This is a genomic window from Sinorhizobium meliloti (assembly GCF_017876815.1).
Lineage (GTDB): Bacteria > Pseudomonadota > Alphaproteobacteria > Rhizobiales > Rhizobiaceae > Sinorhizobium > Sinorhizobium meliloti.
Genome location: NZ_JAGIOS010000001.1, coordinates 1066571 through 1121645 on the forward strand (window position 1 = coordinate 1066571; position 55075 = coordinate 1121645).

A 55075-nucleotide genomic window follows, 5' to 3' on the forward strand; every position below is an offset into this window, starting at 1 on the left:
CGACAACCGTGACCGTGTCGCCGGCGTAGTCGACGAACAGCTTGTCGCCGGCCGCGTGATCCTGCCGCATCGTCACAGGCAACTTCATCGCCCAGCCGCGGTAGAGGTCACAGAAGCGACTGTAACGATAGCCCTCCGGATAACGGCTGATGTATTCGTCCCAAAGGATCTGCAGCGTCATATGCTTGCGCTTCAGCTCGCGGTGGACCTGCGTCCAGTCCGGCTCAGGGCTCCGACGATGACCCGTCTTCGTCCCGCCTGCCTTGTAAAGCGCCGCTTCCAGGACTGCATCGCTGATGTCGTCACCCAACGGCCACGATAGCTCCGCAATGGCCGCACGCCGAAGCGTCTCGCGCACCGTCGATGGCGCAGCTCCAACCCGAACCGCGATCGACTTGTGGCCAAGTCCTTGTTCGAAGCGATATCTCAATATCTCGCGGACACGCCGCATCTCCAGTCTCTCCGCAGGCATCCCGTTCCTTCCTCGTCACGTCGAAGGAAGAAACTTCACACCAGCAGAACACCCACGCCAGATGCTTTCCGATGGGGGCGGCATCATCTCGGAATCAGGGGGCGACTATTTCTCGGAATTGGGGGGCGAGATCATTTCGGAATCAGGGGGCGGATTGCCTCGGAATTTGCATTTCAAGTACGAGCAGGCGAAGAAGTGGGCAGATCAGCTCGCAAGAACCTTCTCCACGAAGCTTGCAACGTCTCCAGAGATAGCCGCCATTGCACTCGATATATATCTCGGGGCGAGGGCAGCAGAGGTTGGTCGGCTTCTTCTTGTGGAGACTGGTGATCCCTTGCGGGAGCAGATCGAGGACGAGATGGGGGATGATGATCTACCGTTCTGACGCCTCTAGGTGTGCATCTCATAGACGGTGCAAAATGCATACTCTTAACGTCAGCCACGAATGTCTCGTGGAGTATTTCGTGATCTCAATCATGATCTGAGGATTAGGTGTGTCCCCCCCCTCCCTCCCGCACCAATTTGGTTGTACATCAAGTACAGCTCGCGCATCACGAGGGGGAACCATGCTTGAGTTAGTGGACCAGTTCATTCAATCCGGCATTGGGCAGGCCCTGATCATTGCTGCGATTACCGCAGCGGCCGGCAGGTTCTTCACCCCGCGAGGTAAGGTGATATGGGCGGTTTCCCACCAACACCATTACCGCATGCCCAACCTGAATGATGGCGGTTTTTTTCCAGTAGTCACTCAGCAGGTCTGGTTCCAAAACGTAGGCAGATCAGCCATTCAAGACATAGAAATTGTGCTGAACTGGAAGCCTCAACACTTCGAGATCTGGGACCCAAGAAAGTGGGATGGAGAGCCTCTTTCAGACGGCAGATGGGTGATCCGTGTGCCGTCATTGAACGCGAAGGAGTTCTTTACCGTCTCAATGATCGACACTGTGACTGATCTTCCTGCGGTCTTGAACGTCCGTTGCTTAGGAGGGGCCGCAACCAACGTGAGGATGGGACCGCAGCGGGTGTTCCCGATGTGGTTTAACGTAGGTGTTGCAGTCTTCATGTTCATCGGAGTTGTTGCAACGCTTTACTGGCTTCTCCAGTTCGTGATCGCCGCATTGTCACCACCGCGCCTTGACCGTTAGGGTATACCTCAGCGGACGCTGTCAACCGGCGCTCCAGACTGTCCGGTAGGGTTGACATACCGCTTACGGACATGCTTTCATGTGGACACTACCCTATCGGACATGGAGTTCCAAATGGCAACGTTCCTCTACGCCCGCGTCTCGACCACCGAGCAGTCCCTTGATCACCAGCGAACGCAAGCAGAAAAGGCTGGCTTCACCTTCGACCACGTGATCGCAGATCATGGCGTGTCCGGTGTCTCTGTCCTGATGAAAGATCGCCCGGAAGGAAGACGCCTCTTCGACATGCTCCGGAATGGTGACGTGCTGGTCGTACGCTGGATAGATCGCCTTGGCCGAAACTACGCTGATGTGACAGACACGATCCGCGAGTTCATTCGCCGGGGCGTAATCATCCGCACGATCATCAACAACATGACCTTTGACGGCTCCACGACAGACCCCGTCCAAATGGCCGTCAGAGACTCCCTGATCGCTTTCATGGCTGCGACAGCACAGGCCCAGGCGGAAGCCACGAAGGAAGCTCAGCGGGCCGCCATTGCCCAGCTGAAGGCCAAGGATGATGGTAGCTACAAGGGACGGAAGCCAAGCTACACGCGCGAACAGTTCTCACAGGTCTTGGACATGGACGGTAACGGCGCGTCCGTCTCGGAGATCGCCAAAACCACACGCCTGTCCCGCCAGACGGTCTACCGGATCAAGGAAGACCCGGGAGCGGCTGAAAAGTCTTTGGCGGTATGGGGCGCGTGAGGCTGATAATGCCTTTTGATCCTAGGTCGCTGTCACCCATCCCACACGTGTGCGCTCGCGGCATCATAGAACTTAACTGCGAGCGGCCATCTCTCACCTCTCAGCCGAGACCTCAGGTTCATGAGAGACTGCGCCTGCTTGATCGCTTCGCGATTTGTGGCGCTTTCGGGATCTCCGTACAACCCAACTAAGAGATTGGCGACCCCACCCGCCGCAATGCAGCGCAAGACATGAGCATCATTGGGCGCGAGAGAGTGCCCGAAGACCACCAGCGCACCGGTTCCTGCTTTCATGCAGGCTTCGAAGCTCCGAAGAGCCTTATGGAGGTATGCGTTGTGGAGAATGCGCTCCATTTTGACTGACGAGGTGCCCTCGGCAACGAAGACCGGAAACTTGTCCTCGTTAAGAGCGTCGCGGACCTGGTCGACAATCGGCAGATCTGTCTTTGACCAAGTGTACTTCGTTATCTCAGTCCCGCGGTCGAACAGGTGCAACGCGCCGTGTAGGTAGGAGACGGTGGCGCTAGACGCCTGCTGCCAAGAAACGTAGGGAGCGTCTTCGTTCTCGATTGGATGACGGAAACCATCATCATGGTTGAGTGGCTGATCCTCGAGGTCGCTGTGCATCAACGCCCAATACAAGAGGACGTCATAGTTCAGGGTGTAGATAGATCGAAACGGCCTCAAGAATGATCGGCAGGAGCGGTATTGATCGGCAGAGACTTCGTATGGCCGACTGGGATGGCGGCTCGCGATCACCTGGACCAATACATCCTTGACAATTTCGGCGTCGTTTCGAAGGCCAGCGGCAAGTTTGGCGAGTTTCGGCCGGTATACCTCGAGAATTCGTGCGGTGTCCGAGAGGTGGCGGATGATCACTTCAAAGTCCCGCGTTCCCAGCGCGTCAAAGATCTTCCGTAGGTAAGGTGCCCTGGAGAAGTCTGCGTTCTCGTACAGTGAGCCGTACGTGAAGATGTCTGGCTTCAGCGCGATGCTGAAACCGTTTCCGAGCAACAGGTACTTGTTCGTCGCGCGAGCTATAGACTGCATCGCGTCGGGGTACTGCATCACTTCAACCAAGAGAGCCTCCGAAACCACTGCGTATCATCGGCATCGCGGGAGTAACCCGTCAGTCACACGACTCGAACGATGCTATTTGAAGTGGAGCAAATGGAAGATGCACTTGCAAGGATTGCCGGAGATCTCGGCTGCTGGAGCGAGGTTATCCACCGCTAGGGAGCATCACCGCCTCAATACACGCCTTCAACTGAGCTGCGGACGCTCCGGTGGTATAAACGCCAAAGGTGATGTCCTTCTTCTTGTCTGCCTTGTGGCCCACGACATCCCTGATCGTCTCGATCTGTTGGCCAGCGTGCCGTGCTTCGGTGATGAACCATCTCCGAGCAGAGTGAAAGTTGACGAGGCTGCGTCTCTTACCCGGCCGCTTGTCGTCTACCTGGAGCAGCACCCGAAAGCGGTTGAAGCGTTTGCCGAATGTGTCCCCAGGGTCACGCAAGCCTGCCAATTCGTGGAAGAGCCAGTCCCTAGCTTCCTTCCCCTCGGTTCGCCGCTGAATGATCTCCGCCAGAGCAGGATGGATCGGCACCTTACGAGCGGCTGCTTCGGTCTTGCCTTGCTGAATGTCGAAGACCCCATCGTGAACGTCTTCGATCCACAGCGTCAGCACCTCCGCTTGCCGCATACCTGAGAGGCAGGAGATCGTCAGCGCATCTCGCAGAAGAAGCTCCCAGTCGGGATCGATGCCGTCCGGGTACCGAGCATAGAGCAGCCGCTTCAACTCATCCTCGGTATATGGTCGCTCTTCCTCTCTCTCCCCCCTCTCCACGCGCCTGCGCTTGCTAACCACTTCCTGACCAAGCCAGGGATTATCCTTCAACTCCCCCGTCACGTGTCCTCTCATAAGCAGGTATTCCCAGTAGCCGCGAAGAGCCGTCATGTGCTTCTTCGCCGTGCTACGGTCCATCGGCTCGATCACTTCCGTCACGTAGCGACCCGCTGTCTTCCGGGTTATGTCAGGCAGCCTGAACTTCTCAGCAAGGCACCATCGGGCAAAGTGGTTGAGGACGCCCCGACGTTCAGCGGTGGTCTTTGGGGCTAGCTTGATGGCACCGAGGTACGCATCGAAGTGGTGGTCAATAGGATGGTCACCAACGAAGGCGCGGGCGAAGCGTTCGCGGGCCTCTTCCTTCAGGGCGTCCTCTTCCGCCTCAGCGGCCCAAACGAGGTCTTGCAGGGCCTCACTATCACCGCTCTGCGTGACGGCAGCCATAGCTTCCCGGTAAATCTGCCCTCGCTGCTCGGCTATCTCTTCCGCTGAGGTGATGATCTCCCCAGCCTTCACGCGGGCGAAGAGCGTTCGAACTTCCCGTTCAAGGATGTCGCGCTGTGCCATGGCTTGTTTGATGTCGCCCGTGTTCAGGCTTTGCATGTACATCGTCTTCCCGTCGAAGTGGTCTAGACAGGCAGCAGGTACCGCCATGCGAAACCACCAAGTCTGCCCCCGCAAGTCCAGCAATCGCTTGGACCCTTTGCTGCTCTTTCCCGCCATTCTGACCAACCATTCTGACCAACCTATAACCGGGATTAGCAAGTAAAAACAGGATTTTCAATGGGGTAGCGCCGGAGATCGTCGATCCCGCTTAGCTCCACCAAATTTTCCGATGAATTTTTAGGACGCGTTCACGGATATAGGCGATGCGCCGATCATGCGCCCAGCCTTGCATGGTAATCTCCCGCCGCGACTTTACGTCGGCTGGTGCCTGCGAAGCGGTGACAGCGGATTTCTGTTTCATCCTTCAATAATAGCCGAATATCCGGCATTTACCTTCGCTGTTCGCGTCGGGCCGGACCGGCCGGCAGACCGAGCAGAAATCGTAGCCACGGTTGATGAAATCTTAACCCGCAGTCGCGGAGAAACTGGACACATGTTTCTCGTCTCGAAAATCTTCTGGCTCGTCGCCCAGCCGCTGTCGCTCGCCTTCCTCGCCCTCGTCGTCGGGGTGCTGCTTATGCTCGGCCGTTTCCGCCGCAGCGGCGGTACTTTGAGCGCCTTCGGGCTCGCCGTCCTCTTCGTCACACTCTTCACCACCGCCGGCTCCTATTTCCTGCAGATCCTCGAGGATCGGTTTCCCCGCCCCACGCCGGAGCCCACGGAGCTTGCCTGCATCATCGTGCTCGGCGGCGCCTTCGAGAATGTGGTGATGGCCAGCCGCGGCGGCATGGAGCTGAACCAGGCGGCCGAGCGGTTCGTCGAGACCTTGAGGCTCGCGCAGGCCTATCCGCAGGCACGCATCCTTGTCTCGGGCGGAGACGGGTCGCTCAGCGGCATCTACGAGGGCGACGCGCATGCTTCGGAAAATTTCTTCGGGACCTTCGGCATCGGATCCGACCGGCTGATCCGCGAGGGAGAATCGCGGACGACCTTCGAAAACGCACGCTATACCAGGGATCTGCTGGCCAAGAACGGGCTTGAGCGTTGCGCACTCGTGACCTCCGCATACCACATGCCGCGCTCTATCGGTCTTTTTCGCGCAAACGGCATGGAGGTCACGCCCTGGCCGACGGATTATCGCACGAGCGGCAAGGTGCGGCTCGGCTTCGATTTCACCAGCCCTCGCTCAACGCCCAATTGGCGACGACGGCCGCCAAGGAGTGGACCGGGCTCGTTGCCTATTATCTCCTCGGCCGGACGCAGACGCTGCTGCCGCGGTAGTCTACCGCATGTTTTCTTTAATAGGTTACGATTAGAGGAGACTTGCAGCCAAGCGGAGCAGCCATGCCGATCCTCGAATTCCTCGACTATGCGGGCGTCGCAATCTTTGCGGCGACGGGCGCGCTGTCGGCCTCCCGCAAGCAGCTCGACATCATCGGCTATCTGTTTCTCGCTTCCGCGACCGGTATTGGCGGCGGCACCATCCGCGACCTCGTTCTCGGCGCGACGCCGGTGTTCTGGGTGGTGAACCCCAATTTCATCATCGTCTGCGCGGCGGTGGCGGTCGCCGTCTTCCTCACGTCCCATTTGCTCGAATCGCGCTACCGGATGCTCGTATGGCTCGACGCGCTCGGCCTCTCGGCCTATTGCGTGATGGGCGCGGCAAAGGGGCTGGCGGCGACCGGCTCGCCCATCGTCGCCCTGGTCACGGGCGCCCTGACGGCAACCTTCGGCGGGGTTCTGCGCGATCTTCTGGCCGGCGAGCCCTCTGTCCTCCTGAGGCCGGAGATCTACGTCAGCGCAGCCCTCATCGGCGCCGGCGCCTTCGTCCTGGCCAGCCTAGCCGGATTGCCGCTTGTCGCAACGTCCGCGCTCGGCGTCATCACGGCCTTCGCCGTGCGGGGCGGCGCGCTGCGATACGGCTGGACGCTGCCGACGGGAAAGGCCGGTCCCGGCCGCGACCCGGACGACGTGATGTGACGAGACTTCGTGGCTCGGGGTGACGGACGCTCAGCGCTCGGTCTTGTGACGCAGCCGGATTACCACGTCGACATGGGAGATTTCCATGCCTTCCGGCGGTTCGGGGAGATTGTCGATCTGAATATTGCTCACCGGAATGTCGAGGACTTCGTTTTCGCCCTCGATGAAGAAATGGTGGTGATCCGAGACATTCGTATCGAAATAGGTCCTGGCGCTCTCGACGGCGAGGACGCGGATCATGCCGGCTTCGGTGAACTGGTGGAGCGTGTTGTAGACGGTGGCGAGCGAAACGGGAACGCCGGCCGTGACGGCCTCTTCATGCAGTTCCTCCACCGTCAGGTGACGGTCGCCCTTGGCGAAGATCAGATCGGCAAGCGCGACGCGCTGGCGCGTCGGGCGCAAACCCGAACTGCGCAGCCTCTCCTGTGAGGACATGTGCGTTGCTTTCGTCATCGACAACCGTTCCGATATACCTGCGGGATCCGTGGATTATCAATTTGCGATATAACTTCTGGCGCCGCGGCTTTCAATAGATTCCGCACATGCGAAGGCCGCAAAGGCCTGAAAATCGGCCCAAAGCGGGGGAAGGCGGGCATTTAACTCTGGCCGCCGCCACATTCATACTGTAAGCGACGGCGGAATGATGTCACCATTCCGAGCGGTTCGGAGACGATGAGAGAGCTTTCCTTAGCCCGCATGCCGCTCTACTTGGAACGTCACGAGCCGCAGCCCGCATCGCAGCCGCGGATGACAGGTTGCGCTTCAAATCAGACCGGACTTGCACTAAAGCAGGTCGGAGAACACATAATCGACTCGGGAAGCAACCATTCATGAACACCAGACAATCCAGCTTCAGCTATGAGGAAATCCTGATCTGCGGCCGAGGCGAAATGTTTGGCCCCGGCAACGCGCAGCTGCCGCTGCCGCCGATGCTGATGTTCAACCGCATCACCGACATTTCGGAAACGGGCGGGCCAAACGACAAGGGTTATGTCCGCGCCGAATTCGACATCACGCCGGATCTCTGGTTCTTTCCCTGCCACTTCATGGGCGATCCCGTCATGCCCGGATGCCTCGGTCTCGACGCCATGTGGCAATTGACCGGTTTCTTCCTCGGCTGGCTCGGGGAGGCCGGCAAGGGCCGCGCCATCTCCACCGGGGAAGTGAAGTTCACCGGCATGGTGACGCCGAAGACCAAGCTGGTAGAATACGGCATCGACTTCAAGCGCGTCATGCGCGGCCGTCTGGTTCTTGGCATCGCCGACGGCTGGATGAAGGCCGATGGCGAAACGATCTACAAGGCCACCGATCTCAGGGTCGGCCTCTTCCAGGAAAAGGCCGACTGAACTGCGGGCGATCCCCGCACGGTTCCAATCGAAGAAAAGGTCATCTGACATGAGACGGGTTGTTGTAACGGGCCTCGGCATCGTTTCCTCGATCGGCAGCGATGCCGACGAAGTCACCGCGTCGCTGCGCGATGCGCGGTCGGGCATCACGTTTTCTCCGGACTTTGCCGAGCACGGCTTCAAATGCCAGGTCTGGGGAGCGCCGACGCTCGACCCGAGCGACCTCGTCGACCGCCGCGCCATGCGCTTCCTGTCCCAGGGCGGCGCCTGGAACCATGTGGCGATGAAGCAGGCGATCGCCGATTCCGGGCTCGAGGCCGGCGACATCACCAATGAGCGCACCGGCATCATCATGGGCTCGGGCGGCCCTTCTACCCGCGCGATCGTCGAAGCGGCGGAGATCACCCGCAAGAACAACAGCCCGAAGCGGATCGGCCCCTTCGTGGTGCCGAAGGCGATGTCGTCTACGGCTTCGGCGACGCTCGCGACCTGGTTCCAGATCCACGGCGTCAACTACTCGATCTCGTCGGCCTGCTCGACTTCGGCGCATTGCATCGGCAATGCCGCGGAAATGATCCAGTGGGGCAAGCAGGACGTCATGTTCGCGGGCGGCCATGAAGATCTCGACTGGACCATGTCCAATCTTTTCGACGCCATGGGCGCCATGTCGTCGAAGTACAACGACACGCCGTCCGTCGCGTCGCGCGCCTATGACGCGAACCGCGACGGCTTCGTCATCGCCGGCGGTGCCGGCGTTCTCGTTCTGGAAGAGCTGGAGCACGCCAAGGCGCGCGGCGCCAAAATCTATGCGGAAATCGTCGGTTACGGCGCCACTTCGGACGGCTACGACATGGTCGCGCCATCAGGCGAAGGCGCGGTTCGCTGCATGCGCCAGGCGCTGGCCACCGTGAAGGGCGAGGTCGACTACATCAATACCCACGGCACCTCGACGCCGGTCGGCGATCAGAAGGAGATCGGCGCCATCCGCGAGGTCTTCGGCGAGAAGATGCCGCATGTCCAGTCCACGAAATCGCTGACCGGCCACTCGCTCGGCGCGGCCGGCGTGCAGGAATCGATCTACGGTCTCCTGATGATGCAGGCCGGCTTCATCGGCGAAAGCGCTCACATCACCGAGCTCGATCCCGAATTCGAAGGGGTGCCGATCGTCCGCAAGCGCATCGACAATGCCAAGATCGACACGGTTCTTTCGAACTCCTTCGGCTTCGGCGGCACAAACGCGACGCTCGTCTTCCAGCGCTATAACGGATAACACGATGAACGGATTGATGAACGGGAAGCGCGGCCTCATCATGGGCGTCGCCAACAGCCATTCTATTGCCTGGGGAATCGCCAAGTCTCTCGCCGCCCAGGGCGCAGAGCTCGCCTTCACCTATCAGGGCGAAGCCCTCGGCAAGCGCGTCAAGCCGCTGGCTGCAGAGGTCAATTCCGACTTCCTGCTCCCCTGCGACGTCGAGGACATCGGCTCCGTCGACGCTGTCGTCGACGCCATAAAGGAGCGCTGGGGCAAGCTCGATTTCGTCGTCCACGCCATCGGCTTCTCGGACAAGAACGAGCTCAAGGGTCTCTATGCCGACACGACGCGGGACAATTTCAGCCGCACCATGGTGATCTCCTGCTTCTCCTTTACCGAGATTGCCAAGCGTGCAGCGGAGCTGATGAGCGAGGGCGGCACCATGCTGACGCTCACCTATGGCGGCTCGATGCGGGTCATGCCGAACTACAACGTCATGGGTGTCGCCAAGGCCGCGCTCGAGGCTTCGGTGCGCTATCTTGCCGCCGACTACGGATCGCGCGGCATCCGCGTCAATGCGATCTCGGCCGGTCCGATCCGAACGCTTGCGGGCGCCGGCATTTCCGATGCGCGCGCGATGCTCTCCTGGCAGCAGAAGAACTCGCCCCTTCGCCGGACCGTCACCATAGAAGACGTCGGCAGTTCCGCACTTTATCTGCTCTCGGACCTCTCGCGCGGCGTCACCGGCGAAATTCATTACGTCGACTCCGGCTACAACATCACCTCGATGCCGACGCTCGAAGCATTGCGGGTCGCAGACGCGGATTAAATCGCGTGATTGCCACGCTGCCCACGGCGGTTGGATGAGGCCCCTCCCTAACCCCTCCCCACAAGGGGCAGGGGAATCGCATTTAGCAAATAAGCGGTTGTTTTGTTGCGGCAAATCGATTCTTGGAGTTCTCCGCTGACTTGGAGGTCTCGATGAGTAGATTTGCCGCTTGCTTTGAAGATTTGCCCGATCCGCGCGGTCGCAATGCGCGCCATCCGTTGACGTCGATCCTGTTCATTGCCGTTGCGGCGATTGTCTGCGGTGCGGAAAGCTGTACCGATATGGCCGATTTCGGCGTTGCCAAGAAGAAATGGCTGAAGACAATCGTGCCGCTGCCCTATGGCATTCCCAGCCATGACACCTTCTCCACCGTCTTCCGCCATCTCGATCCGGATGCCTTTGACGCGGCCTTTCGCCGTCTCACGGCGAGCTTTGCGCAGGGTCTCGAAGGGGTGGTAGCGATCGATGGCAAGGCGGTGCGCGGTGCCTACCGGCGCGCCGCCAAGGCCACGCCACTCCACTTCGTCAATGTCTGGGCTGCCGGTCCCGGTCTGGTCATCGGCCAAAAGCTCGCGCCGGGCCGCAATGAGGTGCAAGGGGCTCTCGATGCGCTCGCGCTGCTGGCACTGGAGGGCTCTATCGTCACCGCCGATGCCCTGCATTGCCGGCCCGACACCGCCCGCGCCATCCTCGCTGCCGGCGGCGATTATGCTCTGGCACTGAAGGCCAACCAGCCCGGCCTCTTGGCCCAGGCGCTCGCCCGCATCGAGGACGCCGACCACGTCGAGAGCATCCAGATTGCAGCCGAGACTGCCCATGACCGCACCGAGACACGCCGCGCCAGCGTTGTGGCTGTCGACGATATCAACTTTCCGGGCCTGCAGGCCATCGGCTGCGTCGAGACCACAAGCCGTCATACCAACGGCCATTTGACCAGCCATGTCCGCTACTTCCTGCTCTCCACCACCATGTCGCCGAGCGCGCTGATCGAGGTTGTAAGAACCCATTGGCAAATCGAAAACAAACTGCATTGGGTTCTGGATGTCCACTTCCGCGAGGACGCCGCCAGAAACCGCAAGGACAACGGCCCTCAGAACATTGCCTTCTTGCGCAAGATCGCTCTCAACCTCTTGCGATCTCACCCCGACAAGGCCTCCATCCGCCGGAAAATCAAAAAGGCGGGCTGGGATGACCAATTCCTCACTTCTCTTATCGCTCATATGCGATAGCCCTGCCACAAGGGGGAAGGGCTAGGCGCTTGCGGCTAGCGCTTTCCCATTTCGCAAGTTCGCGGATGACGCAAAGGCTGACTTTGGACCCGCGAGGTGCGGCAGAAGTAGCCCCTCCCCCTTGTGGGGAGGGGTTAGGGAGGGGTCACATTACGGCAAATAAATCGACTCAGCGCTTCGCCCAGAGCACCTTGAAGCGCGCATTGCGGCAGGTCTCGCCGATTTCCTTGAAGTTCTCCGTCAGGACCGGCTCATAGGGAAGTCCGCGATTGGCGACGAGCATCAGCCGGCCGCCATGCTTCAGCGCCTTGGCGGCCGCCTTGATCATCGCCGCGCCGAGCGCAGGCTCGGCGGCATGGCCCTCGTGGAAGGGCGGGTTCATGACGATAAGGTCGTATTTGTCGCGCGTCTCTTCGGCCGTCAGGTCGTGCCAATAGAAACGGGCCGCCGTCGAAGGCGCATTCGCCGCCATGTTTGCCCGTGCCGCCTCCAGCGCTTCGAAATCCGCTTCGAACAGATCGATGCCCTTGAGGCTGGGCGAAGCCTCGGCAAGCTTGACCGAGAGATAGCCCCAGCCGGCGCCGAAATCCGCCGCGTGGCCGGTGAAATCGCGCGGCAGGCGCGACGCGAGCAGCTCCGAACCGGCATCGACGCGGTCATGCGAGAACATGCCGGGCGATGCCACGAACAGGCCGTGGACGCGCACCGGGACCTTGGCGAGCGCCGAGATGGCCTCGGCGGCGTCCTCGGGCCGCGTGAACCAGAAGGCGACGCCGTGATATTTCGGCATCGAGTCGCCATCCCAGCCGAACTTGTCGATCCTCTTGCGCAGCGACTGAATGCCGTCCTCCTTGCCGCCGGCGACTACGATCAGGGCACCGGCGCGGGTGCGTTCCAAAGCCTGTGCAATGCGGTCTTCGTTCTCGCCCTTGTGCCTGCCGCAGAGAACGAGGGCAGCGTCGTAGCCGTCGCCGGCCGCGACGGGCACCACATCGGCGCGAGCGGCCGTCAGCGCGCGGTAGAGCGGCTTGAGCGGCTGCACGGCGGAGACGTCCGCAGCAAAGCCTTCCGGCAGGCGGTAGCCCGCCTCGGCGCCGAGGAAGAGTACCCGCTCGCCCTCTCCCGGCGGATCGATGATCCCCATTGCGAAGGGATGGAACAGTGTTTTCAGCGCGTCGCGGCTCATGGTTCGATTCCGTTTCCGTCACAAGAAAGGGCGCGAAGCGATCCGCTCCGCGCCCTGAATGGTTTCAGCCGAGGCCGGCTTACTCGGCGGCTTCGCCGCCGTCCTTCTTTTCGCTCTTCTCGGCAACGACTTCCTTGCCGGTCGCCTGGTCTACGACCTTCATGGAGAGACGAACCTTGCCGCGCTCGTCGAAGCCCATCAGCTTGACCCAGACCTTATCGCCTTCCTTGACGACGTCGGTGGTCTTGGCAACGCGCTCGGAAGCGAGCTGCGAGATGTGGACGAGGCCGTCGCGGGCGCCGAAGAAGTTGACGAAGGCGCCGAAATCGGCCGTCTTGACGACAGTGCCTTCATAGACCTGACCGACTTCCGGCTCGGCGACGATCGAGTGGATCCACTTGCGGGCGGCCTCGATCTCCTTGGCGGAAGCCGACGCAATCTTGACGGTGCCGTCGTCGTCGATATTGATCTTGGCGCCGGTCTTTTCGACGATTTCGCGGATGACCTTGCCGCCCGAGCCGATGACTTCACGAATCTTGTCGACCGGAATGTTCATGACTTCGATGCGCGGTGCGAACTCGCCGAGCTGGCCGCGGCTCTCGGAGATGGCCTTGGCCATTTCGCCGAGAATGTGCAGGCGGCCTCCCTTGGCCTGGTTGAGGGCAACACCCATGATTTCTTCGGTGATGCCTTCGATCTTGATGTCCATCTGCAGCGAGGTGATGCCGGCATCCGTGCCCGCGACCTTGAAGTCCATATCGCCGAGGTGGTCTTCATCGCCGAGAATGTCGGAGAGGACGGCGAAACGGTCGTCTTCCTTGATGAGGCCCATGGCAATGCCGGCAACCGGCTTGGCGAGCGGAACGCCCGCGTCCATCAGTGCGAGCGACGTGCCGCAGACGGTTGCCATGGAGGACGAACCGTTGGACTCGGTGATCTCGGAAACGACGCGCAGCGTGTAGGGGAACTGTTCCGCGGTCGGCAGCATCGGATGGATGGCGCGCCAGGCGAGCTTGCCGTGGCCGATTTCGCGGCGGCCCGGAGAACCCATGCGGCCGGTTTCACCGACCGAATAGGGCGGGAAGTTGTAATGCAGCATGAAGTTTTCCTTGTACATGCCAGTCAAGGAATCGACATACTGCTCGTCTTCGCCGGTGCCGAGCGTGGCAACGACGATCGCCTGCGTTTCACCGCGGGTAAAGAGCGCCGAACCGTGCGTGCGCGGCAGGATGCCGACTTCGGCGACGATCGGGCGAACCGTGACGAGGTCGCGGCCATCGATGCGGCTCTTCGTGTCGAGGATGTTCCAGCGAACGATCTTGGCCTGCAGGTGCTTGAAGACAGCGGCAATCTCTTCGGCGGTATGGGCCGGGTTCTCGACGCCTTCCGGCAGGAAATGCTCCTTGACCTTTGCCTTTACCGCATCGACGGCGGCATAGCGCGCGGCCTTCTCGGTGATCTTATAGGCGTTGCGCAGCTCGTCTTCGGCGATCGAGAGCATCGCATTTTCGAGAGCGGAGTGATCTTCCGGATTGAATTCGCGCGGCTCCTTGGCGGCAACTTCCGCAAGCCTGATGACAGCGTCGATCACCGGCTGGAAGCCCTTCTGGCCGAAAACGACGGCGCCGAGCATGACATCTTCCGGCAGCTCTTTCGCTTCCGATTCCACCATCAGCACCGCTTCCTGCGTGCCGGCGACGACGAGGTCGAGCGTGGATTCGTCCATTTCGTCGAGATGCGGGTTGAGAACGTATTCGCCGTTGATGTAGCCGACGCGGGCACCGCCGACCGGACCCATGAAGGGAACGCCGGAAAGCGTCAATGCAGCGGATGCCGCAACCATCGCGACGACGTCCGGGTTGTTCTCGAGGTCATGCTGCATGACCGTGATGATGACCTGGGTGTCGTTCTTGTAGCCGTCCGGGAAGAGCGGACGGATCGGCCGGTCGATCAGACGCGACACCAGCGTCTCGTTTTCGCTGGGGCGGCCCTCACGCTTGAAATAGCCGCCGGGGATCTTGCCCGCAGCGTAGGTCTTTTCCTGATAGTTGACGGTGAGCGGGAAGAAATCCTGGCCTGGCTTCGGTGCCTTCGCCGAAACCACCGTGGCGAGCACGACGGTTTCGCCGTAGGTCGCGAGAACGGCACCATCGGCCTGACGCGCGATTTTTCCGGTTTCGAGCTTGAGCGGACGCCCAGCCCATTCGATTTCTACCTTGTGTGTCTCGAACATGTTCTGTCCTTCGTGTGCGACAGACCTTCCGCGGCTCATAAAGCGCGGGCGATCTCAAAGCCGCCTGGTGGCGCATCACGGGCAAGACAACGGGAGGCTTCAAAGAAAACCGGCCGCATACCGCTTTGCCGCGCTGCGTATAGCAGCCGCTTCGGCAAGCAGGCGCCGAAGCATCCTGCAATCCTGCCCCATGACGGGCCATTGGTTGATCCGCGATCCCGGCCCACCCGGTCCGCTGGACGGTTGCGCGTCCGATAAGACGCGCGGCGCTGTGGCGCCCTTTACAATACCCTAGGCTTTTTGAAGAGCGCACGGGCTGCAGAAAAAAAGCCGGCGGGTTGCCGAGGCAACCCGCCGGACCAGTCGTTTAGCGACGGATGCCCAGGGCACCGATCAGCTTGGTGTAGCGCGCCTCGTCCTTCTTCTTCAGATAGTCGAGGAGCGACCGCCGGCTGGAAACCAGCGCGAGGAGGCCACGTCGGGAGTGATTGTCCTTCTTGTGGTCCTTGAAGTGTTCGGTCAGGTTGTTGATCCGTTCCGTCAGGATAGCAACCTGAACTTCCGGAGAACCGGTGTCGCCTTCTACGGTTGCGAATTCCTTGATGATCTGAGCTTTGCGCTCTGCAGTAACCGACATCGTTTGATCCTTTCGTTCGAGGATTTGAGGGTCGCCGGCAGCCGGGATGTCGTCCAGCTACGGCCGTTCGCACGAAGAGGCGGCGCCTTTCGCTGGCGTGCCTATAACCGAATCCGTTCCAAAAGGAAAGGGTCATGAAAGCGCTGCGCGGCACCGCCTCCCGCGCACCGTCAATTCCGATTGCGCACGGATGCTCCGGCATCCATTTGAGGTGGTTTGCTGCAGGACGATCCGCCTCTCAACCGCCTGCCTCCTGCGAGGAATGATCCTTGCCGCGCGGGATGCGTATCCGCCATTCGATGCCATCCGCATGCATCGTCCTTTCCAGCTCCGCACGAAGCGCCAGGCCGAGCATGCGCTCGAGCACGACCGTGCCGAAGCCTCTGCGGGCCTTCTTCCCCGAAGGCGCGACGATATCGGCACCGCTCTCGCGCCAGCGGATATCGATCGCACCCTCCCCCACCGACCACTCGACCTTGATCATGCCGGTCTGGTTGGCGAGCGCACCATGCTTTATGGCGTTGGTAGCCAGTTCATGCAGCGCCATGCCGAGGGTCTGCGCCATCTGCGCGTCCAGCCGCAGGGCAGGTCCGCTGAGCACGACGCGGTCGGACTCGGCCGGCATGAACGGCTGAAGCTGGTTGCGCACGAGCTCGCGGAAGTCGACTCCGGAGGCGGCGTTCGCCACCATGAGGTCGGTCGAGCGCGCGAGGCCCGCAAGGCGCTTGCGAAACGCCTCGACGAAATCCGACGGCTCCTCCGCCGAATTGGCCGACTGCGCCAGCATCGACTGGATGACGGTGAGCTGATTCTTCGCCCGATGCGCGACCTCCCGCATCAGCAGGCGGATTTCGCTTTCGGCCTTGGCGCGGGCGGTAGCAGCGCTTGCGAGGGCGGTGGATACCGCTTCGACTTCAGTGATCATGTAGCGGCGCGGTTCGACCGGCTCGCCCGCTCCCAGCCGCCGGGCATCCATGGCCAACAGCCGGACACCCTGCGTGAGCAGCCGCGCAATGGTCAACGAACCGGCGACCGCGATGCTTGCGAAGATGATCCCACCGAAGGACAGCCAGAGGAACGACCAAAGCATCGGCTGATCGACGATCTCGCTCGGCGCCCAGGCGACGATGCGCCAGCCGGTCACCACCGAAAACTCCGACGCGACGCGGTAGTCGACGCCGCCGGCACTGATATTGCCGACACCGATGCTGATCAACGGCAATTCGTCGAGAAAGAACGGGTCGCCGGACTTCACCGAGGAGTCCGAGGAGACGATGACCCTGCCTTTGCCGTCGACGAGCGCGGCATTCCATCCGGGAGAAAGCGTGTCACGATTGACGGCCCTCGTCATCCGCTCGGCATCCTGCCTGAGGCCCAGCAGATACTTCTTTCCGTCGGGCGTCGTCACCGGAAGATAGACGGTGAAGACCCAGCCCCTGCCCACTTCGGATGGAAACACGCCCGAGACAAGCGGCGCCGTACTCTGCAAAGCGAGATCGATCTCCGGATCCGATGCCCGCCCGAGCGGCGTACCGAAAGGAACGCGGGTGCTCAGAAGAAGGTCGTGGTTGCCGTCGACGATGATCAGGTGGGAATCGGTGTCCGCCAATGCGACCGATGCCCGTTCGTAGAGACCTCGCATGTCGGCGAGATCGACGGCGCCGGATTTCGCCAGGACCCGAAGCGTCGTCAGCATGCCGTCGACCTCGCGCTCGACAATGCGTGTGACCGACCCGGTAGAGGCGCGCAGCAGAGAAGTGACTTCCTCTCTCTGCGCGTCCAAATTGCGCTGCAGGATGACAAAGGAAAAGATGAAGGGCGGTATGATGGCTATCAGCAGCAGCGAAATCAGATAGAAGCTGAACGGCCGGCGAAGATAGTCGCGGACGAAGCCGGCGGCGGCCTGCAGGCTGCCCGATGAAGCATCTTCCCGGCTCTTCTCTGACGCTTCGACCATATTTTACCGCCTCTACCGATCACTACCGCGTTTTGCCGGAGCGGGTACCATGCGCTTCCTGCCCGCCGCCCCCGTTCCAGATTTCCCGAGCGCAGCCGGCAGCCCATGGCAACATGGGCTCCGGCGCACAACGAGTATACGCCGCGTCTGCCGCTCCGCTCGACTTTAGATCACGATGATTCAGTTCGGGTCGACCTGAATCATGAACGTGATCGATTCTAGCAAGTTAGAGCGGAATGCGGGCGGAAAACCGCACGCACTTCCTCATCCCGCTCTAAACGCGTGAGATCGGTTTTCGACCAGCAGGATTATTGGGTGGCGAAAACTCGCTTCGGCCGGAACTCGCCCTCGGCGATTTCGCCGATCGCCACGAGCTTGCCTTGGGCCGTGGCATAGGCCTCTGGCGTGGGCAGCGGAGCGTCGCGTCCACGCAGGATGATCGGGTTGCCCATCCGCAGCCGGTGCGCCTGGTCGTCATTGACGGCGATATGCGGCAGGTCGGACAGGGCCTCTCCCGTGTCGATCAGATACGCGTCGAGCGCGGCGAGACGTTCCGCATCGTCCTCGATCGCCTCCAGGGCGACGAGATCGGCGAGCGGTACCATGTCCTCCTCGCCGAAGGGGGCGACGAAGGTTCGGCGCAGCGACGCGATATGGCCGAAGCAGCCGAGATCGCGGCCCATGTCGCGGGCGAGCGAACGGACATAGGTGCCCTTGCCGCATTCGATCTCGAAATGAGCGAGATTCGGAGCCGATCCGATGAGCGACAGACGGAAGACCTCCACCTCGCGCGCCGGAATCTCGACGGTTTCGCCGTCGCGGGCGAGATCATAGGCGCGCTCGCCGCCGATCTTGATCGCGGAGAACTGCGGCGGCACCTGCGCGATCACGCCGGTATATTTCGGCAGCAGGGCGCGGATCGCCTCTTCCTCCGGACGCGCGGCGGAAGAGCGGACGGCTTCGCCTTCGAGATCGTCGGTGGAGCGCTCCTCGCCCCAGGCCACCGTGAATTCGTAGATCTTGCGGCCGTCCATGACGTAGGGAACGGTTTTCGTCGCGTCGCCGAGCGCGATCGGCAGCATGCCGGAGGCGAGCGGATCGAGCGTGCCCGCATGGCCCGCCTTCTGCGCCTTGAACAGCCACTTGATCTTGGATACGGCCTCGGTCGAACCGAAATCGAGGGGTTTGTCGAGGATCAGCCATCCCGAAATCGGGCGGCCCTTCGGTTTGCGGGGTCTGGACATTGGTTCTGTCGCTTACTCTTCGTCGTCGGCGTCGCGATCGAGGTCGCGACTGACCTCCGGCGAGCGCAGCAGCGAGTCGATCTTCTGATAGTTGTCGAAGCTGGTATCGTCCCGGAACCGGACGTCCGGCATGTATTTCATCTGCCGCAATTGCGGGCCGAGCCGTCCGCGGATGAATTTCGCATGCTTGTTCAGCGCTTCGATGACCGCCGCGTGGTCGGCGACCCCGAGTGGGGTCACATAGGCCGTGGCGATCTTCAGATCGGGCGACATGCGCACTTCGGAAATGGAAATCACCGTATTTTCGATCAGCGGATCGAGTACTTCACCGCGCTGCAGCACCTGCGTGATCGCTGCGCGCACCTGTTCACCGACGCGCAGCATGCGCTGGGACGGAGCGGAGGATGTGGATTTGGCCATCGTTTCACCCTGGACCGCGCCGATCGGACCGTATCAAGCCCCATCGAAACGCGATCGGTTCCAACATGCGAGAGGCGGGCGGCGTCGCGCGCCTTCTCACTCAAAAAAAAGCGAGCGCCGGAGCCGATCCGGCGCTCGCCAATACCCTGCCGGATCGGATCAGAGCGTCCGCGTGACGTGTTCGACGCGGAAGCACTCGATCGTGTCGCCGGCACGGATGTCCTCGTAGTTCTCGAAGGCCATACCGCATTCCTGGCCGGACTGGACCTCGGAGACCTCGTCCTTGAAGCGCTTGAGCGTCTTGAGCTTGCCTTCGTGGATGACGACGTTGTCGCGTACCAGACGGACGCCGACGCCACGTTCGACCTTGCCCTCGGTAACGCGGCAACCCGCGACCTTGCCGACCTTGGTGATGTTGAACACCTCCAGGATCTCGGCATTGCCGAGGAAGGTCTCGCGCCGCTCCGGCGACAAGAGACCGGACATCGCCGCCTTCACGTCATCCACCAGGTCGTAGATGATGTTGTAGTAGCGGATCTCGATGCCGGCACGCTCGGACGCATCCCGCGCCTGCTTGTTGGCACGGACGTTGAAGCCGATGATGGCAGCGTTCGAAGCTTCCGCAAGCGAGACGTCCGACTCGGTGATGCCGCCGGCACCCGAATGAACGATGCGGGCGCGCACTTCGTCGGTGCCGAGCTTGTCCAGGGCGCCGGAAATCGCTTCGATCGAGCCCTGCACGTCGCCCTTGATGACCAGCGGGAACTCCTTGACGCCGGAGGTCTGGAGCTGGGTCATCATCTGCTCGAGCGAACCGCGCGAACCGGACTGGCGGGCAACCGCCTTCTCGCGGGCGAGCCGCTGGCGATATTCCGAGATCTCGCGCGCCCGGCTCTCGCTCTCGACGACGGCGAAGCGATCGCCCGCAGCCGGCGTTCCGGAGAGACCGAGAACCTCGACCGGTGTCGATGGCCCGGCGGCCTTCACATGTTCGCCCTTGTCGTTGACGAGTGCGCGCACGCGGCCCCACTGGTCGCCCGCAACGATGATCTGGCCCGGAGTGAGGGTACCCTTCTGTACGAGGACGGTCGCAACCGCACCGCGGCCTCGGTCGAGCTCGGCTTCCACCACCGTGCCTTCGGCCGTCCGGTTCGGATTGGCCTTGAGATCGAGGATTTCGGACTGCAGCAGGATCGCCTCGAGCAGCTTGTCGAGGTTGGTCTGGTTCTTCGCCGAAACCTCGACGTCGAGAACCTCACCGCCCATGGATTCGACGAAGACCTCGTGCTGCAGCAGCTCGGTGCGGACCTTCTGCGGATTCGCGGACGGCTTGTCGATCTTGTTGATCGCCACGATGATCGGAACGCCGGCCGCCTTGGCATGGTTGATCGACTCGATCGTCTGCGGCATCACGCTGTCATCGGCCGCGACGACGAGGACGGCGATGTCCGTCGCCTGGGCGCCGCGGGCGCGCATGGCCGTAAAGGCCGCGTGGCCGGGCGTGTCGATGAAGGTGATCTTCTGGCCGTTCTGCTCGACCTGGTAGGCACCGATGTGCTGCGTGATGCCGCCTGCCTCGCCGGCAACCACGTTGGCGTGGCGGATGGCGTCGAGCAGCGACGTCTTGCCGTGGTCGACGTGACCCATGATCGTCACGATCGGCGGCCGCGACTGCATGTCGTCGTCCACGTCGGAGATGTTGAAGATGCCTTCCTCGACGTCCGATTCGGAAACGCGCTTGACCGTGTGGCCGAATTCGCCGGCGATGAGCTCCGCGAGATCGGCGTCGATCAGGTCGCCGGGCTTCATCATCTGGCCTTCCTTCATCAGGAATTTGATGACGTCGACCGCGCGCTCGGACATGCGCTGCGACAGTTCCTGAATCGTGATGGTTTCCGGCAGGACGACTTCGCGGGAGATCTTCTCGCGCGTTTCCTGCATCTGGCTGCGCTTGAACTTCTCCTGGCGGCGGCGCATCGCTGAAAGCGAACGGCCGCGCTGGCTGCCATCCTCGTCGACGGCAGCCGTCGTAAGCGTCAGCTTGCCCTGGCGTCGGCCCTCGTCACCCTTTGCACGGGGAGCAGGCTTTGCCGGCTCCGGACGCACGACCTTGCCGCGGGGAGCACCGGCACCGCTGCGGCGGCGTTCGTCTTCCTCGCTCTCGGTCCCGCGGCGGCCGCGAAGTGCTGCACCGTCCGGCGCCGCCGGCGTTGCAGCCGGAGCCGCGCGTCCCGGCTGCGGGCGCGTCTCGGCACGACGTTCGCCGACTGCGGGACTTGCAGCCTCGACCTTCTCCTCGGTCTTTTCAGCCTCTACTGGCGGACGTGCGGCCTCTTCGGCGGCACGGCGCGCGGCCTCTTCCTTCTCGCGGGCGAGACGCTCTTCCTCTTCGCGACGGCGGCGCACTTCGTCCTCGGCGCGGCGTTTGGCTTCCTCGGCGTCGCGAATCTGGGCTTCCGCCAGGGCGCGACGGCGGGCTTCCATCTCACCGGCAGAGAGATCGTTCAGGACAACACCGCCGCGGGGGCGGTTCTGTTCCTGGCGCGGCTGATGCGGCTGCGGCTGAGGAGCCGGACGACCCGAGGGCTGCGGCGGCATCGGACGCTGCTCGGCCGGGCGGGCGGCAGGCGTCGCGGCAACCGGCGTGATCGGGCGCTCGTCCTTGTGCTTCAGCGGGCCGCGCGTTCTCTTGGTCTCGACCACGACCGCCTTGGTGCGACCGCGGCCCATATCCTGACGCACCGTACCCTGTGTCACCCCGGAGGGCTTCAGGGTCAGCGTCTTCTTGCCCGCTACGCTGAGTGTCTTGTCGTCTTTGTTGTCCGTCATTCCGTTCCGTTCCTAGCGATCAGGGCCGGATACGAAACCCCTGACCCTGTCTTCCAAATTGTCTCAAACAATGCTCGCTATGCCGGCCTCTGCCGGTGACGCGCTTCATTGCTGTGGCTTGCCAGCGCCGCCTTCGGCCCGGACCGGGACGGATCCTCGGTACTTTTCGAGCATGATTGCGCGCTTCACTACACCTTCACCGGCCTGCCCTGCAAGCGCTGCGGCATGGATAAAGGCATTACTTCCCAAAAGTCCCTCCATTTCCGCCCCCGTGAAGGGGCGGAAAGCGGGTATTTCCGTTTCGTCCTCGCTGACGAAGCTCATCGCCTTGCGGGCCTGATCGATCTTGCGGACGCCATCCGCGGCCGCATCGATCGCATGAAAGACAGCTAGCGCGGCAAGGCCGCGCACCGCCTGCTCCGTCTTCGTCGCGCCGGAGATGAACTGGCCCGCCTTGCGCGCCATGTTCATCATGCCCGCGAGCTGCTCGGCGAGAAGTCTCTCGACCTCGTCCGCGAGCCCGGCATTCGCCTTTACTTCGGCGCGAAGAGCGCGGGCGAAGAGCTTCTTCGCCACCGCTTTTTCCACGAGCTGCCGCTCGGACTTGACCCAGCATCCGCGCCCCGGGAGCTGCCGCTTCAGATCCGCGACGACGACGCCGTCGGGTCCGGCGACGAAGCGGATCAACTCTTCAGGAGAGCCGCTCTCACGCGTGACGATGCAGGTCCGGTTGTTGCCGTTCCGGTCCTTCGGACCCTTGTCCGCAGGCAGGCTGTCGGCATCGATCTCGACGATCATCGCGATCAGGCGTCCTGATCCGCGCCTTCGGCGACCTCGATCGTCTCATCCTGCTCCTGTTCCTCCTCCTGCTGCTTGACCAGGTCCTCTTCGGTAATCCAGCCGGCGGCCAGACGAGCCTGCACGATCATCGTTTCGGCCTCTTCCCGGGTGACTTCGAACTTCGAGAAGATGCCTTCGAAGCGCTTGGTCTCGCCATCCTTGCGCTCGGTCCAGCCGACCAGGTCGTCGGCGGCGCAGCCGGCAAAGTCCTCGATCGTCTTGATGCCTTCCTCGCCGAGAGCGACCAGCATCTGGCTGGTGAGGCCATCGATCGTGCGCAGCTCGTCGGAAACGCCGAGCTCCTTGCGCTTGGCATCCATTTCCGCCTCGATCTTTTCGAGATATTCGCGGGCGCGGGTCTGGAGCTCGTTTGCCGTATCCTCGTCGAAGCCCTCGATCGAGGAGATTTCGTCGAGTTCGACATAGGCGAGCTCTTCGACCTGGGCAAAGCCCTCGGAGGCGAGCACCTGACCGACCATCTCGTCGACGTCCAGCGCATCCATGAAGAGCTGCGTGCGCTCGTTGAATTCCTTCTGGCGACGCTCGCTCTCCTCCTGCTCGGTGAGGATATCGATGTCCCAGCCGGTCAGCTGCGACGCAAGGCGCACGTTCTGGCCGCGGCGGCCGATGGCGAGCGAAAGCTGCTCGTCCGGAACCACGACCTCGATGCGTTCCGCGTCCTCGTCGAGAACCACCTTGGCCACTTCCGCCGGCTGCAGCGCATTGACGATGAAGGAAGCCGGATCCGGCGACCAGGGAATGATATCGATCTTCTCGCCCTGGAGCTCGCCGACCACGGCCTGCACGCGCGAGCCGCGCATACCGACGCAGGCGCCGACCGGATCGATCGACGAATCGTTGGAGACGACGGCGATCTTGGCGCGCGAGCCCGGGTCGCGGGCAACCGACTTGATCTGGATGATGCCGTCGTAGATTTCCGGCACCTCCATGGTGAAGAGCTTCACCATGAACTGCGGATGCGTGCGCGACAGGAAGATCTGCGGTCCGCGCTGCTCGCGGCGGACGTCGTAGACGAAGGCACGGACGCGGTCGCCATAGCGCATGTTCTCACGCGGGATCATCTCGTCGCGGCGGATGATGCCCTCGCCGCGGCCGAGATCGACGATGACGTTGCCGTATTCGACGCGCTTGACAGTGCCGTTGACGATCTCGCCGACCCGATCCTTGAACTCGTCGTACTGACGATCGCGCTCGGCTTCGCGCACCTTCTGCACGATTACCTGCTTGGCGGACTGGGCGGCGATACGGCCGAAGTCCATGGGCGGCAGCGGATCGGCGATGAAATCGCCGAGCTTTGCATCGGGATTGCGGTCGCGGGCGAGCTCGATCGGGATCTGGGTCGAATAGTCCTCGGCCTTCTCGACCACTTCCAGGAGACGCTGCAGACGGATTTCACCGGTCTTCGGATTGATGTCGGCGCGGATGTTCGATTCCGAACCGTAGCGCGAACGAGCCGCCTTCTGGATCGCGTCCGCCATCGCGGCCAGAACGATCTCGCGGTCGATCACCTTTTCGCGTGCCACAGCATCTGCGATCTGCAGAAGTTCGAGCCGGTTAGCACTGACTGCCATGTCTTGTCTCCGTCTGTTGCAGGCGCATCGAAAGCGCACCCAGCCTTATTCGTTATCCGTGTCTTCGTCTTCGAAGTTTTCGTTGGCGGCGCGCGCGGCCTTGGCTTTCTTGTCGGCCGTCAGCGCGTCGCGGATGAGCTCGTCCGTCAGGATCAGCCGCGCCTCCGAAAGCGCCGTGAACGGGATCGCGACTGCCGCCTCTTCGCCATAGGCGGGCTGATCGCGCTCGAGCCGGAAACCATCCTCGTCCACCGAAACGATCTTGCCGCGGAAGCGCTTGCGCCCGTCGACCATGACCGACGTCTCGCACTTCACAAGATGGCCCTGCCAGCGGATGAAGTCGGACCTGCGCACCATGGGGCGATCGATGCCCGGGGACGACACTTCGAGATGATACGCCTTGTCGATCGGATCTTCCACATCGAGAACCGGCGAGATCGCCTTAGAGACCTCCTCGCAATCCTCGACGGTCATGGTGCCGTCGTTGCGTTCGGTCATGACCTGCAGCGTCAGGCCGTTCTGACCGGACATACGCACGCGCACCAGGCGGAAACCCATATCCACGAGCACCGGCTCGATGATGTCGGCAACACGCCGGTCGAGGCCTGTTTCGGTAATCAGCCGGGGTTCATTCGTATTTTCAGCCGTTGTCGTGTCGGACAAACGATCCTCTCCTCGTCGGACCGGCTAATAAAAAAGAGCGGGTCCTCACGGCCCCACTCTTCATCTAACCGATCAAGAATTTGAGGCTCATATACGCTTCATCGCCGTAAATTGCAAGGGTCGCGCAGGCGCCGGGCCGGACCTTTCGGCCCGATCGCAAGTTTCAGCGTCTGGCGCATCGCATTTCGAGGTTTATAACGAAGCAATCCAGAAGCAATCCACATGACGATCAACCGAAAGAGATCAGAGGTGACGAACCGCATATCGCCGTTGGCGCCCTTCAGGCACGACATCTTCCGCACCATCTGGATCGCGAGCCTTGCCTCCAATTTCGGCGGGCTGATCCAGGCCGTGGGTGCGGCCTGGCTCATGACGTCCATTTCGCAATCGGTGAACATGGTGGCGCTGGTGCAGGCGTCGACCTCGCTGCCGATCATGCTCTTCTCGCTGGTTTCCGGCGCACTTGCCGACAATTTCGACCGGCGGCGGATCATGCTCGTCGCGCAGAGCTTCATGCTCGCCGTCTCGGCGCTGCTCACCGTCTGCGCCTATTACGGTATCGTTACGCCGTGGCTCCTGCTCATCTTCACCTTTCTCCTCGGCTGCGGCACGGCTCTCAACAATCCGTCCTGGCAGGCCTCGGTCGGCGACATGGTTCCGCGCGACGACCTGCCGGCAGCGGTGGCGCTGAACAGCATGGGATTCAATCTTACCCGCAGCGTCGGTCCGGCGATCGGCGGCGCCATCGTCGCGGCCGCGGGTGCGGCGGCCGCCTTCGCCGCCAATACGCTCAGCTATTTCGCGATCCTTTTCGCGCTCGCCCGATGGAAACCGGTCGCTCCGGAAAACCGGCTGCCGCGCGAGACGCTCGGGCGCGCCGTTTCTGCAGGGCTGCGCTACGTGGCGATGTCGCCCAATATCGGCAAGGTGCTCGTGCGCGGCTTCGCCTTCGGCCTTTCGGCGAGCGCCATACTTGCACTGCTGCCGCTGGTGGCACGCGACCTCGTCGGCGGCGGCCCGCTCACCTATGGCGTCATGCTCGGCGCCTTCGGCGTCGGCGCGATCGGCGGCGCGCTCCTGAGCGCAAGACTAAGGGAATTCCTCACGAGCGAGGCGATCGTGCGCTATGCCTTCGCCGGCTTCGCCTTCAGCGCCCTGGTCACGGCCATCAGCCCGCAGGCCTGGCTGACCTGCCTCGTGCTCGCCGTTTCCGGCGCCTGCTGGGTGCTGGCGCTGTCGCTCTTCAACACGACGGTACAGCTCTCCACGCCGCGCTGGGTCGTCGGCCGGGCGCTTTCGCTCTACCAGACCATGACCTTCGGCGGGATTGCCGGCGGCAGCTGGCTCTGGGGCGTCACTGCCGAACAATACGGCGCGGCCAACGCACTCATCGGCTCCTGTCTTCTGATGCTCGCGGGGGCGGCAATCGGACTGCGCTTCGCCCTGCCGGAGTTCAAGTCGCTCAATCTCGACCCGCTCAACCGCTTCAACGAGCCGCTGCTCGAGCTCGACCTGAAGCCGCGCAGCGGCCCCATCGTCGTCATGATCGACTACGAAATCGCCGATGAAGACATCCCCGAATTCCTGAAGACGATGGCGGAGCGGCGGCGCATCCGCATCCGCGACGGAGCCGGCCACTGGGCGCTGATGCGCGACCTCGAGAACCCGACTACCTGGACCGAGACCTACCACGTGCCGACCTGGGTCGAATATGTCCGCCACAATCAGCGGCGCACCCAGGCCGATGCCGCCGTCGGCGACAAGCTGACCGCATTCCATCGCGGCCCGAACCCGCCGCGTGTCCATCGCATGATCGAGCGCCAGACGATCGTCCCCGATCACTACGAGCGCTACAAGCGGTCCGTCGAGATGCATTGAGACCGAGGGGCGTGATCAAGCCCCTCTCCTCGGGTTTAACCCGAGGACTAACCCTCTCCCCGCATGCGGGGAGAGGGAACGTGGCACCGTGAAACGCTGGTGATTATGATGGCCGAGGCGATCGCCGCTTGTGCCTTCGCCCCGCCTGCGGGGAGAAGGTGCCGGCAGGCGGATGAGGGGCGGACGCATGCCGCACCCAACCGAAGATCACCGCAGCTTTGCTTTCAGCGAAACATCCGGAAAGCAGGTCGGCTCGAGGCCGCTCTTCGCCTGCCAGTCGCCGAGCGAGCGGCGCGTCTTGTAGCCCGGCAGCCCGTCGGCCTTGCCGACGTCGTAGCCTTTCGCGACCAGCGCCTTCTGCATGCCGAGCACATCGGATCGCAGCATGCCGCCGACGTCGCCCCATCTGCCGCGGAAGGCACCGCCTCCGGAAGCGATGCGATCGGCCAAATTGCCGATGTAAAGCGCGTAGAGATCGGAATTGTTGTATTCCTTGATCACGTAGAAATTCGGCGTGACGATGAATTGCGGTCCATGGGTCCCCGCCGGGACGAGCATCATGCCTGCGGCGGCACGTTCTGCTGCCGGGAAGGCCTTGCCCGAAATGCGGCCGATCCCCATGCCGGCCCATTCGGCGATCGGGCGGGCAAGGTCCGGGCCCTCCTGGGCGCAGGAGACGCCCGAGGGGATCGCAACCTCGAAACCCCAGTCGCGCCCGCTCTGCCAGCCCTTCTGCGCCAGATAATTGGCAATCGAAGCGAGGCTGTCCGGCACGGAATTCCAGATGTCGCGGCGTCCGTCCCCGTCGAAATCGACCGCATATTTCAGAAAGCTCGAAGGCAGGAACTGCGGCTGGCCCATGGCACCCGCCCAGGAGCCGCGCATCTGCGCCTCCTTGACGTCACCGCTGTCGAGAATGTGCAGCGCCGCGATCAGTTCGCGCCGGAAAAGCTCCGGCCGGGTCGACATGAAAGCCTTGGTCGCCAGCACATCCATGATCGGATGCGGGATCTTCGCCCGACCGAAGCCGGATTCCTTGCCCCATATGGCAAGGACGATCTGACCGGGAACACCATAGGTCCGCTCGATCCGCTTCAAGGTCGAGGCGTGGGCGGAGGCGAGGCTGCGGCCCGTCGCAGCAAGACCCTGCAGGCGCTTTTCCGAGAAATAGGACCCGGGAGAGGAAAACTCGGCCTGGCTCTGCTTGCGCTGCTTCGGTTTCGGGAAGCCGGGCGGCGCGAGGTCGGGCAGATCCCAGTCGAGCCTGACGCCCTTGAAGGCTGCTTCGAAGGCCGCGTTCGATATGCCGGCCTTCTTCGCCTCCGGCCAGAGATCGTTTCGAAGCCACTGACGGAACTGCGTTTCGACGTCGGCCTTGGAAGCGGCGAAGGAGAAGGTGGCGAAAGACAGGCAGGCCAGGAGCAGAACGGAAAGGAATCTCAGCATCTCTTTTCCTTGAAACTGAAGCTGCGGAGGCGAATGCTCAAATCACCGTTCTCGCCCTAAGCGCGGCGGCCAGCGTTCCCTCGTCGAGATAGTCGAGCTCGCCGCCGACGGGCACGCCATGGGCGAGGCGCGTGATTCTCACCTCCATGCCTTCGAGTTGATCGGTGATGTAGTGCGCCGTCGTCTGGCCCTCGACGGTCGCGTTGACGGCGATGATCAGCTCGCGCACGCCACCCTTGGCGACGCGGTCGATGAGGCCCCTTATGTTCAGATCCTCAGGCCCGATGCCGTCGAGCGGCGACAGCGTGCCGCCGAGCACGTGATAGGCGGCATTCATGGCGCCGGCGCGCTCCAGCGCCCAAAGATCGGCGACGTCCTCGACCACGATGATCACCGCCTGGTCGCGCCGTTCGTCGGTGCAGACCGTGCAGGGGTCGATGGTGTCGACATTGCCGCAGCAGGAGCAGATCTTGACCTTACGATGGGCTTCGCCCATAGCCTCGGCAAGGGGGCCGAGCAACTGCTCCTTCTTCTTGACGAGATGCAGCGCCGCGCGGCGGGCGGAACGGGGCCCGAGGCCCGGGACTTTCGCCAGGAGCTGGATGAGTTTCTCGATTTCCGGACCGGTGACTCGCTTTGCCATGCCCGGCTTTTAGACCAACCGTCTATCGCCGCCAATCGGAATCGTAGCGTTTAGCGGGTGGCGATAGCCACCGCCGCGCCGGCCATCGTGCCCGCACTGGCACGGTTGACGATCCTGACTGCACGGCGGCTCTTGAGAAACTGCCGTGCCTTTGCGGCCATCAGCACCCAGGCGAGATCGATGACGACGAGGACGACGAACATGGTGGCGACGAGCTCGGCCCAGCCGAAGAGGCCGACCGAGCCGAGATCGATGATCGAGGGCAGCAGCGCCACATAGAACATCATGATCTTGGGATTGCCGAGCGTAACCGTCAGCCCGGCGAAGAACATCTTCGATGCCGATCGCGACTCCGGCAGGCTTTCGCCCGGCATTTGTGGCTCAGCCGACCACATCTTCCAGGCGAGGAAGAGGAGATAGGCGACGCCCGCCCATTTGATTGCGACGAACATCCAATGGAACGTCTCGGCGATCGCCGCGAGACCGGCAACCGCAAAGGAAAGCCATATCGCCTCGCCGATCCACATGGCCGAGAGGAAAGGCAAGACGTCGCGCGCACCCTTGGACAGCACCCGGGCGACAAGCGCGGCAATGCTCGGCCCCGGCGACCCGGCGGCAATCAGCAGCGCCCCGGCAAAGACGAGCAGCGATGCGACGGTCATGTCATTCCCTCCTCCGGAAAACGGTCCGCAAGATAGCACGCATCCCGGCTGGCGCCAGCCTCTGCGGGCCGAGGATCAGAACGGCAGCTTCATGCCCGGAGGAATCGGCAGCCCGGCCGTCAGTTCGCGGGTCTTTTCCGCCTGCACCGCCTCGGCCTTGTCCTTGGCATCCTTATGGGCCGCGACGATCAGGTCTTCGAGGATCTCGACATCGTCTTCCTTGAAGAGCGAGGGATCGACCTTCAGGCTCTTCATGTGGCCCTTGCCGTCGAGACGGACGGTGACGAGCCCGCCGCCGGAGGTGCCGTCGATTTCGAGCGCGGCGATCTCCGCCTGCATCTTCTCCATCTTGGCCTGCATTTCCTTGACCTTGCCCATCATGCCCATGATGTCGCGCATCGTCGTCTCCTGTTCTCTGGTATTCTTTGTCCCTATGCACTTCCGGACGGAAAACCGTTACACATTTTTCCTGGAAATGCTCTGAAGCGCCGCGTCTGTACGACGCGGCTACTCGATGTCGTCGTCCGGGACGATGTCGCCGTCCTCGGATTCGGCCGCGGCCGGAGCGAGGCTCTCGAGCTCCTCTTCCGCCGCGCGGATGCGCACGTCGGTGATCCTGGCCCCGGGAAAGCGCGCAAGAATGGCAGCGACGTCCGGGTCCTGGCGCGCATCGTTGACGCGCTGCTCCTGCGCGCGCTGCTCTGCCTCGACAAGGGTCGGCTCGCCCTGCTCCCGACTGTAGCTCACGACCCAATGGATACCCGTCCATTCCTTGAGCTTGACGGCGAGTTCGTTCAGCAGCGTCTTCGGTGCGTCGTCGGGCAGATTGACGTCGAGCCGGCCGGGTTCGATATGCACGAGCCTCAGGAAACCGCGCACCATCGTCTTCAGCTTGATGTCGCGATTCTTGGCGCAGAGATCAGCGATGTCGCCGATGGAATTGACGGGAACCTTCGGTTCGGGTTTCGCAGCGGCGCTCGCGACCGTGCGCTCTTCGATGCGGCCGACACTGATCGGCTGGGGCGGCGCGGAGCTCGGCACGGCGCGCAGCATGGTCGCGCCATTACCGCTTGGACGCGAGACTGCCGTCTCCACGGCGCGAGCCTCGACGGGGGTGCCTGCAGGCGCCTGCGCACCGCCGCCGCCACCACCGCCGTTCGGGGCCGGGCGACCGCCGCCTTCGCCGCCCGAAAGATCGAGAAGCCGCCGCGCGGCCTCTTCGGGCGAAGGCAGATGGGCGGCATGGGCGAGCCTGATCAGCACCATCTCGGCAGCACCTGCGGGGCGCGCAGAGCTCTCCGCCTCGGGAATGCCCTTGAGCAACATCTGCCAGACGCGCGAAAGCGTCGTCACGGCAACGCTGCCGGCGAATTCGGCCCCGCGCGTGCGCTCGATCTCGCTCAGCGACTGGTCGTTGACCGCGTCCGGCACATATTTCAGCCTTGTCACGAGGTGGGTGAAGTCGGCAAGGTCGGTGAGGACCACGGTCGGATTGGCGCCGGCTTCGTATTGCGCGGCGAACTCGTCGAGCGCGCCGGCGACATCGCCCTTGATGACATGCTCGAACAGGTCGACGATCCGCGCCCGATCGGCAAGGCCGAGCATCGAGCGCACGGTTTCGATCTCGACCGAACCGCCGCCATGGGCGATCGCCTGATCGAGCAGCGACAGGCCGTCGCGCGCCGAGCCTTCCGCTGCCCGCGCCACCATCGCCAGCGCCTCCGGATCGAAGGGCACGCCCTCCTTGCCGAGAATGGTGGAGAAGAGGCCGACCAGATCGGAAGCGCTGATGCGCCGGAGATCGAAGCGCTGGCAGCGCGACAGGACGGTAATCGGAACCTTGCGGATTTCGGTCGTGGCGAAAATGAACTTCACATGCTCCGGCGGCTCTTCGAGCGTCTTCAGCAGGCCATTGAAGGCCTGCGTCGAGAGCATGTGCACTTCGTCGATGATATAGACCTTGTAGCGCGCGGAGACCGGCCGATAGCGTACCTGCTCGATGATCTCGCGGATATCGTCGATCCCGGTATGCGAGGCGGCGTCCATCTCGATCACGTCGACATGGCGGCCGTCCATGATCGCCTGGCAATGTTCGCCGGGGACGCGCAGGTCGATGGTGGGCTTGTCGATCTCGGCGGTCTTGTAGTTCAGCGCCCGTGCCAGGATACGCGCCGTCGTCGTCTTGCCGACGCCGCGAACGCCGGTCAGCATGTAGGCCTGGGCGATGCGGCCGGTTTCGAAGGCGTTGGTGAGCGTGCGCACCATCGGCTCCTGGCCGACCATCAGGTCGGAGAAGTCCTTGGGGCGGTATTTGCGCGCCAGAACACGGTAGGCGGCCGGTTTCTCGACGGGTAAAATCGGGGATGAAGTGGGCGCTTCGTCGCTCATCGACCCTGCCGCTGTTCGAACTCTTGCCCCGACAGGGACAAAGAAAGTGGTGCCCCGACAGGGACGAAGAAGGTGGTGTCCCGACAGGACGGAGAAGGTGGGAGGCTGGCACGATGACCCGTGCCGGGGCTCGTTAGGGCTGCTTCCTTCCGGACCTGACCCGGTTGGCGAGTGGCTCGTCCACCACCAACCTCCCGGCTTTCATATCGGCAATATCCGCAGCAAATGCAAGCCAAGCCTTCAAAAAACTGGTATCGATATGCAAAACAAAGCGAATCCGTTTGATGCCGAGGAGAATTTCTTGACGACCTTCACGCTTGACGAGCGACTTGAGCGCGACGGCATCCCGATCGGCACGCTCGGGCTGTGCCAGATGCGGCTGATGAACGATCGGCGCTGGCCTTGGCTGATCCTCGTACCCCAGCGCGCCGACATAAAGGAGGTCTTCGAACTGACTCCGCTCGACCAGGCGATGCTGACCTTCGAGACCAATCTGGTGGCGGCGGGCCTGAAGAAGGCGACCGGCGCCGAAAAGATCAATATCGGCGCGCTCGGCAACATCGTCCGGCAGCTTCACGTGCATGTCATCGCCCGCCGCGAAGGCGATCCGAACTGGCCGGGCCCGGTCTGGGGCTTCGGCAAGGCCGAGCCGTGGCCGGAGGAGGAGCATAGGACATTCGCAGCACGCATCATGGAAAATCTCTGAGCATGACGAAAACGATCTTCGATCTTCACAGCCCGCACCCCGAGCCGAGCACGCTCGTCGCCTTCGCGGAGAACCACCTGGATCGCAAGTCCGAGCATCGTCCCGACGATTGCATCGAGGCGGCGCTCAAGCATCCCGGCGCGCATTTCCTGGCTTTCTCCGGGGCGAAGCTGATCGTCAAGCACGACGAGAAGATCATCGATCCGCTTTTCGCGCCCTATGAACTGGCGGGGCTCGAGCCGACCATGGACGATGCGGTCCTGCTCGGCTTTCTGCCGAACGGCGAGCCGCGTCTTGCCGTGCCTTCGGGGCTGACGGAGGAGACGGTGCCGGAGCCCTTCAAGATCGCCGATGCCCGCATGCTCTATCGCCAGCAGATGCTGCCGGAGAACCTGCTGGGACAGTTTGCGCAAGCGTCGAGCCTGATCGTCTGGAACGCCGGCAACCGGTTCTGCGGCCGCTGCGGCGGCCCGATGGACGGTGCGGCCGGCGGCTACAGGCGCATCTGTACGGCCTGCGGGCACATGGTCTTCCCGCGTACCGATCCGGTCGTCATCATGCTGACGATCGATATCGAGCGCGATCAATGCCTGCTCGGCCGCAGCCCGCATTTTACGCCGGGCATGTATTCCTGCCTCGCCGGTTTCGTCGAACCGGGCGAGACGATCGAAAATGCGGTGCGGCGGGAAACGCTGGAGGAGTCCGGCATCCGGATCGGGCGCGTGCGCTATCATGCGTCGCAGCCCTGGCCGCTTCCCCATTCGCTGATGATCGGCTGCTATGCGGAAGCGAAGTCGACCGCCATCAAGCGCGACGAACAGGAACTGGAAGACGTCCGCTGGTTCACGCGGGCGGAAACCGAGGCGATGCTGGAGCGTGCCACGGGCGTCGCCGACACCGGAGACGAGCACATTCCGCCGCCGAAGGGCGCCATTGCGCACCAGCTCATGCGCGACTGGCTCGCCTGGCCCGAGCGCAGCTGAGGTGCCATGTCCCGATCGGAACGCCTGCTCGATCTCATGCAGGTGCTGAGGCGTTATCGCCAGCCGGTCAGCGGCCGGCGGCTCGCCGAGGAAACCGGCGTCAGTCTCAGAACCCTCTACCGGGACATAGCCAGCCTGCAGGCCCGGGGCGCGCGCATAGAAGGCGAGCCCGGCATCGGCTACGTGCTCAGGCCCGGCTTCATGCTTCCCCCCATGATGTTTTCCGAGGAGGAGATCGAGGCTCTGGTGCTAGGGTCACGCTGGGTCGCCAAACGCGGCGATCCAAGGCTCGCGGCCGCAGCCGCCGATGCGCTGGCGAAGATCGGCTCGGTGCTTCCGGCGGACCTGAAAGAGAAACTCGAGCATTCGACCCTTCTGGTGGGCCCGCGAAAACCGGGTGGCGAAACGATCGACCTCAGCCTCTTGCGCAAATCGATCCGAAGCGAACACAAGCTCGAACTGCGCTACCTCGACAATGACGGCCGCGACAGCCGCCGGACGGTCTGGCCCTTCGCGCTTGGTTTCTTCGAAGAGGTCCGGGTGCTCGCGGCCTGGTGCGAACTGAGGCAGGATTTCCGGCATTTCCGGACGGACCGGATTGCAGAAGCGGCGATGCTCGACGATCGCTATCCGCGCCGCCGCCAAGCCCTGCTCAAGGACTGGCGCGCCGTGAACAGCATCGATCCCGCCGGAATCTGATCCCCGGAGATTTCTTTGCTGCCCCGCAGACTACTGACAGAAACTGGCAGCATGCCGGGCTAGCCTTCAGGTCTCGAAACAAGGAGACCATCATGGCAACACCCAATCTCATCGTCCTCTACGTCATGGACCCACCGGCCAGCGTCGAATTCTACAGGAAGCTCCTGGGCAAAGAGCCGACCGCCACCTTTCCGACCTTCTCATCCTTCGAGATGCAGGACGGTTTCGTTCTCGGCCTGTGGGCAAGGGAGAAAGTGCAGCCTCAGCCTATCGGCGACGGCAGCCGAGCCGAAGTCGCCTTCATGGTAAAAGGGGAAGAGGCTGTGCGTGCGCGTTACGAGGAATGGCGCGCAATGGGCCTGCCGATCGCCCAGGAACTGACACGGATGGATTTCGGGCCGACCTTCGTGGCACTCGATCCGGACGGGCATCGCCTGCGTGTCTGCCTTTACGACGAATAGCCATGCCGCGTGAGAAACGTTGAACGCCCGTAAGCAACCATGCGTATAAAACGCTCACACCCCGCACGGAGGCGGGGTGTGGAAGACTTCGGATGTCGCGCGGTCAAATGCAGCGCGCGGTCATCCCGGTATTAGCGGCCGTAAACGGCAGCCTGAATCTGGGAACGGGAAATACCGATATCGCTCAGGGCGTGATCGTCGAGGGCGTTCAGCTCGCGGACCGCACGGCGCATCTTTACGTATTCCGTAATCTTCTGACGGATTTTCATCTTTTTAGCTCCTTCTTTGTACGAGAGCTAAATAGGCATTTGCCTAAGATTTAAGTAGTTCCATGATTGCAAATTAGGCATGCACTGGACGCGTAGCCGGTTAACGAGTTCTGCCATTTTCTTGTGCCGCCCCGAAGGTGGCGTGGGTCGGTCGAAACCGCACCGCGTGGTCAGAGCACGCCGCGCATCGGATGCGCCGGATAGGTGCCGAGGATGCGCACATTTTCCGAGAAGAAGCGCAACTCGTCCATCGCGTGGCGCACGCCTATGTCGTCCGGATGCCCCTCGATGTCCGCATAGAACTGGGTGGCCACGAACTTGCCGCCGAGCTGGTAGCTCTCAAGCTTGGTCATGTTGATGCCGTTCGTCGCGAAACCGCCCATCGCCTTGTAGAGCGCCGCCGGGATATTGCGCACGTTGAAGACGAAGGTCGTGATGATCAGTTCGTCCTTCGAGGTGCGGGCGACCCTGCTCTCCTCTCTGGACAGCACGACGAAGCGCGTGACGTTGCTGTCGGTATCCTCGACGTTCTCGGCAATGATGTCGAGGCCGTAGAGGTCGGCGGCAAGGCGCGGAGCAAGCGCCGCCATCGAGCGGTCGCCCACTTCCTTGACGAGCTTCGCGGCGCCGGCCGTATCGCCCGCGACCACCGGCTTCCACCCGTTGGCACGCACGATCTTGCGGCACTGGCCGAGCGCGTGGATATGGCTGTGCACGGTGCGGATTTCCTCGCGCCCGACGCCGGGCAGCACCATCAGCTGGAAGCGAATCGGCATGAAATATTCGCCGACGATATGCAGGCGCGATTCCGGCAGGAGGTGATGGATGTCGGCGACGCGTCCGGCAATCGTGTTCTCGATCGGGATCATGGCGAGATCGGCCTCGCCGTTTTCCACCGCCAGGAAAGCGTCCTCGAAGGTCTGGCACGGCAGCGGTTCCATCGACGGGAACATGTCGCGGCAGGCCATGTCGGAATTGGCGCCGTAGTCGCCCTGGAATGAAATCCGGTTGGTCTTGGCGGTCACTTTGGTCCCCTTGCTGTCGGAATGTCAGACGCGGGCGGAAAGGATGCGGCGGGCCTTGTCGAGATCGGCCGGCGTGTCGACCCCGAGCGGCACTGAGTCCACGACCTCGACATCGATGCGCATGCCCGCTTCGAGCGCCCGCAATTGCTCCAGCGATTCGCGCTTCTCGAGCGTCGACGGCTTCAGCGAAACGAAAGTCTCCAGCGCCTTGCGACGATAGGCATAAAGCCCGATGTGGTGATAGAGGGGCCCTTCGCCATAGGGCGCGGTGGCGCGGGTGAAATAGAGCGCGCGAAAGCGGCTGTCGGAAAGCGGGGAGCCGACGACCTTGACGACGTTGGGATTGGTCTTTTCGTGTTCGTCGGTGATCGCCACGGTCAGTGTGGCGATGTCGGTCGCGGGATTTTCCAGCGGCTTCAGCGCGGCACGAATCGGACCGGGCTCGATGGTCGGAAGATCGCCCTGCACGTTGATGACGATTTCCGCTTCGCCATGCGGATCGGCCTTCAGGAGCGCCTCGTGAATCCGGTCGGAGCCGGACTGGTGATCGACACGCGTCATGACCGCCTCGAAGCCGGCGCCGGTCACGGCCGCTAAGACATCGGGATGATCGACCGCCACCACGATCCGCCCGACCTCGGCTTCCGCCGCCCGCCTTGCCACCTGCACGATCATCGGCAGGCCGCAAATATCGGCAAGCGGCTTGCCGGGAAGGCGCGTCGACGCCATGCGCGCCGGAATGAGTACGAGGGTTTTGCCCGATTGTTCACGATTCATCGTCCGGCCTTTAAAAACCCGGAGAAAGTGTCAAAACGTCTCACTCCGGGGTTGATAATCTCTGTTGCAACGCAGAGCCAAAAGACATAGGTTCCGCGCGATTTCAAGATGGGCCGGTTTTTTGTTTGCCGGTGGCTAAGGGAGCGTTTGCAGATGAATCCATATGTGAACATGGGTGTGGGTGCCTTGTTGGGTACGGTCTTCGTTCTGATGTCCGTATCCATTGCGTCGGAAGGCATTTTCCATTCCGAAGCTCCCGAGAAGGAAGGTTTCGCCATTGTCGCCGAGGAAACGGCAGGCGAAGCGGATGCTGCCGGCGGCGAGGAAGCGAAGTCCGAGCCGATCGGGCCGATGCTCGCCAGCGCCGATGCCTCCGCCGGCGAGGGCGTGTTCAAGAAATGCGCAAGCTGTCACACCGTGGAGAAGGGCGGACCGAACAAGGTCGGCCCGAATCTCTGGAGCGTCGTCAACCGCCCGGTCGCCTCGCATGAGGGCTTCAGCTATTCCGCGGGCATGCAGACCTTCGCAGAAGGCGGCAAGGTCGTGTGGGACTACGATCATCTGAGCTACTTCCTCGAAGCGCCGAAGAAGCACGTGCCCGGCACGGCGATGGGCTTCGCCGGCATCAAGAAAGTCGACGAGCGCGCCAACCTGATCGCCTGGCTGCGTGAGCAGGCGGACAGCCCGGCCCCGCTGCCGGACGCCGGCGCGGCAGGCTCGACCGAGGCGGCACCGGCTGCTGGTCAGGAGGGACAGGCCCCCGCCGCTGCCGAAGGTGCCGCAGCTCCCGCTCCAGCTGAAGGCGGTGCGGCCCCTGCAGCCACTGAAGCCAGCCCGGCCCCGGCTGAAGGCGGAGCAACTCCCGCCCCGGCTGAAGGCGAGGCTGCTCCGGCAGGTCAGATCGGCGCTCCAGCGCCGGCTCCGGCAAACTGATTGCGGCCAGCACACGGCCAGTCTACCTGAAAACCCGGTCGGTCGATCGGGTTTTTTCACATCCCGCAGGTGTGATGAGCCTGGCCGCATCATGATATAGAATGGACTCCACCATTCGACATATGCAATGCGAGCGACACCAACCGCTCGGAACGAAGGAGCAGACGACAGATGACCGGTAGCGGTGAGCAGACTTTCCTGTTCGAGCAGAACCCGACCAGAGTGGCGAACAGCGAGCGCGATGCGCTGCTTGCGAATCCGGGCTTCGGGCGCGTGTTCACCGATCACATGGCGACGATCCGCTATTCCGAGGGGCGCGGCTGGCACGATGCGAAGATCGGCCCGCGGAAGGCGTTCGATCTCGATCCGTCGACACTGGTGCTGCACTACGCCCAGGAGATCTTCGAGGGTATGAAGGCCTATCGCCTGCCCGACGGCGGCGCCACGCTGTTTCGCCCCGATGCCAATGCGCGCCGTTTCCGCAACTCCGCCCTTCGGCTCGCAATGGCGCCGCTGCCGGAGGAGCTGTTCGTCCAATCCGTGCGCGAACTGGTTCGTATCGACCGCGACTGGATACCCGCCGGCGAAGGAGCCGCGCTCTATCTTCGGCCGTTCATGATCGCCACGGAAGTGCTCCTCGGCGTGAAGCCTTCGGCTGAATATCTCTACTGCGTCATTGCTTCCTCGGTCGGTTCCTACTTCAAGGGCGGCGCCCCGGCCATTACCATATGGGTTTCGGAGAATTACACCCGGGCAGCGCCCGGCGGCACCGGCGAGGCCAAATGCGGCGGCAACTACGCCGCGAGCCTCGCGGCGCAGGCGGAGGCGATGCAGGAGGGCTGCGAGCAGGTGGTGTTCCTCGACGCGGTGGAACGCCGCTTCGTCGAAGAGCTCGGCGGCATGAACGTTTTCTTCGTTTTCCGCGACGGCTCGCTGCAGACGCCGCCGCTGACGGGCACGATCCTGCCGGGCATCACGCGCGATTCGCTGATCACGCTTGCCCGCGATATGGGGCTAACGGTGCGCGAAGAGCCCTATGCCATCGACCAGTGGCAGGCGGATGCGGAAAGCGGCCGCCTCACCGAGGCCTTCGCCTGCGGGACGGCTGCGGTCGTAACGCCGATCGGCAAGGTCAAGGGCCGCGAACACAGCTTCACCATTGGCGACGGCGGAGCCGGTCCGGTAGCCAGCCGCCTGAAGTCAGCCTTGCTCGACATCCAGAACGGCCGCGCGCCGGACCCGCATGGCTGGCTCGACCGGCTGTTCTGAGCGCAGCCTTCGGTCCGGAATGCCGCCCCTCATCCGCCTGCCGGCACCTTCTCCCCGCAGGCGGGGAGAAGGGACAAGCGGCGCCAACTGAACCCCGCATTCGCCGCCCGCCCGAGGGAGCGAGCGAGCGCGGCATATCCCTTCTCCCCGCCTGCGGGGAGAAGGTGGCGGCAGCCGGTTGAGGGGCAGGGGCAGAACTCGAGCAGGCGAGTGGGCACCCAGTCACATCAGCAGATAGGCCCATACCGACACGCTGACGACGCCGAGTGCGGTGGTCAGCGTGATGGTCGAGGAGGCGAGCGCGTGCCCGACATTGAAATGGTTGGCGATCAGCCAGGCGTTGACGCCGGTCGGGACGGATGAGGTGAGAACCAGCGCCGCGGTCCAGCTGTCGTTCAGGCCCAGCAGGTGGCAGGCGGCGAAGACGGCGCCCGGCAGCACCAGGAGCTTGAGGGTGCTCGTCACGGCCGCGAGCCCGGTATTGCCGGCAAGGCCGTATTTGTCGAGCGCCATGCCGATCGAAACGAGCGCTGCGGGCGCTGCCACGCCCGCAAGCTGATCGACCACGATCTTCACCGGCCCGCCGAGGGGTTGTCCGAGGAGATGGAAGAGAGCGCCGAAGGCAAGGCCGATCACGAGGGGATTGCGGACGAGATTGCGGGCAACTCCGCCCATGAGCTTCCAGATGCCCTGCCCCGGTGCACCGGTCGTCTGGCGTTCCGCACGCTCCATCATCACCGTTCCGGCAATCATCATGACCGGCAGATGGACGGAGAGCAGGATCGACAGCGCAACGATCCCGTCTTCCCCGACAAGGCGGGAAACAAGGGGCAGGCCTATGAAGACCGTATTGGCGAACGCTGACGAAACGCCTGCAAGCACGCCCATGCGCGCGTCCCGGCCGAAGCCGAGCGTCGCCGCCAGATGGCCGATGGTCCAGGTCACCGCGACGCCGGAGAAATAGGCGACCCAGAGCGGCCAGGGCGACCCTTCCTTGAAATCCGCCTCGGCGATGGTACGGAAGAGAAGCACCGGCACCGCGACGCGGAAGACGAAATCGCCGAGCGCCTCGCCGACGGCCGGCTTCAGGTAGCCGAGCCGGACGATGAGCCAGCCGGTCAGAATCAGGACGAAGATCGGTAGAACGTTCAGGAAGACGTCGGACATGGAAGAGCCTTGATGGGTTTCCAAGCCATAGCCCTGTTCGAGCCGCGGAAGCAAGGGAGGCGCATGCAGCAGGTCTCCTTGATTCGAGGACAACCCAAGCCAACATGCAGCAATTACAGATGAATCAGCGCGAGCGCGGTCATGCGCGACCGGAACATTCCGGGGCTGCCAAGCGTTGCGATCAAGGACGGGAACGACCAGAAATGCCGAGCGAATACCCGAACTATTCTCACAAGGACGACGATCCTCATCTGACCGATGACGATCTGGCGGAGAAAGTTCTGCACTTCCTTCGCTACGCGACTGCGATCGATACGAGCGATATGGAGGTGATCGCTTTAGGCAACATCGTCGTGCTCTCCGGTACGGTTGGAAGCGAAGCCGACATCGCCTCTGCCGGCGAGGCAGCCGCCTCGGTCATCGGTGTTTCGAGCGTGGAGAACGGCCTAAGGGCGCGCGAAGGTAGAAGTTGAAGCGCGCCGCTTCTCAACTTGCCGAGGCCGGCATGTCTGAGCCTTGCGCAATGCAAACCTCGCGAATGCAGCCGCGCAGCCAGCGATGCGCCGGATCGGCATCGAGCCGCGGATGCCAGAGCAGCGAAACCGTGATCTGCGGTAGGGAGAAGGGCAGCGGAAAGCTGTGCATTCCCTGACGCAGGGCGCTCGTGTGGCGTTCAGGAACGCTGGCGATCAGGTCCGAGGAACGAGCCAGCGCCAGGGCGCTCGAAAAGCCGCCTACGATGGTAACGATCTCGCGCTCCAATCCGATCGACCCCAGGGTATCATCGATGCCGACAGCCACCTTCTCCGGCCCCCGCCGTGAAACAAGGATGTGTCTGCCGGCGGCGTAGCGGGCCGGCGTAACCTCGCCCCCGCTCAAAGCGTGGCCATTGCGCACAACGCCGATGAACCGGTCCCGGAACAGAGCCTGCGTCCGCAACTCCGGCCCTGTCGCCTCACCCACCACACCTGTCTCGAGATCGACGCTCCCGTCCCGAAGCGGGCCGCTGCCCTTGTCCGACTTCTGCACGAAGGCCAGGCGCACCCCGGGGGCTTCCGCGCCGAGCCGTGCAAGGAGGCACGGCCCGAAGTTTTCGACGAAGCCGTCGCTGGTTCGCAGCGTGAAGGTCCGGACGAGCCGTTTCAGATCGAGTTTCTCCTGCGGCCGCAGGACGGCTTCCGCCTCCTCCACCAGCCGGCCCACCGTCTCGCGCAGATCGAGGGCACGCGGCGTGGCAACGAGGCCGCGCCCAGCCCGAACCAGAAGCGGGTCGCCGGTCGTCTCGCGCAATCGCTGGAGAGCCCGGCTCATTGCCGAGGGACTCAAGCGCAGCCGCTTGGCTGCGCGCGCGACGCTGCCTTCTGCGAGCAGCACGTCGAGGGTGACGAGGAGATTGAGATTGGGCTTCGGCATGCAACGACAGTAGCACAGGTTTTATCCAGGCACGGCGTCAAATGCACGAGTGAAGTGCAAATCGTGCGTGTTCCGCCATGACGGTCGAGCGGCTAGCTTCCTCGGAATGCTTCAAGGTCCTCAGGAAGGAATGTTCATGCCGAAACCAGCCGTTGCCGCGGCAGACGATGCCGCCGGTAGAAATCCGCACAGGGACGCCTCGGCCGGATGGGCGCTCGCCAGCCTTTCGCTCTCCATGCTGCTGTCCTCGCTCGGCACCAGCATCGCGAATGTCGGCCTGCCGAGCCTCGCCACGGCGTTCTCCGCCTCGTTCCAGCAAGTCCAGTGGGTCGTCCTCGCCTATCTCCTTGCCATCACCACCCTGATCGTCGGTGTCGGCCGGCTCGGCGACATGGTCGGGCGCCGGCGGCTGCTGCTTGCCGGAATCCTGCTGTTCACGGTGGCTTCGGGGTTGAGCGGCGCTGCACCGAGCCTGCCGCTCCTCATTGCCGCCCGGGCGGTTCAGGGGCTCGGAGCGGCGGTCATGATGGCGCTCGCCATGGCCTTGGTCGGCGAGACCGTGGCGAAGGAAAAGACCGGTGGCGCCATGGGCCTGCTGGGCACCATGTCTGCGATCGGCACCGCGCTGGGGCCGTCGCTCGGCGGCGTTCTGATCGCCGGTCTCGGCTGGCAGGCGATCTTCGTCGTCAACGTGCCGCTCGGCGCCCTGGCCTTTATTCTCGCTCGTCGCTCGCTGCCCGCCGATCGCCAAGGGTCTGCGGCGGAGCGCACTGGCTTCGATGTTCCGGGCACGCTGCTGCTCGGCCTGACGCTCGCCGCCTATGCACTCGCCATGACGGTTGCGCACGACAGTTTCGGTCCGCTCAACATGGCGCTCCTGGCTGCTGCTGTCGTCGGCGCCGGTCTCTTCGTACTGGCCGAGCGGAGAGCAACCTCCCCCTTGATGCGGCCCGAGGCTCTCCGCGACCCGGTGCTCGGTGCGGGGCTTGCCATGAGCGCACTCGTCTCGACGGTGATGATGGCAACGCTGGTGGTGGGGCCGCTCTACCTCTCGCGCGCGCTCGGGCTCGGCGAAGCGCTCGTCGGGATCGTCATGTCGGCGGGTCCGGTCGTTTCCGCCCTGAGCGGTCTGCCGGCCGGCCGTGCCGTCGACCGCCTGGGAGCCCCGTTCGTGATCGTCACAGGCCTCCTCGCAATGGCCGCCGGCTCATTCGCTCTGTCGGTGCTTCCGGAGATGTTCGGCGTCGCCGGCTACCTGGCCGCCATGCTCGTCCTGACCCCGGGTTACCAGCTGTTCCAGGCAGCCAACAATACGGCCGTGATGGTGGATGTCCGCCCGGATCGGCGCGGCGTCGTCTCCGGCATGCTCAATCTCTCGCGCAATCTCGGGCTCATCACCGGCGCATCGGTCATGGGAGCCGTCTTCGCCTTCGCATCGGCTGCACCCGACATCGCGGCCGCACCAGCCGTGGCCGTTGCCGCCGGCATGCGGATCACTTTCGCCGTCGCGGGCGCCCTGATCGTGAGCGCGCTCGTCATCGCGCTCCGGAGCCGCACTCTCTTCATGCGCGCTTGCGCCGGCGCGGCACTACGCGATGAAGGTAGGTGAGGTACGGTTGCCGGCACCATCTTGCTGCGTCTGGAGCGGGATGGAGTGCGTGCGGTTTTCCGCCTTCTTCTCGAACAGCCCGGCACCTATGGCACATCCAGTTCGAGTTCCTCGGCCGACATCCGTCGTGCAAGAAATCCGGCAAACGGCCGCGAAAGAAGGAGCGGGAGGGTCCATGACTGGATGCGCAGGCCGAGCTTGCTTTCCGGTACGAAATGGCCACCGATGCGGCGCGACGTGGCCTGCATCCTCGTGACCATCGGTTTCAGGCGGGATTCGTAGGCCTCGAATGCCTGAGCATGCGGCTTTGCCGCCAATTCCGACGCGAGAATCCAGGCGCCGGCTAATGCGGTGGACGTTCCCTGACCGGACAGAAAGGTCAAACACCAGGCGGCATCTCCCAGAAGCACCACGCGGCCGCTCGACCATCGGGGCACCTCGATTTGTGCAATCGTATCGAAGAAACCCCGCTGCCAGTCGACCGGCGTCGAGAGCGCCAGCGAAACGGGATGAGACCATTGGCCGAAGCGCTCCATCAGCGTCTTCTGCCGCGCCTCCGGAGCCACGCGCCCGGTCGAGGAATCGCGCCAGCAGAACAGGGTCGCGGCAGTTCCGTCGCCAACCTCGTAGAGCCCGCCCTGGTGATCGACGTCCATCATGCCGACGAAGCTGGAGTCGAGCGGAGTGGCTAGCGGCATTCGCCATGCGGCCGCGCGAAAACCCAGAGGCCTCAGAAAGGTCTCATGCGGGCCGAAACACATCTGGCGGATCGCGCTGCGCCAGCCATCCGCTCCCACGACGATGTCGAAGCTTTCCGTCGAGCCTGTCGACAGCACGACATCGACACCGTCTTCCCTGTTTGCGAGCGCGGTCACCGTCGTCCCGTATCTCAGATCGGTGCGATCCCCGACGGCCTCGAGCAGGACGTCCTGTACGGCGTCCCGCATGATGGAAAACATCTTGCCGTTCACCGCCCGCGTCAGAGCATGATAACTATAGGAGAAGAGGCGCCGGCCCTCCGGGCTGCGATATTCCGCCGTGCCCAGGGAAACGGCGCGCGCCCTGAACGCGTCGAGAAGGCCCAGCCGTTCCGCCGCGTTCCAGCCATTGACGTGAACACCTATCGCATAGCCGGCGGCGCGGTTCTGCTCGGCCCGTTCAACGACCACGGCCGTCATGCCATGTGCCCGCAGCGCTGCTGCGAGGGCGAGACCTGCCGGTCCCGCGCCGACGATCAGGATACGCATGGTTTCTGCTTTCAGAACTTGAAGCTCACACGGCCGCCGAAGGCGCGCCGGTGCCAAGCTGATAGAGATTCCCGTAGGTTGCTTCGGTGAAGCCGTAGACCGCATACGTCTCGTCGAAGACGTTGTTGACGAACACATCGGCGACCACCTGCTCGCTCACTTTCCAGCTCAGGCCAAGATCGACCAGGAAGAACCCCTTCTGGCCAATGGTATTGGTTTCGTCGAAGAACACTGATCCGGCATAGGTCATTCCCGCCCGGGGAATGAGCTGTCCCCAGCCTTCGGCCAGATCGAATGCGTAGTCCAGCGCGAGATTTGCCGTGAATTCCGGTGCGTAAGGCACCCGATTACCGGTGTAGTCGATGCCCGGATTCACCGAGTTCTCATATTTGGTGAACGTCGTGCGGTTGAGTCCGAGGCCTCCGGCGATGCCCAGCCGCTCGGTCGGATTGGCGCGGAAGGCGAGATTGATGCCCTTCGCGGTGACTTCGCCTGCGTTCTGAAGGTACTTCAGGTACACATCGCCGACGAACAGCTGATAGTCTTTCGTCACATTGTAGTAGGCTGAAAGCGACGCCTCCAGCGATCCGTCGAGCGCTCTGTACTTGATGCCGGTTTCGCCATTGTAGGTGTTCTGCGGATCGTAGGTGAAGGCGATGTTCTCGGGCGTCACATTGCGGGTGAATCCGCCGGCCTTGTAACCCGTCGAGAACAGGCCATGCACGCGCCATTCGTCGTCAAGCGCGTAGCTCGCGCCGAGCTTGGGCGAGACGCCGCCGAAGCTGCGCTCACCGGCGATCGTCACGGCGCCGTCGGCACGCGCCCTTGCCTTTTCATAATCGAACCGGAGGCCCGGCGAGATGTCGAGCCTGTCCGTCGCATGCCACGCCAAGTCTCCGAATATTGCATAGGAATCGATCGTCTGCTGCGAAACCTGACCGATCAGCGGGGTCCGCCGCTCGAAATCGAGACGCTGCCCGTATACGCCAACCACATAGTCGAGCGCGTTGCCGAGTTCCGGATCGGAAGCGATACGCAATTCCTGGCTGAATGTCGTCTGGTCCTCGGGCGTCTGAAAACCGAGCGTGGTGCGGTCGAGCTTACGATCCTGATAGCCGGTCAGCGCCGTGATGGTGGCGAAGTCAAGGTCGTAGGACGCATTGACCCCGAAACTGGCGGTGTCCAGCCGGTAGCGTGAGTCGATAGGCAGTGCGATGCGGTCGTTGAACATCGATTCCATGACGAATTGCTCTTCGGTAGAATCGACGCGGCCGCGCTGGGTGCTCACCATGACATCCAGCGGGCTGTCATCGGGCGCGTAGCGCAGGCGGATGCGGCCGTTCAGGTCATCGGTTCCGCCGATCTCCTGTCCGCTGCCCAATAAGGTGTACTGGTCGGCCTCCCGTCGGAAGGTCAGGGCCGCGTCACCGTATATCACCCCGTCGATGATCGGCGTATTGAGCAGCAGGCTGGCGTCTCCTCCCTGCGTGTGCAGCGCCCCGGCGGTATCGACACGCAATTCATTGTCAGGTTTGCGCGTCACCACGTTGATGACCCCGCCGATCGCGCCGCGACCATAGAGCGTGCCTTGCGGCCCGTAGAGGAGTTCGACGCTGTCCAGACCGGCCGGGAGCAACTGGCTGAAGATCGAGGGGTCCTGGGGGAGGCCATCGACATAAAGCTGGACGCTCGGCTCATAGTAATCGACCGAGGACTGCCCACGAACGGTGACGTTGGTATAGGCGCGGTTGGAGCGGGACCGGATGTTGGTATCGACAAAAGCCCTGTCCAGTTCGCCGGCGCTGGCAATCCCTCGATCCTGCAATTCCTGCGCCTCGACGATCGCGACCGTGGCCGGCACCTCGAACGCTTCCTGCACGCGCTTCGTGGCCGTGACCGTAATAGGTTCCAGAACGGTGGTCTCCTCTTTCTGCTGCGCGCCGGCAATGCCGGGCCAGGCGAGAGAGGAAAGCGCCAAGACGGATGCGCTGGCGAGAAGGGTTCGGCTCATGGGCGGGACTCCTGAACGGGTAAGGATGGGACGACGGCCGTCGACGAATGGCGCGGAAGGAGGATGGCGATGGATCGGGCGCGTCTCAGCGAGCGCCACGCGGCAAAAGCCAGGAGCAGGGCCGTTGCCGCGAACACGACGCCATAGCCGGCGTGCTGGGCGATGACGCCGGCAATCACTCCCATCGCAACGGCGAGGGCCGCATCGAGGCTTTGCAGAACCGCAAAATCCGTCGCTGCCTGCTCGGTGTCGGACCAGTTCATCATCATCGCGTAGAGCGCGACAAAGGACATCGCGACGGCGGCGGCCTGGACCAGCAGCAGGACAATGGCGGCGATGTCCCCCTGCCAGATGCCGAAGGCGAACAATGCGAGACCTGCAAATGCAAGAAGATTGACGGCGGCGAACGCAGCAAGCGTTCTTCCTGATCCGAATCGCTGGACGAGGGCGGCGCCGGCCAGCGCCCCGATGAGCCCGACCACAGCGCCACCGGCGCCCCTGACCCAGCCGATCGTCGCCACAGGGAAGCCGATATCCACCATGAACGGGCTGAGCATCGACGTACCGAGGCGTACGCCGCATTGATAGAGGATAAGAAAGCCGATGCCGCCGACCAGCGGCCGGTTGGAAAGGACCGCGCGGAACCCTGGCCGCCCGCGCGGTCGGGACGCATGGCGTCCAATATGGGTAGCGGCGAGCGTCGGCAGCGTAAGCACCGCGATGAAGCTGGCCATTGCCCACATCGAAGCGGCCCATCCGGCATAGGCATAGATCGGCAGCCACAAACCGCTGCCGATCAGGAATCCAAGATAGCCGCCGCCGGTGCTTGCCCCGCTGGCCTTGCCGCGGGTCTCCTGCGTCGTGGCATGAACGGCGAGAGAATCGGTTGCAACGTCTTGGGTCGCGGCAACGAAAGCCATCGCGAGGAGAACAATGGAAAGCGACGGCAGATGGGTCTCAGGGGGAAGACGGGCCGCAACGCCGAAAAAGACGATCAGGGCAAGCTGGCAGACCAGGATCCAGTTGCGCTGTGTCCCAAACCTGTCGACAAGCGGAGCCCAGAGAAACTTGAGAGCCCAGGGCATTATCAGGATGGCGAGAAAGCCGATCCGGTCGAGCGACACACCGGTATCGCGCAATGCGACGGGGAGCGCCGTCTGCACCATGCTTCCCGTCGCGGACTGGGCAGCGTAAAGCCCGCTCAGCAATCCGAGAACGATGTAGGGCGTGGCCCGTGTGCTGTGTTCGGCTATTCCAGTCAAGTGCAGCATTCCTGTTCGGCGAACGGATTACTGCAGTCGAAAAAACTTGACTATTGCATTCAGGGTTTCCGATAGTGCGATCCGGTCCGTTATTTTTGCGATGACACAGAATCCGGTATGACATTCCATATCCAGCGCCGCACCCTGATCCAGTCCCAGTTGGAATCGGCCGCCTCGATCGGCGTCGATCCCGCCGACGTGGCATCGGCGCAGCCGGTATCGGGCGGCCTTTGCAAGGTGTTCGGGATTCATGCCGGGCTGAATTTGACAGTCTTCGACGTCATCGCAGGAACAGCGCTGGGGGAGCCCGTGCGGAGCGCCCCTTGCTTGGCGATCGACATTCTGTTCAATGCAACCGGACGTGGATGGATATCGCCGCCGGACGGCGGAGAAGACCTGTCCATACCCTACCGGCGGGGAATGATGTATCTCACCTTCGCGCCCCACGGAGCCACGGGCAGATACGATGTTCCCGCGGGAGCACGGTTTCATGGAATCGACATACGCATTGGGCTCGATTTCCTGGAGCGCTTGGGATGGCTCGGGGCCTTCGCCGTCCTGACCCGAGGGCATCCGCACCATGTCGCTTCCTGCGGCGCCTGCTGGATCGGCGCGCTATCTCTGCCGGAGCGCATCGCAGGACAGGCGAAAAGCCTGCTCGACAGCAGTCTTTTGAACGAGAACGATCTGGCGATGGAGGCGCGTTGCCTCGACATCATCGACGCTGCGATCGCCTGCGTGTCCTCGCCGGCTCCGCTTCCGGCGCCGACCAATCGCGACCGCCGCCGTATCGAGGCCGCTCGCGATATCTTGCTCGATGATCTTTCCCGGACATGGACCATCGCAGAACTGGCCCGGAGATGCGGTCTCAGCGAAAAGCGGCTCAAGGCAGGATTCCAGAAGGAGTTCGGGAAGCCGGTCTATCGCTATCTTCAACTCGCGCGACTGACCGAAGCCAAGCGCATGTTGGCCGAGACGGACAGAAATGTGACGGAGATATCACTTGAAGTGGGCTACACCAGCACGAGCCATTTTGCGCGTGTATTTTTGAGAGAGTTCGGTGTCCTGCCGTCGGCGATCAAGTCGGAAACCCGTAATTCATCGAAAACTCGGCGCCATCTGATCCAAACAGCGTGGTGATCAGACGAAGTGGGCGTCTTACACCGCCCTCATCAAAGGTGCGGCTGCCAGCGTCCGGAAATGGCTGGACGAACACGGAGTAAAGCCATGAACAATGTCGTCGAAATCAATGGCGAGAAGGCGGTTGTCGCTTTCGACCCCGAGATTCAGATGCTGCGCGGCGAGTTTGTCGGCCTGAATGGCGGTGCCGACTTCTATGCCGAAAGCGTCCACGATCGATCGAGGAAGGCCGTAGGTCACTGGACGTTTATCTCGAAATGTGCCGGGAAAAGGGCATCGAGCCACGCCGGAAATTCTCCGGCAAGTTCAATGTCCGCCTCGATCCCGAAGATCATGCCGCAGCGGCCGTCGCTGCCGCAGCAGCGGGCAAGAGCCTGAATGAATGGGTCATCGGAGCGATCAGGGAAGCCGCCGCTGAATAGCGGAGACGGGCGCTCGGCACTGGCAGATAGCGTCAAGAATGCTGGTGGCGAATAAAGGACTAACTCAGTGCCCACGCAGTGGACTGAAGTGGCGGACAGAGAGGGATTCGAACCCTCGATACGCTTTCACGTATACACGCGTTCCAGGCGTGCGCCTTCAACCACTCGGCCACCTGTCCATCCTTCTGCAGCCGGCGGTCGATCCGGCTGGATGGGGAAAAGCGAAGCTTCTCCGCGTCACCGGTGAAACCGGGAGACGGGCGCGATATATACCGATGATGCGCGCGGGATCAACTGGTTTCTGACATATTATTGACATGCCTTGAAAGGTGCTGCGGATGACCGGCCATTGCGCTTGCCCGCCCTTGCGCCTATCTCTTGCGCAGGACGAGCCGAAAGGGGGAGCGGATGCGGTTGCTGCTGCGGTTTGCGAGCTTTCTGGCGCTGATGGCTGCGGTCTTTGCAGGGACGATCGATTCCATTCAGTCGGTAGCGGCGTCGGAGCCGGTCATCACTTCGCTTGCCGACGGCATAGCTGCGATCGGATCCGATCAACTGAACTGGGTTCAGTCGCTGCAGCGGACCGGAGCCGGGCCTGCAATGTGGCTCAGGGCGCTGCACTGGGTTCTGGCGCAGCCCGCCTTTGCCGTATTCCTCGCCCTCGCCCTCCTCCTGTGGATGGCCGGATACAGGAAGAAACCCGCTGCCGGGCGCTTTGCCGCCTGAGCGCCGGAGCCGCACGGCTCGCTCCCATGAGCGCTGACGAAAGGAGCCTCAGATGTTTCTGATCGACATGTTCAACAAGAAGACCATCCTGCCCGATGCCGCAACGGCGCTGCCCGGCCGAGAGGAGGAGATCCCGACCGCGACGACGCATTTCGTGTCGGGGCGGCCGCTCAAGGGCCCTTATCCGGAGGGCATGAAGAAGGTCCTCTTCGGTATGGGCTGCTTCTGGGGGGCCGAGCGTCTCCTGTGGGAGATCCCCGGCGTCTACGTGACCGCTGCCGGCTACTCCGGCGGGCTCACGCCCAATCCGACCTATCAGGAGACGACGACAGGGTTGACCGGCCACACGGAGGTGGTGCTGGTGGTCTACGATCCGGCCAAGGTCTCGCTTCAGCGCCTGCTGAAGACATTCTTCGAGGAGCACGACCCCACCCAGGGCATGCGCCAGGGCAACGACGTCGGCACCACCTATCGCTCGGCGATCTACGTCTATGACGAGGAGCAGCTCGCCGAGGCGAATGCTGCGCGCAACGCCTTCCAGAAGGCGCTACGGGTCTACAACCATGATCGCGAGATCACCACCGAAATCGCGAAGGCGGGGCCATTCTACTTCGCCGAGGACTATCACCAGCAATATCTCGCCAAGAATCCGGACGGCTATTGCGGATTGCGCGGCACCGGCGTCAGCTGCCCGATAGGCGCCTGACCCCTCCGCGGCGCGCGAAGCCGACGCTCTCGACATGCCTACGATCTAATGGGGTGCGGACCTATGTCCGCTCCCCTTTTTTGCGCCGTGAGCCGCCTCCGCCGGCCATTTCAGCGGCCGGACTGCTTTTTTACCATCCGAAAAAATTTGGATGTTTTTTTGCCGAAGCCGTGCAAGGATGCGCCCACCCAAGCCTTAAAGAGAGGGGCGGGTTCCGCGGTGGGGGCCCCGTTCGGGACCGGCGGAAGACCCGAAAAGATCAATAGCGACAACAGGGCTTTACAATGAAAAAAACCATCCTCGGTCTCCTTGCATTCTCGATGATGTCCGCGACGGCACTGGCCGCCGACATCAAGCCGGCGATCATCTACGACCTCGGCGGAAAATTCGACAAATCCTTCAACGAAGCGGCCTTCAACGGGGCCGAAAAGTTCAAGACCGAAACCGGCATCGAATATCGCGAGTTCGAGATCGCCAACGACGCCCAGCGCGAACAGGCGCTGCGCCGCTTCGCCAGCGACGGCAACAGCCCGATCGTCATGGCCGGCTTCAACTGGGCCGCGTCGCTCGAGAAGCTCGCCGGCGAATATCCGGATACGAAGTTCGCGATCATCGACATGGTCGTCGAAAAGCCGAACGTCAAGTCGATCGTCTTCAAGGAGCAGGAAGGCTCCTATCTCGTCGGCGTTCTCGCCGGCCTCGCCTCCAAGACCAAGACGGTCAGCTTCGTCGGCGGCATGGACATCCCGCTGATCCACAAATTCGCCTGCGGCTATGTCGGCGGCGCCAAGTCGACCGGCGCGGACGTAAAGGTGCTCGAAGCTTACACCGGCACCACGCCCGATGCATGGAACGACCCGGTCAAGGGCGGCGAAATCGCCAAGTCGCAGATCGATCAGGGCTCCGACGTCGTCTATCATGCTGCCGGCGGCACCGGCGTCGGCGTGCTGCAGGCGGCAGCGGATGCGGGCAAGCTCGGAATCGGCGTCGATTCCAACCAGAACATGCTGCAGCCGGGCAAGGTGCTGACATCCATGCTGAAGCGCGTCGACGTCGCGGTCTACGACTCCTTCATGGCCGCGAAGGACGACAAGTTCGAATTCGGCATCTCCAACCTCGGCCTCAAGGAAGACGGAGTCGGCTACGCGCTCGACGAGCACAACCAGGTGCTGATCACGCCGGAAATGAAGGAAGCGGTCGAGAAGGTGAAGGCCGACATCATCTCCGGCAAGGTCCAGGTTCACGACTATATGACCGACGAGACCTGCCCGTACTGATCGTCGCACATCAGACCGTATTCAAAAGCCTCCGGTTCATCCGACCGGAGGCTTTTTTCGTCGGATCATGAGGCATCAATAATGCGGCGGGCGCGTCACCGGAGTCGCATCTTGCGCCTGTTCTTCGAGGCTCAGGAACCGTTCGGTCAGACGATCGAGCTTGGCGCGCGTCTGCTCGACCACCTTCCATTGCTCCGCCAGTTGGTCCGAAAGCTCCTCGATGGTCTTCAATTGATGGGCCACCGTCTCTTCGAGCCGGGTGATCCGCTCTTCCGCATCGCGCATCATGCTTCTCCGTCGGTCGGGTTCAAAGTCGGGCGCAGAATGTCGGCGCGTGGCCGGGTGTCAAGGGACAGCGGTGCGATCAGCTTCTCGCAGCCGCAGCCGTGCCCGCAAAACCGGTGTCCCGCGCCGAGAGCATCTTGTGCAGGTGCACCATCATGCCGGCGGCAAAGAGCGGCGTCAGCAGGTTGAGCAGAGGCACGGCAAGGAAGGCCGCCAGCACGAGGCCGGCAAGGAACACGGTGGAGCGATGTTTGGCACGGAAGAGCCGCGCCTCCGCCGGCGGACGATGGCGCATGGCGGCGAACTCGAAGAATTCTCGACCGAGCAGATAGCCGTTGACGAGGAAGAAGGCGACAAGATTGACGCCCGGCACCAACAGGAGGAAGAGCGCGACGATGTTGCCGAGAATGACGACGCCGAGGAATTTCGCCGAACCGGTGATCGCCTCGGCGAGAGGCAGCGGCGTGCCGGGCGCCTCGCCGGGATAGTCCCTTTTCTCCACCACCTCGGCGACATCGTCGAGGAAGAAGCCGGCAATCAGCGCCGTCACCGGCGCCAGCAGCAGCGCCAGCGCGAGCGCGAGCCCCAGGCTCGCGAAGATGCCGACGACGAAAGTGAGCCACCCCGCCCAGTCGGGCGTGCCCGGCATCAGCGCATCGATCCAGGGCAGCGCAAGCCAGACGAAGAGCTCGCGCAGCGCGAACCAGAGCGCGACGAGCGCCAGCAGCGTCAGCCCGATGACTTTCCAAAAGACCGTGCGGGTCTCCGTCGCGAAAAGATTGGCGAAGGCAAGGCGCGCCGCATCGAGAATCATGACCGTCTCCCTGGCCGATAAGTGCAACCGGAAGGCATGTAGGCAGAGCGACCGGCAGGGGCAAGCCGGCCGGAGGCGGTTTTTGGGCCTGCTGCTGCTTCCTTCTGTAGCGACAGCCCTCAAGCCGCCGGTTGCCTTACCGTCGGAGAAGAGCCCCGCCAACTCTACCGCGATAACGAGGAGGGCATTGTCGTGTGCGTCGAACGAATGCGATATGCTGGAGCGGGATGAGGAAAAGTGTGTGCGGTTTTCCGCCGCATCCCCCGTCTCAACTTCTTGGAATCGATCACGTTCATGTTTTTAGGTCGACCCGTCCTAAAAACATCGTGATCTAGGGGAAGGAAAATCGTATCCGAGCGCTGGAACGCCAGCCGGAAAAGGTGCCATGATCAACCAACGAACACTTGCGAGCCTCGCCGTTCTCGTGCAGTCCGGCAAGCTCGATCCCGTCGCGCTTGTCGCGGAAACCCTGACGCGGATCGAAGACCACCCCGACCGATCGATCTTCGTCGCGCTCACGCAGGAGCGTGCGGCGCGCGAAGCGAAGGCTGCCTCCGCGCGCATCAAGACCGGCCGCTCCCTCGGGCTGCTCGACGGCTTGCCCGTCGCCTGGAAGGACCTCTTCGATCTTGCCGGCAGCATCACGACCGCAGGTTCCGTCGTTCTGGCTGAAGGGTCGCCGGCCGCCGCCGACGCAACGGTGATCGCGGACCTCGGCAGCGCCGGCATGGTCAGCATCGGGCGGACCAATATGAGCGAATTCGCCTTCTCCGGCCTCGGTATCAATCCGCATTACGGCACGCCGCGCAATCCGAGGTCCGCGGATGTCCATCGCATCCCCGGCGGCTCCTCCTCCGGTTCCGCCGCTGCGGTCGCGGCCGGCCTCGTACCGCTGGCGATCGGCACCGACACCGGCGGCTCGGTCCGTATCCCGGCCGCAATGACCGGCATCGTCGGCTACAAGGCGACACGCGGCCGCTACGCGATGAAGGGCGTGTTCCCGCTCGCGCAAAGCCTCGATTCGCTTGGCCCCCTTTGCCAGACGGTGCAGGATGCAGTCTGGGCCGACGCCGCCATGCATGGGCTGACCGCGCCGGTGATCCGCCGCGCCGAGATCGCCGATCTTTCCATCGTCGTTCCCGAGACGATCGTCTTCGACGATGCCGAAGCGGAAGTCGTGGCCGCATTCGAGGAAGCGATCAAGCGCCTCGAAGCGGCGGGCGCGAAGGTCCGGCGGCAGGCCTTCCCGAGCTTTGCGGAAATTTTCGAGCTTACCGCCCGCCACGGCGCTCTGGTGACGGCAGAGGCCTATGCGCTGCACCGGGAACGGCTGGCAGGGCCTGAAGCGGAGCGCATGGACCCGCGCGTCGTCGCCCGCACCCGCCTCGGCGAGAAGATCACCGTCAGCGATTACATCGCCCTCCTCGACGCCCGAGACCGGCTGATCCATGAGACCATCGAGACTCTCAAGGCCGGCGAACTGATTGCACATCCGACCTTGCCGCATGTGGCGCCGCCGCTTGATCCGCTTCTTGCCGACGACGATCTCTTCTTCAAGGTCAATGCCAGGACGCTGCGCAATACCTCGATCGGCAACTTCCTGGATTTCTGCGGCGTCTCCATACCCTGCGGGACGGGTGCGGCCGGCATGCCGGCCGGCTTCCAGCTTGCAGCACCTCATCACCAGGACGACCGCCTGCTTTCCGCAGCACTCGCCGCCGAGGCGAGCATCCGGGGCGACGCATGATCGTCTGTTTCGACATCGGCGGCTCGGCGATCAAGGGCGCGATCACCCATTCGCC

54 protein-coding genes, 1 tRNA gene, 1 other RNA gene and 1 pseudogene (2 of these 57 cut by a window edge) are annotated in these 55075 nt (G+C 63.0%); 25 read left to right on the plus strand and 32 right to left on the minus strand.

Annotated features, from left to right (window positions below; genetic code table 11):
- Positions 1 to 451, minus strand: partial view of an IS21 family transposase gene (istA, locus tag JOH52_RS05145; RefSeq protein ID WP_209566044.1) — the start only. The gene continues 1079 nt to the left of window position 1, outside the view; 451 of the gene's 1530 nt are visible here — the first part of the coding sequence; its start codon is at positions 449 to 451; the stop codon falls past the left edge of the window.
- Positions 452 to 533: 82 nt separating this feature from the next.
- Between istA and JOH52_RS05150 the strand changes: the two genes are divergently transcribed.
- The 3 genes from JOH52_RS05150 (at position 534) to JOH52_RS05160 (ending at position 2367) form a co-directional block, all read left to right on the plus strand.
- Positions 534 to 857, plus strand: coding sequence for a hypothetical protein (locus JOH52_RS05150; protein ID WP_017275341.1), 324 nt, complete (start codon positions 534 to 536; stop codon positions 855 to 857).
- A gap of 181 nt (positions 858 to 1038) precedes the next feature.
- Positions 1039 to 1617: a hypothetical protein gene (locus tag JOH52_RS05155; protein WP_017267198.1), complete on the plus strand. Its 579-nt coding sequence runs from the start codon at positions 1039 to 1041 to the stop codon at positions 1615 to 1617.
- A gap of 114 nt (positions 1618 to 1731) precedes the next feature.
- On the plus strand, positions 1732 to 2367 hold the full coding sequence (locus tag JOH52_RS05160) for a recombinase family protein (protein ID WP_017267197.1): 636 nt from the start codon (positions 1732 to 1734) through the stop codon (positions 2365 to 2367).
- A gap of 32 nt (positions 2368 to 2399) precedes the next feature.
- Here JOH52_RS05160 and JOH52_RS05165 read toward each other — a convergent pair whose 3' ends face one another.
- Both JOH52_RS05165 and JOH52_RS05170 read right to left on the minus strand, forming a co-directional pair.
- On the minus strand, positions 2400 to 3437 hold the full coding sequence (locus JOH52_RS05165) for a DUF4917 family protein (protein ID WP_234705652.1): 1038 nt from the start codon (positions 3435 to 3437) through the stop codon (positions 2400 to 2402).
- Between the two features lie 151 nt (positions 3438 to 3588).
- A complete protein-coding gene (locus JOH52_RS05170) occupies positions 3589 to 4935 on the minus strand; it encodes a tyrosine-type recombinase/integrase (RefSeq protein ID WP_017274566.1) in 1347 nt (448 codons plus the stop codon).
- A gap of 376 nt (positions 4936 to 5311) precedes the next feature.
- Between JOH52_RS05170 and JOH52_RS05175 the strand changes: the two are divergent.
- Both JOH52_RS05175 and JOH52_RS05180 read left to right on the plus strand, forming a co-directional pair.
- Positions 5312 to 6099 (plus strand): annotated as a pseudogene (locus JOH52_RS05175) (YdcF family protein).
- Positions 6100 to 6162: 63 nt separating this feature from the next.
- The gene (locus JOH52_RS05180) at positions 6163 to 6798 is read left to right on the plus strand and encodes a trimeric intracellular cation channel family protein (RefSeq protein WP_003534379.1); all 636 of its coding nucleotides are present in this window, start codon (positions 6163 to 6165) and stop codon (positions 6796 to 6798) included.
- A gap of 30 nt (positions 6799 to 6828) precedes the next feature.
- Here the strand turns inward: JOH52_RS05180 and irrA are convergent, their stop codons facing one another.
- Positions 6829 to 7251 carry an iron response transcriptional regulator IrrA gene (gene irrA, locus JOH52_RS05185; RefSeq protein ID WP_010968450.1) on the minus strand — a complete coding sequence of 141 codons (423 nt, stop codon included), beginning with the start codon at positions 7249 to 7251 and terminating at the stop codon, positions 6829 to 6831.
- Between the two features lie 377 nt (positions 7252 to 7628).
- On the opposite strand from irrA, the gene fabA reads away from it, so the two are divergent.
- From fabA to JOH52_RS05205, 4 genes are all read left to right on the plus strand, one after another.
- Entirely contained in the window at positions 7629 to 8144 is a 516-nt protein-coding gene (fabA, locus tag JOH52_RS05190; RefSeq protein WP_010968449.1) for a 3-hydroxyacyl-[acyl-carrier-protein] dehydratase FabA, read from the plus strand.
- Positions 8145 to 8193: 49 nt separating this feature from the next.
- Complete coding sequence (gene fabB / locus JOH52_RS05195; RefSeq protein WP_003534376.1) at positions 8194 to 9414, plus strand: beta-ketoacyl-ACP synthase I; 1221 nt, start codon at positions 8194 to 8196, stop codon at positions 9412 to 9414.
- Between the two features lie 4 nt (positions 9415 to 9418).
- Complete coding sequence (gene fabI, locus JOH52_RS05200) at positions 9419 to 10225, plus strand: enoyl-ACP reductase FabI (protein WP_003534375.1); 807 nt, start codon at positions 9419 to 9421, stop codon at positions 10223 to 10225.
- A 152-nt stretch (positions 10226 to 10377) separates the two neighbouring features.
- Positions 10378 to 11454, plus strand: coding sequence for an ISAs1-like element ISRm21 family transposase (locus JOH52_RS05205; RefSeq protein ID WP_010969728.1), 1077 nt, complete (start codon positions 10378 to 10380; stop codon positions 11452 to 11454).
- 169 nt (positions 11455 to 11623) lie between these two features.
- Here the strand turns inward: JOH52_RS05205 and JOH52_RS05210 are convergent, their stop codons facing one another.
- The 10 genes from JOH52_RS05210 to rimP form a co-directional block, all read right to left on the minus strand.
- Complete coding sequence (locus JOH52_RS05210) at positions 11624 to 12640, minus strand: class I SAM-dependent methyltransferase (protein WP_010968448.1); 1017 nt, start codon at positions 12638 to 12640, stop codon at positions 11624 to 11626.
- 79 nt (positions 12641 to 12719) lie between these two features.
- Positions 12720 to 14873 (minus strand): polyribonucleotide nucleotidyltransferase, encoded by a 2154-nt coding sequence (gene pnp / locus JOH52_RS05215; protein ID WP_010968447.1) that lies wholly within the window; start codon positions 14871 to 14873, stop codon positions 12720 to 12722.
- Positions 14874 to 15240: 367 nt separating this feature from the next.
- Positions 15241 to 15510: a 30S ribosomal protein S15 gene (gene rpsO / locus JOH52_RS05220; protein WP_003534369.1), complete on the minus strand. Its 270-nt coding sequence runs from the start codon at positions 15508 to 15510 to the stop codon at positions 15241 to 15243.
- Between the two features lie 238 nt (positions 15511 to 15748).
- A complete protein-coding gene (locus tag JOH52_RS05225; RefSeq protein ID WP_010968446.1) occupies positions 15749 to 17467 on the minus strand; it encodes a sensor histidine kinase in 1719 nt (572 codons plus the stop codon).
- 308 nt (positions 17468 to 17775) lie between these two features.
- Positions 17776 to 18711, minus strand: a complete 936-nt coding sequence (gene truB / locus JOH52_RS05230) for a tRNA pseudouridine(55) synthase TruB (RefSeq protein ID WP_003534367.1) — start codon at positions 18709 to 18711, stop codon at positions 17776 to 17778.
- 12 nt (positions 18712 to 18723) lie between these two features.
- Complete coding sequence (rbfA, locus tag JOH52_RS05235) at positions 18724 to 19131, minus strand: 30S ribosome-binding factor RbfA (RefSeq protein WP_003534366.1); 408 nt, start codon at positions 19129 to 19131, stop codon at positions 18724 to 18726.
- 159 nt (positions 19132 to 19290) lie between these two features.
- The gene (gene infB / locus JOH52_RS05240) at positions 19291 to 21960 is read right to left on the minus strand and encodes a translation initiation factor IF-2 (RefSeq protein ID WP_010968445.1); all 2670 of its coding nucleotides are present in this window, start codon (positions 21958 to 21960) and stop codon (positions 19291 to 19293) included.
- A 105-nt stretch (positions 21961 to 22065) separates the two neighbouring features.
- Positions 22066 to 22758, minus strand: coding sequence for an RNA-binding protein (locus JOH52_RS05245; protein WP_003534364.1), 693 nt, complete (start codon positions 22756 to 22758; stop codon positions 22066 to 22068).
- A 5-nt stretch (positions 22759 to 22763) separates the two neighbouring features.
- Positions 22764 to 24392, minus strand: coding sequence for a transcription termination factor NusA (nusA, locus tag JOH52_RS05250; protein WP_010968444.1), 1629 nt, complete (start codon positions 24390 to 24392; stop codon positions 22764 to 22766).
- A 45-nt stretch (positions 24393 to 24437) separates the two neighbouring features.
- On the minus strand, positions 24438 to 25055 hold the full coding sequence (rimP, locus tag JOH52_RS05255; RefSeq protein WP_003534362.1) for a ribosome maturation factor RimP: 618 nt from the start codon (positions 25053 to 25055) through the stop codon (positions 24438 to 24440).
- Positions 25056 to 25277: 222 nt separating this feature from the next.
- Here rimP and JOH52_RS05260 point away from each other — a divergent pair, with 222 nt between their 5' ends.
- Positions 25278 to 26933, plus strand: coding sequence for an MFS transporter (locus tag JOH52_RS05260; protein ID WP_010968443.1), 1656 nt, complete (start codon positions 25278 to 25280; stop codon positions 26931 to 26933).
- Positions 26934 to 27140: 207 nt separating this feature from the next.
- Here the strand turns inward: JOH52_RS05260 and JOH52_RS05265 are convergent, their stop codons facing one another.
- The 6 genes from JOH52_RS05265 to ffs all read right to left on the minus strand — a co-directional run bounded on the left by JOH52_RS05265 (position 27141) and on the right by ffs (position 32267).
- Positions 27141 to 28379, minus strand: coding sequence for a lytic murein transglycosylase (locus JOH52_RS05265; protein WP_003533407.1), 1239 nt, complete (start codon positions 28377 to 28379; stop codon positions 27141 to 27143).
- Between the two features lie 37 nt (positions 28380 to 28416).
- The gene (gene recR, locus JOH52_RS05270) at positions 28417 to 29022 is read right to left on the minus strand and encodes a recombination mediator RecR (protein WP_003533410.1); all 606 of its coding nucleotides are present in this window, start codon (positions 29020 to 29022) and stop codon (positions 28417 to 28419) included.
- Positions 29023 to 29072: 50 nt separating this feature from the next.
- Positions 29073 to 29684, minus strand: a complete 612-nt coding sequence (locus JOH52_RS05275; protein WP_003533411.1) for a LysE family translocator — start codon at positions 29682 to 29684, stop codon at positions 29073 to 29075.
- A gap of 75 nt (positions 29685 to 29759) precedes the next feature.
- On the minus strand, positions 29760 to 30083 hold the full coding sequence (locus JOH52_RS05280; RefSeq protein WP_003533413.1) for a YbaB/EbfC family nucleoid-associated protein: 324 nt from the start codon (positions 30081 to 30083) through the stop codon (positions 29760 to 29762).
- Between the two features lie 108 nt (positions 30084 to 30191).
- On the minus strand, positions 30192 to 32072 hold the full coding sequence (locus JOH52_RS05285; protein ID WP_014527027.1) for a DNA polymerase III subunit gamma/tau: 1881 nt from the start codon (positions 32070 to 32072) through the stop codon (positions 30192 to 30194).
- 97 nt (positions 32073 to 32169) lie between these two features.
- Positions 32170 to 32267, minus strand: an RNA gene (ffs, locus tag JOH52_RS05290) — signal recognition particle sRNA small type.
- 64 nt (positions 32268 to 32331) lie between these two features.
- Here ffs and JOH52_RS05295 point away from each other — a divergent pair.
- The 4 genes from JOH52_RS05295 (at position 32332) to JOH52_RS05310 (ending at position 34921) form a co-directional block, all read left to right on the plus strand.
- Positions 32332 to 32778 (plus strand): HIT domain-containing protein, encoded by a 447-nt coding sequence (locus JOH52_RS05295; RefSeq protein ID WP_013844995.1) that lies wholly within the window; start codon positions 32332 to 32334, stop codon positions 32776 to 32778.
- 2 nt (positions 32779 to 32780) lie between these two features.
- Positions 32781 to 33761, plus strand: a complete 981-nt coding sequence (gene nudC, locus JOH52_RS05300; protein WP_003533418.1) for an NAD(+) diphosphatase — start codon at positions 32781 to 32783, stop codon at positions 33759 to 33761.
- 6 nt (positions 33762 to 33767) lie between these two features.
- Positions 33768 to 34460, plus strand: coding sequence for a helix-turn-helix transcriptional regulator (locus JOH52_RS05305; RefSeq protein WP_010968439.1), 693 nt, complete (start codon positions 33768 to 33770; stop codon positions 34458 to 34460).
- 92 nt (positions 34461 to 34552) lie between these two features.
- Entirely contained in the window at positions 34553 to 34921 is a 369-nt protein-coding gene (locus JOH52_RS05310) for a VOC family protein (RefSeq protein ID WP_010968438.1), read from the plus strand.
- A 131-nt stretch (positions 34922 to 35052) separates the two neighbouring features.
- On the opposite strand, the gene JOH52_RS05315 is transcribed toward JOH52_RS05310, so the two are convergent.
- The 3 genes from JOH52_RS05315 to JOH52_RS05325 form a co-directional block, all read right to left on the minus strand.
- Complete coding sequence (locus JOH52_RS05315) at positions 35053 to 35190, minus strand: DUF1127 domain-containing protein (protein WP_003533421.1); 138 nt, start codon at positions 35188 to 35190, stop codon at positions 35053 to 35055.
- 170 nt (positions 35191 to 35360) lie between these two features.
- Positions 35361 to 36215, minus strand: coding sequence for a prephenate dehydratase (locus JOH52_RS05320; protein WP_003533422.1), 855 nt, complete (start codon positions 36213 to 36215; stop codon positions 35361 to 35363).
- A gap of 24 nt (positions 36216 to 36239) precedes the next feature.
- Positions 36240 to 36992 (minus strand): 3-deoxy-manno-octulosonate cytidylyltransferase, encoded by a 753-nt coding sequence (locus tag JOH52_RS05325; protein WP_014530010.1) that lies wholly within the window; start codon positions 36990 to 36992, stop codon positions 36240 to 36242.
- Between the two features lie 153 nt (positions 36993 to 37145).
- Here JOH52_RS05325 and JOH52_RS05330 point away from each other — a divergent pair, with 153 nt between their 5' ends.
- Entirely contained in the window at positions 37146 to 37925 is a 780-nt protein-coding gene (locus JOH52_RS05330; RefSeq protein WP_010968436.1) for a c-type cytochrome, read from the plus strand.
- Positions 37926 to 38096: 171 nt separating this feature from the next.
- Complete coding sequence (locus JOH52_RS05335; protein ID WP_013844994.1) at positions 38097 to 39194, plus strand: branched-chain amino acid aminotransferase; 1098 nt, start codon at positions 38097 to 38099, stop codon at positions 39192 to 39194.
- Between the two features lie 222 nt (positions 39195 to 39416).
- Here the strand turns inward: JOH52_RS05335 and JOH52_RS05340 are convergent, their stop codons facing one another.
- Positions 39417 to 40361, minus strand: a complete 945-nt coding sequence (locus tag JOH52_RS05340; RefSeq protein WP_003533430.1) for an AEC family transporter — start codon at positions 40359 to 40361, stop codon at positions 39417 to 39419.
- 203 nt (positions 40362 to 40564) lie between these two features.
- On the opposite strand from JOH52_RS05340, the gene JOH52_RS05345 reads away from it, so the two are divergent.
- Positions 40565 to 40834, plus strand: coding sequence for a BON domain-containing protein (locus JOH52_RS05345; RefSeq protein ID WP_010968434.1), 270 nt, complete (start codon positions 40565 to 40567; stop codon positions 40832 to 40834).
- A gap of 13 nt (positions 40835 to 40847) precedes the next feature.
- Here the strand turns inward: JOH52_RS05345 and JOH52_RS05350 are convergent, their stop codons facing one another.
- Positions 40848 to 41774, minus strand: a complete 927-nt coding sequence (locus tag JOH52_RS05350) for a LysR family transcriptional regulator (protein WP_013844993.1) — start codon at positions 41772 to 41774, stop codon at positions 40848 to 40850.
- Between the two features lie 130 nt (positions 41775 to 41904).
- On the opposite strand from JOH52_RS05350, the gene JOH52_RS05355 reads away from it, so the two are divergent.
- Entirely contained in the window at positions 41905 to 43383 is a 1479-nt protein-coding gene (locus JOH52_RS05355) for an MFS transporter (protein ID WP_107010390.1), read from the plus strand.
- Positions 43384 to 43469: 86 nt separating this feature from the next.
- On the opposite strand, the gene JOH52_RS05360 is transcribed toward JOH52_RS05355, so the two are convergent.
- From JOH52_RS05360 to JOH52_RS05370, 3 genes are read right to left on the minus strand one after another with little or no spacing between them, the layout of a single operon-like run.
- Positions 43470 to 44630 (minus strand): FAD-dependent monooxygenase, encoded by a 1161-nt coding sequence (locus tag JOH52_RS05360; RefSeq protein WP_010968431.1) that lies wholly within the window; start codon positions 44628 to 44630, stop codon positions 43470 to 43472.
- A gap of 25 nt (positions 44631 to 44655) precedes the next feature.
- Positions 44656 to 46641, minus strand: coding sequence for a TonB-dependent receptor (locus tag JOH52_RS05365; RefSeq protein ID WP_014530007.1), 1986 nt, complete (start codon positions 46639 to 46641; stop codon positions 44656 to 44658).
- Positions 46638 to 47912 carry an MFS transporter gene (locus JOH52_RS05370; RefSeq protein ID WP_014530006.1) on the minus strand — a complete coding sequence of 425 codons (1275 nt, stop codon included), beginning with the start codon at positions 47910 to 47912 and terminating at the stop codon, positions 46638 to 46640. The genes JOH52_RS05365 and JOH52_RS05370 overlap by 4 nt, the downstream gene beginning before the upstream one ends.
- A 108-nt stretch (positions 47913 to 48020) precedes the next feature.
- On the opposite strand from JOH52_RS05370, the gene JOH52_RS05375 reads away from it, so the two are divergent.
- Positions 48021 to 49043: a helix-turn-helix domain-containing protein gene (locus JOH52_RS05375; protein WP_010968428.1), complete on the plus strand. Its 1023-nt coding sequence runs from the start codon at positions 48021 to 48023 to the stop codon at positions 49041 to 49043.
- Positions 49044 to 49061: 18 nt separating this feature from the next.
- On the opposite strand, the gene JOH52_RS05380 is transcribed toward JOH52_RS05375, so the two are convergent.
- The gene (locus JOH52_RS05380) at positions 49062 to 49283 is read right to left on the minus strand and encodes a hypothetical protein (protein ID WP_017264514.1); all 222 of its coding nucleotides are present in this window, start codon (positions 49281 to 49283) and stop codon (positions 49062 to 49064) included.
- Positions 49284 to 49300: 17 nt separating this feature from the next.
- Here JOH52_RS05380 and JOH52_RS05385 point away from each other — a divergent pair, with 17 nt between their 5' ends.
- Positions 49301 to 49465: a type II toxin-antitoxin system HicB family antitoxin gene (locus JOH52_RS05385; RefSeq protein WP_010968426.1), complete on the plus strand. Its 165-nt coding sequence runs from the start codon at positions 49301 to 49303 to the stop codon at positions 49463 to 49465.
- An 89-nt stretch (positions 49466 to 49554) separates the two neighbouring features.
- On the opposite strand, the gene JOH52_RS05390 is transcribed toward JOH52_RS05385, so the two are convergent.
- A tRNA-Ser gene (locus JOH52_RS05390) sits at positions 49555 to 49644 on the minus strand.
- Positions 49645 to 49873: 229 nt separating this feature from the next.
- Between JOH52_RS05390 and JOH52_RS05395 the strand changes: the two genes are divergently transcribed.
- The 3 genes from JOH52_RS05395 to JOH52_RS05405 all read left to right on the plus strand — a co-directional run bounded on the left by JOH52_RS05395 (position 49874) and on the right by JOH52_RS05405 (position 52174).
- Positions 49874 to 50191, plus strand: coding sequence for a membrane protein (locus tag JOH52_RS05395; protein ID WP_003533439.1), 318 nt, complete (start codon positions 49874 to 49876; stop codon positions 50189 to 50191).
- Positions 50192 to 50243: 52 nt separating this feature from the next.
- Positions 50244 to 50897 (plus strand): peptide-methionine (S)-S-oxide reductase MsrA, encoded by a 654-nt coding sequence (gene msrA, locus JOH52_RS05400; RefSeq protein WP_003533440.1) that lies wholly within the window; start codon positions 50244 to 50246, stop codon positions 50895 to 50897.
- A 284-nt stretch (positions 50898 to 51181) separates the two neighbouring features.
- Entirely contained in the window at positions 51182 to 52174 is a 993-nt protein-coding gene (locus JOH52_RS05405; RefSeq protein ID WP_010968424.1) for a BMP family lipoprotein, read from the plus strand.
- Between the two features lie 75 nt (positions 52175 to 52249).
- On the opposite strand, the gene JOH52_RS05410 is transcribed toward JOH52_RS05405, so the two are convergent.
- Together JOH52_RS05410 and JOH52_RS05415 are read right to left on the minus strand one after the other, a co-directional pair.
- Positions 52250 to 52459 carry a SlyX family protein gene (locus JOH52_RS05410; protein ID WP_003533442.1) on the minus strand — a complete coding sequence of 70 codons (210 nt, stop codon included), beginning with the start codon at positions 52457 to 52459 and terminating at the stop codon, positions 52250 to 52252.
- Positions 52460 to 52538: 79 nt separating this feature from the next.
- The gene (locus JOH52_RS05415) at positions 52539 to 53273 is read right to left on the minus strand and encodes a sulfate transporter family protein (protein ID WP_003533444.1); all 735 of its coding nucleotides are present in this window, start codon (positions 53271 to 53273) and stop codon (positions 52539 to 52541) included.
- A gap of 385 nt (positions 53274 to 53658) precedes the next feature.
- On the opposite strand from JOH52_RS05415, the gene JOH52_RS05420 reads away from it, so the two are divergent.
- Together JOH52_RS05420 and JOH52_RS05425 are read left to right on the plus strand one after the other, a co-directional pair.
- Positions 53659 to 55020, plus strand: a complete 1362-nt coding sequence (locus JOH52_RS05420; protein WP_010968422.1) for an amidase — start codon at positions 53659 to 53661, stop codon at positions 55018 to 55020.
- Positions 55017 to 55075, plus strand: the 5' portion of a protein-coding gene (locus tag JOH52_RS05425; protein ID WP_010968421.1) for an ROK family protein. It continues 853 nt past the right edge of the window; only the first 59 of its 912 coding nucleotides appear in the window; it begins with the start codon at positions 55017 to 55019; the stop codon falls past the right edge of the window. Before JOH52_RS05420 ends, JOH52_RS05425 begins: the two co-directional genes overlap by 4 nt.

What these genes read in the sequence shown, in the direction of transcription:
- JOH52_RS05150 (WP_017275341.1), top strand. Translation starts at nt 534, where the DNA reads ATGCTTTCCGATGGGGGCGGCATCATCTCGGAATCAGGGGGCGACTAT.
- JOH52_RS05155 (WP_017267198.1), top strand. Translation starts at nt 1,039, where the DNA reads ATGCTTGAGTTAGTGGACCAGTTCATTCAATCCGGCATTGGGCAGGCC.
- JOH52_RS05160 (WP_017267197.1), top strand. Translation starts at nt 1,732, where the DNA reads ATGGCAACGTTCCTCTACGCCCGCGTCTCGACCACCGAGCAGTCCCTT.
- JOH52_RS05170 (WP_017274566.1), bottom strand. Translation starts at nt 4,935, where the DNA reads ATGGCGGGAAAGAGCAGCAAAGGGTCCAAGCGATTGCTGGACTTGCGG.
- JOH52_RS05180 (WP_003534379.1), top strand. Translation starts at nt 6,163, where the DNA reads ATGCCGATCCTCGAATTCCTCGACTATGCGGGCGTCGCAATCTTTGCG.
- irrA (WP_010968450.1), bottom strand. Translation starts at nt 7,251, where the DNA reads ATGACGAAAGCAACGCACATGTCCTCACAGGAGAGGCTGCGCAGTTCG.
- fabA (WP_010968449.1), top strand. Translation starts at nt 7,629, where the DNA reads ATGAACACCAGACAATCCAGCTTCAGCTATGAGGAAATCCTGATCTGC.
- fabB (WP_003534376.1), top strand. Translation starts at nt 8,194, where the DNA reads ATGAGACGGGTTGTTGTAACGGGCCTCGGCATCGTTTCCTCGATCGGC.
- fabI (WP_003534375.1), top strand. Translation starts at nt 9,419, where the DNA reads ATGAACGGATTGATGAACGGGAAGCGCGGCCTCATCATGGGCGTCGCC.
- JOH52_RS05205 (WP_010969728.1), top strand. Translation starts at nt 10,378, where the DNA reads ATGAGTAGATTTGCCGCTTGCTTTGAAGATTTGCCCGATCCGCGCGGT.
- JOH52_RS05210 (WP_010968448.1), bottom strand. Translation starts at nt 12,640, where the DNA reads ATGAGCCGCGACGCGCTGAAAACACTGTTCCATCCCTTCGCAATGGGG.
- pnp (WP_010968447.1), bottom strand. Translation starts at nt 14,873, where the DNA reads ATGTTCGAGACACACAAGGTAGAAATCGAATGGGCTGGGCGTCCGCTC.
- rpsO (WP_003534369.1), bottom strand. Translation starts at nt 15,510, where the DNA reads ATGTCGGTTACTGCAGAGCGCAAAGCTCAGATCATCAAGGAATTCGCA.
- JOH52_RS05225 (WP_010968446.1), bottom strand. Translation starts at nt 17,467, where the DNA reads ATGGTCGAAGCGTCAGAGAAGAGCCGGGAAGATGCTTCATCGGGCAGC.
- truB (WP_003534367.1), bottom strand. Translation starts at nt 18,711, where the DNA reads ATGTCCAGACCCCGCAAACCGAAGGGCCGCCCGATTTCGGGATGGCTG.
- rbfA (WP_003534366.1), bottom strand. Translation starts at nt 19,131, where the DNA reads ATGGCCAAATCCACATCCTCCGCTCCGTCCCAGCGCATGCTGCGCGTC.
- infB (WP_010968445.1), bottom strand. Translation starts at nt 21,960, where the DNA reads ATGACGGACAACAAAGACGACAAGACACTCAGCGTAGCGGGCAAGAAG.
- JOH52_RS05245 (WP_003534364.1), bottom strand. Translation starts at nt 22,758, where the DNA reads ATGATCGTCGAGATCGATGCCGACAGCCTGCCTGCGGACAAGGGTCCG.
- nusA (WP_010968444.1), bottom strand. Translation starts at nt 24,392, where the DNA reads ATGGCAGTCAGTGCTAACCGGCTCGAACTTCTGCAGATCGCAGATGCT.
- JOH52_RS05260 (WP_010968443.1), top strand. Translation starts at nt 25,278, where the DNA reads ATGACGATCAACCGAAAGAGATCAGAGGTGACGAACCGCATATCGCCG.
- JOH52_RS05265 (WP_003533407.1), bottom strand. Translation starts at nt 28,379, where the DNA reads ATGCTGAGATTCCTTTCCGTTCTGCTCCTGGCCTGCCTGTCTTTCGCC.
- recR (WP_003533410.1), bottom strand. Translation starts at nt 29,022, where the DNA reads ATGGCAAAGCGAGTCACCGGTCCGGAAATCGAGAAACTCATCCAGCTC.
- JOH52_RS05275 (WP_003533411.1), bottom strand. Translation starts at nt 29,684, where the DNA reads ATGACCGTCGCATCGCTGCTCGTCTTTGCCGGGGCGCTGCTGATTGCC.
- JOH52_RS05280 (WP_003533413.1), bottom strand. Translation starts at nt 30,083, where the DNA reads ATGCGCGACATCATGGGCATGATGGGCAAGGTCAAGGAAATGCAGGCC.
- JOH52_RS05285 (WP_014527027.1), bottom strand. Translation starts at nt 32,072, where the DNA reads ATGAGCGACGAAGCGCCCACTTCATCCCCGATTTTACCCGTCGAGAAA.
- JOH52_RS05295 (WP_013844995.1), top strand. Translation starts at nt 32,332, where the DNA reads ATGCAAAACAAAGCGAATCCGTTTGATGCCGAGGAGAATTTCTTGACG.
- nudC (WP_003533418.1), top strand. Translation starts at nt 32,781, where the DNA reads ATGACGAAAACGATCTTCGATCTTCACAGCCCGCACCCCGAGCCGAGC.
- JOH52_RS05305 (WP_010968439.1), top strand. Translation starts at nt 33,768, where the DNA reads ATGTCCCGATCGGAACGCCTGCTCGATCTCATGCAGGTGCTGAGGCGT.
- JOH52_RS05310 (WP_010968438.1), top strand. Translation starts at nt 34,553, where the DNA reads ATGGCAACACCCAATCTCATCGTCCTCTACGTCATGGACCCACCGGCC.
- JOH52_RS05315 (WP_003533421.1), bottom strand. Translation starts at nt 35,190, where the DNA reads ATGAAAATCCGTCAGAAGATTACGGAATACGTAAAGATGCGCCGTGCG.
- JOH52_RS05325 (WP_014530010.1), bottom strand. Translation starts at nt 36,992, where the DNA reads ATGAATCGTGAACAATCGGGCAAAACCCTCGTACTCATTCCGGCGCGC.
- JOH52_RS05330 (WP_010968436.1), top strand. Translation starts at nt 37,146, where the DNA reads ATGAATCCATATGTGAACATGGGTGTGGGTGCCTTGTTGGGTACGGTC.
- JOH52_RS05335 (WP_013844994.1), top strand. Translation starts at nt 38,097, where the DNA reads ATGACCGGTAGCGGTGAGCAGACTTTCCTGTTCGAGCAGAACCCGACC.
- JOH52_RS05340 (WP_003533430.1), bottom strand. Translation starts at nt 40,361, where the DNA reads ATGTCCGACGTCTTCCTGAACGTTCTACCGATCTTCGTCCTGATTCTG.
- JOH52_RS05345 (WP_010968434.1), top strand. Translation starts at nt 40,565, where the DNA reads ATGCCGAGCGAATACCCGAACTATTCTCACAAGGACGACGATCCTCAT.
- JOH52_RS05350 (WP_013844993.1), bottom strand. Translation starts at nt 41,774, where the DNA reads ATGCCGAAGCCCAATCTCAATCTCCTCGTCACCCTCGACGTGCTGCTC.
- JOH52_RS05355 (WP_107010390.1), top strand. Translation starts at nt 41,905, where the DNA reads ATGTTCATGCCGAAACCAGCCGTTGCCGCGGCAGACGATGCCGCCGGT.
- JOH52_RS05360 (WP_010968431.1), bottom strand. Translation starts at nt 44,630, where the DNA reads ATGCGTATCCTGATCGTCGGCGCGGGACCGGCAGGTCTCGCCCTCGCA.
- JOH52_RS05365 (WP_014530007.1), bottom strand. Translation starts at nt 46,641, where the DNA reads ATGAGCCGAACCCTTCTCGCCAGCGCATCCGTCTTGGCGCTTTCCTCT.
- JOH52_RS05370 (WP_014530006.1), bottom strand. Translation starts at nt 47,912, where the DNA reads ATGCTGCACTTGACTGGAATAGCCGAACACAGCACACGGGCCACGCCC.
- JOH52_RS05375 (WP_010968428.1), top strand. Translation starts at nt 48,021, where the DNA reads ATGACATTCCATATCCAGCGCCGCACCCTGATCCAGTCCCAGTTGGAA.
- JOH52_RS05385 (WP_010968426.1), top strand. Translation starts at nt 49,301, where the DNA reads ATGTGCCGGGAAAAGGGCATCGAGCCACGCCGGAAATTCTCCGGCAAG.
- JOH52_RS05395 (WP_003533439.1), top strand. Translation starts at nt 49,874, where the DNA reads ATGCGGTTGCTGCTGCGGTTTGCGAGCTTTCTGGCGCTGATGGCTGCG.
- msrA (WP_003533440.1), top strand. Translation starts at nt 50,244, where the DNA reads ATGTTTCTGATCGACATGTTCAACAAGAAGACCATCCTGCCCGATGCC.
- JOH52_RS05405 (WP_010968424.1), top strand. Translation starts at nt 51,182, where the DNA reads ATGAAAAAAACCATCCTCGGTCTCCTTGCATTCTCGATGATGTCCGCG.
- JOH52_RS05410 (WP_003533442.1), bottom strand. Translation starts at nt 52,459, where the DNA reads ATGCGCGATGCGGAAGAGCGGATCACCCGGCTCGAAGAGACGGTGGCC.
- JOH52_RS05415 (WP_003533444.1), bottom strand. Translation starts at nt 53,273, where the DNA reads ATGATTCTCGATGCGGCGCGCCTTGCCTTCGCCAATCTTTTCGCGACG.
- JOH52_RS05420 (WP_010968422.1), top strand. Translation starts at nt 53,659, where the DNA reads ATGATCAACCAACGAACACTTGCGAGCCTCGCCGTTCTCGTGCAGTCC.